This window comes from Pedobacter sp. GR22-6, assembly GCF_037402555.1.
GTDB lineage: Bacteria > Bacteroidota > Bacteroidia > Sphingobacteriales > Sphingobacteriaceae > Pedobacter.
Window position 1 is genome coordinate 807,399 of the sequence record NZ_JBBEUC010000003.1, and the last position, 57,671, is coordinate 865,069.

General features: G+C 45.2%; 43 protein-coding genes (2 of these 43 cut by a window edge). 41 read left to right on the top strand and 2 right to left on the bottom strand.

Features of this window, described 5'->3' with window-relative positions; translation table 11 throughout:
• The 15 genes from ubiE to WAE59_RS17500 all read left to right on the top strand — a co-directional run.
• Positions 1 to 452, top strand: partial view of a bifunctional demethylmenaquinone methyltransferase/2-methoxy-6-polyprenyl-1,4-benzoquinol methylase UbiE gene (gene ubiE, locus WAE59_RS17430; RefSeq protein WP_337857243.1) — the 3' portion only. Its footprint begins 280 nt before the window's first position; 452 of the gene's 732 nt are visible here — the last part of the coding sequence; the start codon falls outside the window, past its left edge; its stop codon occupies positions 450 to 452.
• The gene (porT, locus tag WAE59_RS17435) at positions 449 to 1,180 is read left to right on the top strand and encodes a type IX secretion/gliding motility protein PorT/SprT (RefSeq protein ID WP_337857244.1); all 732 of its coding nucleotides are present in this window, start codon (positions 449 to 451) and stop codon (positions 1,178 to 1,180) included. The genes ubiE and porT overlap by 4 nt, the downstream gene beginning before the upstream one ends.
• Positions 1,181 to 1,230: 50 nt before the next feature.
• On the top strand, positions 1,231 to 1,989 hold the full coding sequence (locus WAE59_RS17440; RefSeq protein ID WP_337857245.1) for an SDR family NAD(P)-dependent oxidoreductase: 759 nt from the start codon (positions 1,231 to 1,233) through the stop codon (positions 1,987 to 1,989).
• A 15-nt stretch (positions 1,990 to 2,004) separates the two neighbouring features.
• Positions 2,005 to 2,451, top strand: a complete 447-nt coding sequence (locus WAE59_RS17445; RefSeq protein ID WP_337857246.1) for a GatB/YqeY domain-containing protein — start codon at positions 2,005 to 2,007, stop codon at positions 2,449 to 2,451.
• 110 nt (positions 2,452 to 2,561) lie between these two features.
• On the top strand, positions 2,562 to 3,326 hold the full coding sequence (locus tag WAE59_RS17450; RefSeq protein ID WP_337857247.1) for an alpha/beta fold hydrolase: 765 nt from the start codon (positions 2,562 to 2,564) through the stop codon (positions 3,324 to 3,326).
• A complete protein-coding gene (locus tag WAE59_RS17455) occupies positions 3,327 to 3,989 on the top strand; it encodes a CBS domain-containing protein (protein ID WP_337857248.1) in 663 nt (220 codons plus the stop codon).
• Between the two features lie 27 nt (positions 3,990 to 4,016).
• Positions 4,017 to 4,898 (top strand): NAD kinase, encoded by an 882-nt coding sequence (locus WAE59_RS17460; RefSeq protein WP_337857249.1) that lies wholly within the window; start codon positions 4,017 to 4,019, stop codon positions 4,896 to 4,898.
• A 1-nt stretch (position 4,899) separates the two neighbouring features.
• A complete protein-coding gene (gene porG / locus WAE59_RS17465; protein ID WP_337857250.1) occupies positions 4,900 to 5,727 on the top strand; it encodes a type IX secretion system protein PorG in 828 nt (275 codons plus the stop codon).
• A gap of 19 nt (positions 5,728 to 5,746) precedes the next feature.
• Complete coding sequence (locus WAE59_RS17470; RefSeq protein ID WP_337857251.1) at positions 5,747 to 6,487, top strand: isoprenyl transferase; 741 nt, start codon at positions 5,747 to 5,749, stop codon at positions 6,485 to 6,487.
• Positions 6,488 to 6,601: 114 nt separating this feature from the next.
• On the top strand, positions 6,602 to 9,097 hold the full coding sequence (bamA, locus tag WAE59_RS17475) for an outer membrane protein assembly factor BamA (protein WP_337857252.1): 2,496 nt from the start codon (positions 6,602 to 6,604) through the stop codon (positions 9,095 to 9,097).
• Positions 9,098 to 9,110: 13 nt separating this feature from the next.
• Positions 9,111 to 9,641, top strand: coding sequence for an OmpH family outer membrane protein (locus WAE59_RS17480; RefSeq protein WP_337857253.1), 531 nt, complete (start codon positions 9,111 to 9,113; stop codon positions 9,639 to 9,641).
• Positions 9,642 to 9,684: 43 nt separating this feature from the next.
• Complete coding sequence (locus tag WAE59_RS17485) at positions 9,685 to 10,260, top strand: OmpH family outer membrane protein (RefSeq protein ID WP_337857254.1); 576 nt, start codon at positions 9,685 to 9,687, stop codon at positions 10,258 to 10,260.
• 96 nt (positions 10,261 to 10,356) lie between these two features.
• On the top strand, positions 10,357 to 11,193 hold the full coding sequence (gene murI, locus WAE59_RS17490) for a glutamate racemase (protein ID WP_337857255.1): 837 nt from the start codon (positions 10,357 to 10,359) through the stop codon (positions 11,191 to 11,193).
• Positions 11,194 to 11,238: 45 nt separating this feature from the next.
• The gene (locus WAE59_RS17495) at positions 11,239 to 11,373 is read left to right on the top strand and encodes a MetQ/NlpA family ABC transporter substrate-binding protein (RefSeq protein WP_337857428.1); all 135 of its coding nucleotides are present in this window, start codon (positions 11,239 to 11,241) and stop codon (positions 11,371 to 11,373) included.
• A 287-nt stretch (positions 11,374 to 11,660) separates the two neighbouring features.
• On the top strand, positions 11,661 to 13,562 hold the full coding sequence (locus tag WAE59_RS17500) for an amidophosphoribosyltransferase (RefSeq protein WP_337857256.1): 1,902 nt from the start codon (positions 11,661 to 11,663) through the stop codon (positions 13,560 to 13,562).
• A 63-nt stretch (positions 13,563 to 13,625) separates the two neighbouring features.
• On the opposite strand, the gene WAE59_RS17505 is transcribed toward WAE59_RS17500, so the two are convergent.
• Positions 13,626 to 14,252 (bottom strand): LysE family translocator, encoded by a 627-nt coding sequence (locus WAE59_RS17505; protein ID WP_337857257.1) that lies wholly within the window; start codon positions 14,250 to 14,252, stop codon positions 13,626 to 13,628.
• A 236-nt stretch (positions 14,253 to 14,488) separates the two neighbouring features.
• On the opposite strand from WAE59_RS17505, the gene WAE59_RS17510 reads away from it, so the two are divergent.
• The 5 genes from WAE59_RS17510 (at position 14,489) to WAE59_RS17530 (ending at position 20,332) form a co-directional block, all read left to right on the top strand.
• On the top strand, positions 14,489 to 15,922 hold the full coding sequence (locus WAE59_RS17510; RefSeq protein ID WP_337857258.1) for an MFS transporter: 1,434 nt from the start codon (positions 14,489 to 14,491) through the stop codon (positions 15,920 to 15,922).
• A gap of 100 nt (positions 15,923 to 16,022) precedes the next feature.
• The gene (locus WAE59_RS17515) at positions 16,023 to 16,445 is read left to right on the top strand and encodes a deoxycytidylate deaminase (protein ID WP_337857259.1); all 423 of its coding nucleotides are present in this window, start codon (positions 16,023 to 16,025) and stop codon (positions 16,443 to 16,445) included.
• Positions 16,446 to 16,453: 8 nt separating this feature from the next.
• Positions 16,454 to 17,983: a glutamine-hydrolyzing GMP synthase gene (gene guaA, locus WAE59_RS17520; RefSeq protein ID WP_337857260.1), complete on the top strand. Its 1,530-nt coding sequence runs from the start codon at positions 16,454 to 16,456 to the stop codon at positions 17,981 to 17,983.
• Complete coding sequence (locus WAE59_RS17525) at positions 17,940 to 19,172, top strand: ABC transporter substrate-binding protein (protein ID WP_337857261.1); 1,233 nt, start codon at positions 17,940 to 17,942, stop codon at positions 19,170 to 19,172. Before guaA ends, WAE59_RS17525 begins: the two co-directional genes overlap by 44 nt.
• Positions 19,169 to 20,332, top strand: coding sequence for an RsmB/NOP family class I SAM-dependent RNA methyltransferase (locus WAE59_RS17530; RefSeq protein ID WP_337857262.1), 1,164 nt, complete (start codon positions 19,169 to 19,171; stop codon positions 20,330 to 20,332). The genes WAE59_RS17525 and WAE59_RS17530 overlap by 4 nt, the downstream gene beginning before the upstream one ends.
• A 4-nt stretch (positions 20,333 to 20,336) precedes the next feature.
• Here the strand turns inward: WAE59_RS17530 and WAE59_RS17535 are convergent, their stop codons facing one another.
• Entirely contained in the window at positions 20,337 to 20,906 is a 570-nt protein-coding gene (locus WAE59_RS17535) for a MarC family protein (RefSeq protein ID WP_337857263.1), read from the bottom strand.
• 120 nt (positions 20,907 to 21,026) lie between these two features.
• Between WAE59_RS17535 and WAE59_RS17540 the strand changes: the two genes are divergently transcribed.
• From WAE59_RS17540 to WAE59_RS17640, 21 genes are all read left to right on the top strand, one after another.
• Complete coding sequence (locus WAE59_RS17540) at positions 21,027 to 22,439, top strand: glycoside hydrolase family 28 protein (protein WP_337857264.1); 1,413 nt, start codon at positions 21,027 to 21,029, stop codon at positions 22,437 to 22,439.
• 15 nt (positions 22,440 to 22,454) lie between these two features.
• Positions 22,455 to 24,110, top strand: coding sequence for an arylsulfatase (locus WAE59_RS17545; RefSeq protein WP_337857265.1), 1,656 nt, complete (start codon positions 22,455 to 22,457; stop codon positions 24,108 to 24,110).
• Between the two features lie 17 nt (positions 24,111 to 24,127).
• Positions 24,128 to 25,972 carry a rhamnogalacturonan lyase gene (locus WAE59_RS17550; RefSeq protein ID WP_337857266.1) on the top strand — a complete coding sequence of 615 codons (1,845 nt, stop codon included), beginning with the start codon at positions 24,128 to 24,130 and terminating at the stop codon, positions 25,970 to 25,972.
• A gap of 5 nt (positions 25,973 to 25,977) precedes the next feature.
• Entirely contained in the window at positions 25,978 to 26,739 is a 762-nt protein-coding gene (locus WAE59_RS17555; protein ID WP_337857267.1) for a rhamnogalacturonan acetylesterase, read from the top strand.
• Between the two features lie 17 nt (positions 26,740 to 26,756).
• A complete protein-coding gene (locus WAE59_RS17560; protein WP_337857268.1) occupies positions 26,757 to 27,557 on the top strand; it encodes a rhamnogalacturonan acetylesterase in 801 nt (266 codons plus the stop codon).
• A gap of 109 nt (positions 27,558 to 27,666) precedes the next feature.
• Entirely contained in the window at positions 27,667 to 30,582 is a 2,916-nt protein-coding gene (locus tag WAE59_RS17565) for an exo-beta-1,4-galactosidase (protein ID WP_337857269.1), read from the top strand.
• A gap of 16 nt (positions 30,583 to 30,598) precedes the next feature.
• On the top strand, positions 30,599 to 31,735 hold the full coding sequence (locus tag WAE59_RS17570; RefSeq protein WP_337857270.1) for a glycoside hydrolase family 88/105 protein: 1,137 nt from the start codon (positions 30,599 to 30,601) through the stop codon (positions 31,733 to 31,735).
• A gap of 3 nt (positions 31,736 to 31,738) precedes the next feature.
• Positions 31,739 to 34,186, top strand: coding sequence for a glycoside hydrolase family 31 protein (locus tag WAE59_RS17575; protein ID WP_337857271.1), 2,448 nt, complete (start codon positions 31,739 to 31,741; stop codon positions 34,184 to 34,186).
• A gap of 5 nt (positions 34,187 to 34,191) precedes the next feature.
• Complete coding sequence (gene rhaM, locus WAE59_RS17580; RefSeq protein ID WP_337857272.1) at positions 34,192 to 34,503, top strand: L-rhamnose mutarotase; 312 nt, start codon at positions 34,192 to 34,194, stop codon at positions 34,501 to 34,503.
• A gap of 8 nt (positions 34,504 to 34,511) precedes the next feature.
• Positions 34,512 to 37,292, top strand: a complete 2,781-nt coding sequence (locus tag WAE59_RS17585; protein ID WP_337857273.1) for a glycosyl hydrolase — start codon at positions 34,512 to 34,514, stop codon at positions 37,290 to 37,292.
• Positions 37,293 to 37,695: 403 nt separating this feature from the next.
• The gene (locus tag WAE59_RS17590) at positions 37,696 to 39,969 is read left to right on the top strand and encodes a fasciclin domain-containing protein (RefSeq protein WP_337857274.1); all 2,274 of its coding nucleotides are present in this window, start codon (positions 37,696 to 37,698) and stop codon (positions 39,967 to 39,969) included.
• A gap of 20 nt (positions 39,970 to 39,989) precedes the next feature.
• Positions 39,990 to 43,250 (top strand): SusC/RagA family TonB-linked outer membrane protein, encoded by a 3,261-nt coding sequence (locus WAE59_RS17595; RefSeq protein WP_337857275.1) that lies wholly within the window; start codon positions 39,990 to 39,992, stop codon positions 43,248 to 43,250.
• Positions 43,251 to 43,263: 13 nt separating this feature from the next.
• Positions 43,264 to 44,739 (top strand): RagB/SusD family nutrient uptake outer membrane protein, encoded by a 1,476-nt coding sequence (locus tag WAE59_RS17600; protein WP_337857276.1) that lies wholly within the window; start codon positions 43,264 to 43,266, stop codon positions 44,737 to 44,739.
• A gap of 2 nt (positions 44,740 to 44,741) precedes the next feature.
• Entirely contained in the window at positions 44,742 to 46,601 is a 1,860-nt protein-coding gene (locus WAE59_RS17605; protein WP_337857277.1) for a fasciclin domain-containing protein, read from the top strand.
• Positions 46,602 to 46,635: 34 nt separating this feature from the next.
• Entirely contained in the window at positions 46,636 to 48,102 is a 1,467-nt protein-coding gene (locus WAE59_RS17610; protein WP_337857278.1) for a fasciclin domain-containing protein, read from the top strand.
• A gap of 39 nt (positions 48,103 to 48,141) precedes the next feature.
• Positions 48,142 to 51,363, top strand: a complete 3,222-nt coding sequence (locus WAE59_RS17615; RefSeq protein WP_337857279.1) for a SusC/RagA family TonB-linked outer membrane protein — start codon at positions 48,142 to 48,144, stop codon at positions 51,361 to 51,363.
• A gap of 34 nt (positions 51,364 to 51,397) precedes the next feature.
• A complete protein-coding gene (locus tag WAE59_RS17620) occupies positions 51,398 to 53,146 on the top strand; it encodes a RagB/SusD family nutrient uptake outer membrane protein (protein ID WP_337857280.1) in 1,749 nt (582 codons plus the stop codon).
• A gap of 87 nt (positions 53,147 to 53,233) precedes the next feature.
• Positions 53,234 to 54,424, top strand: a complete 1,191-nt coding sequence (locus WAE59_RS17625) for a winged helix-turn-helix domain-containing protein (RefSeq protein ID WP_337857281.1) — start codon at positions 53,234 to 53,236, stop codon at positions 54,422 to 54,424.
• A 196-nt stretch (positions 54,425 to 54,620) separates the two neighbouring features.
• A complete protein-coding gene (locus tag WAE59_RS17630) occupies positions 54,621 to 55,196 on the top strand; it encodes an RNA polymerase sigma factor (RefSeq protein ID WP_337857282.1) in 576 nt (191 codons plus the stop codon).
• An 89-nt stretch (positions 55,197 to 55,285) separates the two neighbouring features.
• Positions 55,286 to 56,413, top strand: a complete 1,128-nt coding sequence (locus WAE59_RS17635; RefSeq protein ID WP_337857283.1) for a FecR family protein — start codon at positions 55,286 to 55,288, stop codon at positions 56,411 to 56,413.
• 283 nt (positions 56,414 to 56,696) lie between these two features.
• Positions 56,697 to 57,671, top strand: the beginning of a protein-coding gene (locus WAE59_RS17640; protein ID WP_337857284.1) for a TonB-dependent receptor. 2,493 nt of this gene lie beyond the right edge of the window; the window shows 975 of its 3,468 coding nt (coding positions 1-975); its start codon is at positions 56,697 to 56,699; its stop codon lies beyond the right edge, outside the window.

Genomic DNA, 57,671 nt, shown 5'->3' on the forward strand with positions numbered 1-57,671 from the left:
TGGATGTGGCCCGCAAAAAAATCCAGGAACGGGACCTGCAGCACATTTTCTCAGTCCAAATGGGCGATTCTGAAGGCTTGCACTTTAATGATGATCATTTTGATGCAATTACCGTGGCTTTTGGGGTAAGGAATTACCAGAACCTCGAAAAAGGGCTTGCAGACATGTACAGGGTGCTGAAGCCAGGCGGGAAAATGGTCATCCTTGAATTTTCTAAGCCCAGGGCCTTTCCTGTGAAACAAGGTTATAATTTTTATTTTAAGCACATCACGCCAATGCTGGGGAAATTATTTTCCAAAGATCACCGCGCCTATGAATACCTGCCGGAGTCGGTGGCAGCTTTTCCTGATGGGGACGCTTTTCTTTCCTTAATGCAGAAGGTGGGCTTTAAACATACTAAAGACAGGCGGCTTACATTTGGTATCAGTGCCATTTATACCGGGATCAAATGAAGCTAAAGATCAACCTACTCGTCCTGCTGTTGTCTGGATTTTTTACAGCCAGCGCCCAAAATTGGGGTGGAGGAGTAGATGATGATGACATTCATTTTGGTTTTACCTTTCAATATGTGGGATCTGAGTATAAGATCTTAAAAACGGCGGACTGGCGGGCACCTTTTTTTGATCCGGAACTGGGACCTGATTCCTTTACACTGAGGTCTGTTTCTTCCAAATCCTCACCAGGATTTGGGATCGGATTTGTGGTCAACAAGCGGATCAGCGAAAATGCCGACCTGAGGTTTACTCCGGTGCTGGTGTTCAACGACAGGATCTTATCTTACCAGTATACGAATCCAAATATGGATGTGGAGAAGAAAACCTCGGCAACGATGGTGGAATTTCCCCTTGGATTTAAACTCAAATCTGACCGGAGAAATAATTTCAGGGCATATGTTATCGGGGGAGGGAAATATTCGGTGGACATCTCGTCGAAGAAAAAAAGCAATAATGACCTGGTGACCGATCCGGCTGAAAAGCTGGTCAATAACAAGCGTAGCTTTTTGTCCTATGAGGCGGGCCTTGGATTCGATCTCTACTTTGAATACTTCAAAATGTCGCCAGAAATAAAACTATCCTATTCCCTGAACAGTGTACTGAAAGATGAACCCCTTCATCGGTATAGCACACCTATAGATAAACTGATGCTGCGTCACGTTACATTCAGTTTATTTTTTGAATAGTACAAAGGCTTTAAAAATTTATAGCTTTGCTAGCTAAATAGAATACACACATGTCGAAGATTGCATTGATTACAGGCGCTACTTCAGGTATTGGGGCAGCCTGTGCACATTTGTTTGCTGCTCAAGGTTATGATCTCGTTTTATTGGCCAGAAGGGAGCAACTGCTCGAACAGGCATCCAAGCAGCTCGAAGATAAGTATGCGGTTGCCGTGAAACGCATTGTTGCGGACGTAAGGGATCAGGAAGACCTTTCTTATAAGCTGGAAACACTGCCTGCTTCCTGGAAGAAGGTATATGTGTTGATTAACAATGCAGGATTGAGCCAGGGCTTGGATCCGATAGACAAAGGAAGTATAGCCGACTGGGATACGATGATCGATACCAATGTGAAGGGATTGTTATATACTACAAAGATCGTGTCCAGCTGGATGGTCGCTCAGAAAAAAGGGCATATCATCAATATTGGCTCCATTGCCGGCCAGGAAGTATATCCGAATGGAAATGTTTACTGTGCGACCAAGCATGCGGTAGATGCCTTAAATAAGGGGATGCGAATAGATCTTTTGCCACATGGCATCAGGGTTACGGCGATCAATCCGGGCATGGTAGAAACCGAGTTTTCGAAAGTGCGCTTCAAAGGAGATGAAGGCAGAGCGAAAAAAGTATATGATGGACTCGATCCATTAATGGCGAATGACATTGCAGAAGCGATCTGGTTTGCGGTAAGCAGACCGGCACATGTCAATATCAACGACATGCTCATTATGCCGACAGCACAGGCAACCGGAACAATCATCAATAGAAAATAATAGAATAGAACCGATATGATATCAACAACAATAGATCAGGAAATCAAACAAGCCATGTTGGCTAAAGATCAGGCCAAATTAAGAGGGTTAAGAGCCATTAAAGCCGCATTGCTGCTGGCCAGAACAGAAAAAGGATCATCGGAAGAAATTACTGAGGAAGCAGAATTGAAGATCCTTCAGAAGCTGATCAAACAGCGTAAAGAATCGGCAGATATTTATCATGGACAAGGACGTGCTGATCTGAGCCAGATTGAAGAAGAAGAAATTGAAGTGATTTCGGCTTATATGCCAAAACAACTGGACCGCGCAGAAATTGAAGCGGTGATCGCCGATATTATTCAGCGCAGCGGGGCTACATCGGTGAAAGAAATGGGTAAGGTGATGGGGGCAGCCAATCAGCAATTGGCCGGTAAGGCAGATGGAAAGCTGATTGCCGAAATTGTGAAAACACAATTGGCATAAATTGTGTGACATATCGGTGATTCAGCGGTTTTCTTAAAAATAATATTTTAAATTACATTAAATTAATTTTAGTCTACTAACTTAGTAGCATACCTTACATAACATTCAACATGAGATACGAAGTAATAGAAGAAGATGGGTTTAAATATATTGAAGCTGGAAAAGGTGAAACCCTGGTATTACTTCATGGTTTGATGGGGGAGCTGAGTAACTGGGAAGATGTGATTGACTATTTTAAAGACAGGTATCATATCCTGGTGCCGATATTGCCGATTTATGAGCTTCCAATACTCACGCTTGGTGTAAGAAGCCTGTCTAAATACATCCATAAGTTCATTAAGCATAAAAAACTCGGTCAGGTTGTACTGATCGGAAATTCATTAGGCGGACACGTTGGTCTCGTTTTTACTACTGCCCATCAGGAAAACGTGAAAGCCTTGGTACTTACCGGAAGTTCTGGCCTTTACGAAAATGCATTTGGCGGCTCTTTCCCTAAAAGAGAGAGCTATGAATATGTTCGGGAGAAAGTCGCATTTACTTTTTATGATCCCGCTACGGCAACTAAAGAACTTGTAGACGAAGTTTTCAAGACGGTGAACGAACGTTCGAGGGTAATCCGAATTTTGGCATTGGCCAAGTCGGCCATCCGCCACAACATGTCGAAAGACCTTTCAAAGATCACAATTCCCGTTTCGCTGATTTGGGGCAAACAAGATAAAGTAACACCACCTGAAGTGGCAGAGGAATTTCATGAACTTTTGCCGAATTCTGAATTGAATTGGGTAGATTTATGTGGACATGCGCCGATGATGGAAAGACCGGAGATTTTCAATGGTTATTTAGATAAATTTTTAAACAGGGTATTATTGAAATAAATGCTGGCATCTGAACTCATATCCAACTCGATTCCACCGCTAAAGACTTCTGATACGGTTCAGAAAGCTTTGGAGCGCATGACTGAGTTCAAGCTGTATCATATGCCCATTGTTAATGAGACTCAGTTTCTGGGTTTGCTGGCAGAAGAGGAACTGATAGAAGTGAAAGACGGAAGTCAGGCTATCGGTAGTCTGGCACTTTCGTTACTCAATCCATTTGTTTACGAAGATGCGCACATCTATGACATCATCCGCTTATTTCATCAGTTGCGTTTGTCGGTAGTGCCGGTTCTTGATTATAAAAAGAACTATCTCGGTCTGATCTCCATCAATAACCTATTGGAATATACATCTGAGATCTATGCAGTTAAAGAACAAGGGGGGATCATTGTGCTGGAGATCGGAAACAGGAACAATTCACTGGCCCATATGGCGCAGATTGTAGAGGCTGATAATGCACAGGTGCTGTCTTCTTATGTACAGTCCTTTCCCGACTCTACCAAGCTGGAAGTTACCTTAAAAATAAACAAAACTGATTTGTCGGGTATCGTATCCTCTTTTGAGCGGTATAATTATCAGGTTAAAGCTGTTTTTAATACAACCACATCGGACAATGGAACAGAAGACCGATATAATTCGTTTATGAATTATTTGAATGTCTGATCCCCTTAAAGAAAACCAAACCATTTAATGAAGATTGCAATCTACGGTAGAGAGTTCAACAACAGTGTATTGCCCTATGTGCAGGAAGTTTTCAATGTCCTTGAAGAATCTAAGTGTCCTGTCTTTGTCTATAAAAAATACCTGGACTTCATTAAAGATAAAATCAAACTCCCTACAGATACACAGGTGTTTACCGGGCATGCGGATTTAGTTGATCATGCAGACGTATTGGTGAGCCTTGGGGGCGATGGTACCTTATTGGATACTTTATCGCTGATCCGGGATTCGGGTATTCCGGTCATTGGAATTAACTTTGGAAGGCTCGGGTTTCTGGCGAGTATCAATAAGGATGAGATTAAGACCGCAATACATGCTCTGCAGAATAAAGAATACGCGCTGGACAAACGGAGCTTATTGACACTCGAATCCAAACACGGATTGTTCGGAGATGAGAATTTCGCTTTGAATGACATCACGATACACAGAAGAGACAATTCGGCGATGATGATCATTCATGCCTATATGAACAATGAGTTTGTGAACTCTTATTGGGCTGACGGGCTGATCATTGCGACGCCTACAGGATCGACAGCCTACTCATTGAGCTGTGGAGGTCCTATCATTTACCCCAGTTCGCAAAATTTTGTCATCACGCCTATCGCACCGCACAACTTGAATGTCAGGCCATTAATTATTCCAGACGATGTATCTTTGACTTTTGAAGTTGAAGCAAGGAGTGCTAAGTTTCTGGTCTCCTGTGATTCGAGAACAGTAACTGTAGACCGTTCGGTGAAGATTACTTTGAATAAGGCGGCTTTCCATATCAATCTGATCCGGTTGAACAATGAAAGCTACCTGACAACGTTAAGGAATAAACTATTGTGGGGTATAGACACGCGTAACTATTAAAATGCCGGTTAAGAAACTAATATATTGCTTCCTTATCCTCTCGTTATGGAGAATTGGGACGTCGAATGCCCAGACATTTGAACTGGGTGCATTTGCTGGTGGTGCAGGTTATATCGGTGATCTTAACCAGGACAAACCGCTTAAATTGAGCGGGCTAGCTGCCGGTGGCTATGTCAAATTGAATTTTGATCCCTATTGGGCGCTCGGTCTGCATTATGGCTATGGCAAGATCAAGGCAGACGACCTGAAATCCAGCAATCAGCAATTCAGGGACCGCGGGTTGAATTTTAATACAGCCTTGAATGAGGTTAGCCTGCAGCTGGATTTCAACTTCCTGGAATATTTTGCCGGAGGGGGGAGAAAGGCATTTACACCGTATGTTTTTACAGGTATAGGAGGTGTGTTTTTTAGTCCGAAAGCTAAATATCCAAATGATCCGGTGTTAGGAAATGAAGAATACCGCTTGCGTTTTTACCAAACTGAAGGACAGGCGGAGCTTTACAGGAACTACGCCCTTTCGGTTCCCTACGGACTGGGCATGAAATTCAGAATGAAAGAAAATTGGGGTTTATTTACCCAGATCGGTTATCGTACTGCCTACACGGATTATCTGGATGATGTGAGCCGGAATTATCCCGATGCGGGAAGTGCTAACTGGCCTTCGGATAGTAATTTACCGATTAGAATGCGGTTAGCGGATCCTTCTGCTATTCCTGGATATGGGGCTTCCGGGACACAAAGAGGGGATTTTAGAAAAAGAGATACGTATATGTTTGTAGGTATTGGCATATCTTATACCTTTGTGTCCCAAAAATGTTATACATTTTAGGCATATTTGCACATAATTGATGGGATTTAAAGAACAAATTGACGTTACACGTTTGCCGGAACACATTGCAATCATCATGGATGGCAATGGAAGGTGGGCAAAAAATCAGGGGAAATTCAGACATTTTGGACATGAAAGCGGTGTGCTTTCTGTAAAGGATATTGTGGAAGGCTGCGCGGACATTGGCATTAAACATTTGACTGTCTATGCCTTCTCTACTGAAAACTGGAACAGGCCGATTGAAGAGGTGAATGCGTTAATGGAATTGCTGATTTCAACGATCAACCAGGAGACTGCAACCCTGACGAAAAATAACATCCGTTTGAATGCAATTGGCGATATTGCCTCTTTGCCTCAGAAATGTATAGATGACCTGAAAAGTGCAATGGATAAAACAGCTCAAAATACCCGTTGTACGCTGACCCTTGCACTGAGCTATAGTGCTAAATGGGAAATCATCGATGCTGCTAAAAAAATGGCACAAATGGTCAAAGACGGAAAGCTAGGAGTGGAAGAGATCAATGAGGAAAACTTTGCTGCCCAACTGACTACGGTGGGTATGCCGGATCCGGAACTGATGATCCGTACCAGTGGAGAACACCGAGTGAGTAATTTTCTGTTGTGGCAAATGGCTTACACAGAACTTTATTTCACCGATAAGTTATGGCCGGACTTCAGACAGGAAGATCTTTTTGAAGCCATTGTAGACTACCAAAAACGCGAACGCCGCTTCGGCAAAATTAGTGAACAATTGAACTAATTTTACTTTTAACACTTTTTAACATGTGTTTAAATTAACTTAGCATCGATTTTTAGATTGTAAATGAAAAGGATATACCAACTTATATTATTGTTATTGATCGGGTTACCATCAATGGCACAGATCACACGCCCTCAGCCAAATCTAACGCCCCCAAGCTTAAAAGTAAATGGGCTGGACCTGGACTATTTCAACCCAAAAGAGTATATCATTGGAGGTACAACACTTACTGGAAGTAAATTCGTAGAGAAAGATGTGATCATTACGCTTTCTAAGCTTATCAAAGGAGAGAGCATTACCCTTCCCGGGGAAGCGACCTCAAATGCGATCAAGATTTTATGGGCACAGGGCCTGTTTGACGACATCCAACTAGACATTACTAAAATCGAAGGCGATTCTGTTTTCTTTGATATTGAAGTTGTGGAACGTCCACGACTTGCTTCATTTGAAATCAATGGTGTAAGCAAATCACAGCGTACGGACATCCTGGAAAAGCTGAACGAAAAAAGTGGCAAGTCCATCATTAACGACAATCTATACAATTCGACAACCACAACGATCAAGAAATTCCTCCTTGAAAAAGGCTATTTCTTTACTTCAGTTGATTTTAAGACCAAGCCTGATCCAAACATGGAAAATGGGATGATTTTGGAAGTCTTTATTGATAAGGGAAGAAAAGTGAAAGTCCATGAGATCAATTTCACAGGAAATAAAGACTTCTCCTCGGCTAAACTGCGCAAGTTTTTGAAGAAGACTAAGCAACAGGCTTTCTACAAAGTCTTTGGCTCGGGTAAATTCAACAAGGAGAAGTATGAAGAAGATAAGTTGAAACTGATCGCGAAGATGCAGGATAAAGGCTATCGTGACGCGACTATTTTGAAAGACAGCGTGTATCAGTACAGCGATAAAGCTGTAGGTATTAAAATAGATCTTTACGAGGGACCAAAATATTACTTCGGTAATATTACCTGGGCAGGAAATGCAAAATATACTACCCAGGATTTGGAAAGGGTATTGGGCATTGAAAAAGGTGAGGTCTTCAGCGAGGAAAAATTAGAGAAAAAACTGAGGGGAAGTGCAAATGGAGATGATGTTTCCAGCGTTTACCTGAACGACGGTTACCTGACTTTCCAGATTGAGCCAGTACAGACCAGGATTTATAATGATACTGTTGAGATTGAAATGCGTATTGCTGAAGGTCCTCAATATACCAATAACCGGATCACAGTGAAGGGAAATACCATTACCAATGACCGTGTGGTATTGCGCGAACTGAGAACCAAACCGGGAGAGAAATTCTCCAAGGAGCTTTTAGTACGTAGTGTGCGCGAGATCGGTGCACTGGGTAACTTTGACGAATCGAAAACAAATCCCCTTCCAAAGCCAAATCCGGCAGATGGAACGGTAGATATTGAATATACCGTAGAAGAGAAACCTTCGGACCAGATCGAATTGTCTGGTGGTTTCGGTGGTGGTAACATCATCGGTACATTGGGGCTTACCTTTAATAACTTCTCGTTAAAGAACTTGTTTAACCTGGACGCTTATAAACCATTGCCGAAAGGTGACGGACAAAAACTGAGTTTAAGGGGACAGACTAATGGTAAGTATTATCAGTCTTACAGCTTCTCGTTCTCCGAGCCCTGGTTAGGTGGCAAGAAACCAATTAGTTTTGGCGTGAGCGCATTTACTTCATTGCAGTCTAATGGTGCTGACAGAACCAGTGCTAATTTTCAGAAAATCCGTTTGAATGGCGTAACCGTAAGTTTGGGCCGGAGACTTAACTTCCCGGATAACTATTTCCAATTGAGTTATGCGGTAAATGCACAACAATACATCCTGAATAACTATCCTGGATATTTGTTCAGCAGTGGAACTTCATACAACTTTAACTTGACGCAGGAACTGAGCAGGGATTCAAGAAACCATCAGATCTTCCCTACAGAAGGTTCTTATTTCAGATTCACGATCCAGGCTACACCTCCATATTCATTATTAAATAATCTGAACTACGCAACAGCTTCCGATAAACAACGTTATAAGTTTACGGAGTACCACAAATGGAAATTTGAGTCGCAGTGGTTCCAGAGATTAGTTGGTAAGATGGTGGTAAAAGCGCAGGCGCAGTTTGGTTTCCTTGGTTTGTACAACCAGGAGGTAGGACAATCTGCATTCGAGCGGTTTAAATTAGGTGGAGACGGTATGCAAGGGTTTGACTTTTTACAGGGATCAGAATTGATTGCAATGCGTGGTTATGCAAATAATACGGTAATACCTGCTGGAGCCAATTCATCAATTGCCCAAAATTCAGGAAGTCCTATTTTCACTAAATATGTAATGGAATTGAGGTACCCTGTTATTGCAAGTCAGCAAGCTACTGCCTTTGTGGTTGCTTTTGCTGAGGGTGGTAATACCTGGAACAAATTCAGTGATTTCAATCCTTTTAATGTCAGACGTTCCGTAGGTTTGGGTGCAAAGATATTTTTACCGATATTCGGATTGTTGGGAATAGACTACGGATATGGATTTGATAAGATTCCCGGTTTGCCGGATGCGAACAAAGGTCAGTTCCATTTCAGCATCGCTCAGCAACTGGGTGGCTTTAACTAATTAATTGTAAGAAATGAAAAAGTACGTTTTAATTTGCCTTTTGTTATTTACAGGAATGGGTGCGTTTGCCCAGAAGTTTGCCTACGTGGATACGGAATACATCCTGAAACATCTGCCGGAATATAAATCCTCCCTGAGCCAGTTGAACGTATTGTCTGAGCAATGGCAGCAACAGGTGGACAATAATTTTACGGAGATTGACAAGATGTATAAAACCTATCAGGCTGATCAGGTTCTGCTGACTGAGGACATGCGCAAGCGACGTGAAAATGAAATCATAGAAAAGGAAAAGCAGGCTAAGGAATTCCAGCGCAGGATATTCGGCCCGGAGGGTGAACTTTTTCAGAACCGGACTAAACTACTCAACCCGATTCAGGCCAAGGTAAGCAAAGCGGTTGCTGAGGTTGCTAAGATCAAATTGCTGGATTTCATCTTTGATAAAAGTAGCGAAGCTACAATGATGATCTATGCTAGCAGTACTTATGATGTGAGCAATGATGTGATCACCAGATTAGGATATAAACCAGGTACAGTAATCAAGTAATACACACAAGTAAAATATACTAAAAAACAATTAGAGAAATACGATGAGAAAGTTAATGAACGCATTTTTTGTAGCAGGAGCATTATTATTTACTGCTAACATCGCAAATGCACAACAAAAATTGGCACACTTAAATTCAGCGGTAATTATTGATGCGATGCCTGAAGTTAAAAAAGCCAAAGAAACCCTTGAAGCTTTAAACAAAACTAAGACTGCTGATATTGAGAAAATGATCAATGAGTACCAAGGTCTGTACAAACAAGCACAAGACAAAGAAAAAACATTAAGTGAGGCCAACAAAGATGTAGTAGGAAAGGAATTACAAACGATGGGTGCAAATCTGCAGGATTTAGAAAAACGCATCACTGATGCAAGAACTAAAGCTCAACAGGAAATGGAAACAAAAAATGCTGAATTGTTCAATCCTATTCAGGTAAAAGCTGATGCAGCCATTAAAGCAGTTTCTAAAGAAAGAGGTTATGCTTACGTGTTTGATACTGCCAATCAGGCATTGGTTTACTGGGACGGGGGAGAAGACATCACTAATCTGGTAAAAACAAAACTGGGTATTCCTTTGACTGCCACAACAACTCCAGCTCCGGCTGCTCCGAAAAAATAATTCATTTGTAATATGCGTTGCCCTCTTGAGGGGATTGCAGAAAAATCTTTAAATTGCGGGACCAGGTGATCAAACCTGGTCCCGTTTTCATTTGCAATGAACGATAAAAACGCAATTGGTGTCTTCGACTCCGGGTATGGAGGACTGACTGTATTTAAGGCTATAGCGGAAAAGCTGCCTGAGTACAACTATATTTATTTTGGTGACAACGCGCGTTCGCCGTATGGTGACCATTCGTTTGAAACGGTATACCACTACACGTTGGATTGCGTAGAATGGCTATTTGAGCAAGGCTGTCCATTGGTGATCCTTGCTTGTAATACGGCGTCGGCAAAAGCATTGCGCTCAATCCAACAAAACGTACTTCCCTATAACTATCCGAACCGAAGGGTACTCGGTGTAATCAGGCCTACTGCTGAGGTGGTTGGTCAGTATACAGAGACCGGAAAGATTGGTGTGATGGGTACAAGAGGGACGGTGAATTCCGAATCCTATCTGATGGAGATCAATAAGTTTTTTCCGGAAATTGAAGTACATCAGCAAAGTTGCCCAATGTGGGTGCCCTTGGTGGAAAACAATGAACATCTTGCACCTGGTGCTGATTATTTTGTAAAGAAGTACATCGATCAGCTACTGGAAAAAAATGATCAGATTGATTGCGTGCTGCTCGCCTGCACGCATTATCCCCTGCTCATTCCCAAGATCAATAATGTGGTGCCTAATTCAATCCGAGTATTGGGGCAGGGAGAGATTGTAGCAGATAGCCTAAAGGATTATCTGGAACGACATCCCGAAATGACCAGACAACTCGAACTCGCCTCAAAAAAGGCATTCTACACTTCTGGGGATCCCAAAACCTTTGATGAACATGCTTCGGTTTTCTTTGGGGCTGATATTGCTTCTATGCATGTAGACCTGACCAAAGGCAAATAGTTCCCGATCAATTTAATGCTATGGAAATGCAGAGATGGTTTATTTATGGAGGATCCGAAATCACCATACGTAAATCTTATTGTTTCCAGGGAAAATAATAAAGACGCAGAGAACGTCAAAAAATTTGTCCAGTCTTATCAATCTGATGAGGTTGCTAAAGTGGCAGAGAAGGAAATTTAAAGGCGGGGCTATCAAAGGCTGGTAGCTTAAGCACCTTATCTTCTCGAATTTTTTGTACGGGTGTCTTTCAAGTGTCAAAATCTAATTTAAAAAAGATGTAAGACATCTTTTTTAAATTGCTTAATCAGCTGTGGATCAAGCTCAAATGTGCCTTTTGCTGTGAGTTAGGGCGATGATCCGGTCGGAAATCCGCATGTTAGTGCTTCGTCAATTCAAAGAAATGAAGCATTTCTTTCTAGGTTCTGATTATTTTTAACGGTAAATTTGCGGCTCAAACAACACACCTAATGAGTGACTCGATCAAACATGAATGCGGAATAGCCTTTATCCGCCTTTTAAAACCGCTCTCATACTACCAGGAAAAATACGGGACTGCACTTTACGGACTAAACAAACTGTATCTCCTAATGGAGAAACAGCACAACCGTGGTCAGGATGGAGCGGGAATTGCCACTATCAAACTGGATGTTAAACCAGGACACAGGTACATCAGTAGGTACCGGTCCATGGCTCAAAATGCGGTTGCTGACATTTTTGGATATGTTCAAAATAAGTTTGTTGACATCCAGAATGAGACGCCGGAATTGATGCAGGATGCAGAATGGTTAAAAGCAAACGTAAGTTTTATTGGAGAAGTTTTACTGGGACACTTGCGTTACGGTACGCATGGTAAAAACAGTATAGAAAACTGTCACCCATTTCTACGTCAGAACAACTGGATGACTCGTAATCTGGTGATCGCCGGAAACTTTAACATGACGAACGTAGATGAGTTACTGGAACAATTGTATGAATTGGGTCAGCACCCTAAGGAACAGGCTGATACAGTGACGGTATTAGAAAAAATCGGACATTTCCTTGATGATGAAAATCAGGAGTTATTTGACGAATATAAAAAAGAAGGACTCTCCAACGTGGAGATTACCCATAAGATTTCAGAACATCTGGATATCGCAAAGATCCTGAAAAGATCGGCGAAGAACTGGGATGGGGGCTATGCCATTTCAGGGATAGTCGGTAACGGAGATGCATTTGTACTTCGGGATCCTTCGGGAATCCGCCCGGCTTATTATTATCAGGACGATGAGATTGTGGTCGCTGCTTCAGAAAGACCAGCGATACAGACTGCATTTAACATTGCCTTCAGAGACGTTAAGGAAATTGAACCCGGACATGCACTTATCGTTAAGAAAAACGGTAAGGTTACTCAGGAGGTCTTTAGGGAACCTCAGGAAAAAAGAGCATGTTCTTTCGAAAGGATCTATTTTTCAAGAGGTAGCGATGCAGAAATCTATAGAGAACGGAAACACCTGGGAGCATTATTGTGCGACCAGATCTTAAAGACAGTAAGTGCTGACCTCAAGAATACCGTGTTTTCATTCATTCCCAATACTGCAGAGGTTTCTTTCTATGGCATGGTGGAAGGAATCCACAGCTATATCAGGGGTGTACAAAAAGATACCTTGCTGAACCGGAAAGAAACGTTGAACGACGAACAACTCGATGAGCTACTTTCTATGAATCCTAGGGTAGAGAAACTGGCGATTAAAGATGTGAAGCTAAGGACTTTCATTACACAGGATGCCGACCGCCAGGATATGGTTGCTCACGTGTATGATACGACTTACGGGGTAATTAAGAACCATACAGATACTTTGGTTGCCGTAGACGATTCCATTGTTCGTGGTACTACATTGAAACAAAGCATCATCAAGATCATTGACAGGCTGCATCCGAAGAAAATCATTATCGTTTCTTCTGCACCTCAGATCCGATATCCTGATTGCTATGGAATCGATATGTCGAAAATGGGACAATTTGTGGCCTTTGAAGCTGCTATTCAATTGCTGAAAGCCAAAGGAATGGAGCACATTATAGAAGAAGTATATCAAAAATGTAAAGCGTCTTTACTGCTGCCGAAGGAACAGATTGTGAATCATGTGAAAGACATTTACAGACCTTTCACACAAGAAGAAATTTCAGCGCAGATCACGAAGATCATTACGCCTGAAAATATCAATGCAGAGGTTGAGGTGATTTACCAGACACTTGATAATTTGCATGTAGCCTGTCCAAATCATACAGGTGATTGGTATTTCTCAGGTAATTACCCAACTCCGGGAGGAAACAAAGTTGTCAATAAGGCCTTTGTAAACTGGAAAGAAGGAAATAATCAAAGAGCTTACTAAAGATCTTTGGCTTTAAAGCATCAATCCCGCTGGAGCAATCTGGCGGGATTTTTTTGTGAACTTTTATCTGTAGTGTTTCAGGATAACCTCCACGAAAATGCGAATGGCAAATACGATAATGACGGCTCCTGCAATTTTGTTTAGTGTCTGGATGTTTTTTTCTTTAATCCTGTAACGGAGTTTTGCTGCGTAGTAAGTCTTGATGCAGTCGACGGAAAGCTGAGTAGCCATAGCCACAATGAAGAACATTATTTTTTCGGCCATGTCATAATGAAGCTGGACTGAAATAATGCCCCCGACCATGATCCAGAACATTAATGTAGAAGGAGAAAGGAGACACATTAGGAAACCTTTCAAGATATAGCCCCTTTTCTTAATTTTTAGCGTTTCTGAAATATCGTAGCTTACTTTTACCTTGTTAAAAAGATAATAAATGCCGATCCCCAGCAGGAACAGTCCACCAACAATTCCTACATATTGGTTGTATTCAGAATTATAGTCGACAAACTGAGCGCTGAATATGGTCAGGAAGATGAATATAATGTCGCTGAAAACCACGCCGATAGCCAGGGAAAATCCGGCTTTGAAACCTTTCTCTATGCTGGTTTTGATCATGGAAAAAAATACAGGGCCCGTTAAAAACGAAAATAAAATACCCGCACCTATCCCTTGTAATATTGTCTCAAACATTCAGTTCTACCTATATATTGTGCTAATATGCGATTTTAAAGATAAAACTCGGCTATTTTTCTGTGAAGAAATGATCTCCTTTTGCCTTTGTCTAATTGCCCCGACAGCCTGTAATAAATGAGGTGTGAGGCTTGCTTTTAATGCGGTATAATAAAAATAAACCGATTTAGCTAATACTTCACTTTAGCTTATAGTTTTTTTTATTTATGTTTAGCAATCTAAAAACCAATTTAAACATGAGTGTAGAAAATTCACAAACCAAATGGGGACAATTCATCCCATTAGTGACGGTATTCTTTTTCTGGGGTTTCGTGGCGGCGAGCAACGACATTTTAATTCCGGTATTTAAAAAAGCATTTGACCTCACACAAAGTCAGAGCCAGTGGGTGTCATTGGCATTTTACATTGCGTACACAGTAGGTGCATTAATATATAATGCGGTTTCTGTATTACTTAAACAAGATATTGTTAATAAACTGGGCTATAAAAACTCCCTTGCCTTAGGTTTGGTGATTTCTGCAGTAGGTACCTTATTGTTTTATCCGGCAGCCAATTTGGGCTCCTTTCCTCTGATGCTATCCGGTCTGTTTATTGTGGCCCTTGGATTTTCCTTACAGCAAACCGTGGCCAATCCTTTAGCAATTGCTCTTGGGCCAATTACTACAGGTTCTCAACGCCTGACACTTGCAGGAGGGATCAATAACTTTGGTACTACCATTGGCCCCCTGATAGTGAGTTTTGCGATTTTTGGATCGCTTTCCAGCGCAGGAGAGAACGTAAGCATTGAAAGTGTGAAAGTACCTTACTTGATCTTAGGTGTTGCTTTCATTGCTGTTGCGGTATTCCTCAAACTTTCTTCGCTTCCCGACAGGCCAACTTTAGTAGAGGCATCGGTAGAAGATTCTAATGTGAAAGGTTCTGCACTGAACTATCCGCAATTGGTTTTAGGTATGGTTGCTATATTTGTGTATGTTGGAGTAGAGGTCTCTACTGCCAGTAATTTACCAGCTTATATGGAGAAAGATCTGGGTTTTTCAATCAGCGAAATAGCGCCGTATATTTCTTTGTATTGGGCAAGTATGATGATCGGTCGCTGGACTGGCGCAGTTGAAGCTTTCACGGATAACGTGAGCACTCAAAAAATTCTCAGGTTTGTTGCCCCTTATCTGGCTTTTGGTATTTTCCTGGGTGTGAATGCCATATTTCACCATGATCTGGCTCCATTCTATGTGTATGGCTTTATCATCCTGTTGTTGATCATTGCTGATATGGCGAGTAAAGGAAATCCAGCAAGGATGTTGCTTATTTTCTCATTTATCGGAATTATCGCGATCATGATTGGTATGTTCACTACTGGTATGGTCAGCGTCTATGCCTTCACCAGCGTAGGTCTGTTCTGCAGTACTTTATGGCCATGTATCTTTACTTTGGCAGTAAGTGGATTGGGTAAAAATACCAGTCAGGGTAGTAGCTTCCTGATCATGATGATTATGGGTGGCGGTATTGTGAGCTGGATTCAGGGATACGTTTCTGAATTTACCGGAATTCAGTACAGCTATATTGTCGGTATTATATGTTTTGCCTACCTTGCTTTCTATGCATGGAAAGTAAGTGGTATACTTCGCGCTCAAGGTATTAACTTTGACAAGAAGATTTCAGGCGGACATTAATCGATTATAAAAATAAGAAGAAGACAGCCTGTTCTCCCAGACAGGCTGTTTTTTTATTGGTAAGCGTATGAGGATAAAACCTAGTTTTAAAGATATTTATATGAATTTGGCGACTGACCTGGCGGGCAGGTCGCATTGTGTACGGGCACACGTGGGGGCTGTACTCACCAAAGACACAAGGATCATTTCCATTGGATACAATGGTCCACCTTCCGGCACCCACAACTGCGATGAGGAATGGCCCGAGACAGGCTGCGCCCGGGACTCCCGAGGGAGTTGTTCACTGGCACTCCATGCAGAAGAAAATGCAATCCTCTATGCGGTAAAAAACGGCTCCAAGATCAGCGGCTCTACGCTTTATACCACACTTTCTCCATGTATCGCCTGTGCGCGGCTAATTCTTTCTTCGGGCATTAAAACGGTGTATTTTAAAGATTCTTATGCGGAATACAAAGGGTTGCCGAGTGATGAGGGCGTGGATTTTTTGAGACGGTTCGGCGTAGAAGTAATTAAATATTCTTAACTTTGGCCATGCTAGAAAAAATCATAATTCTCGATTTTGGTTCCCAATATACACAGTTAATTGCCCGTAGAGTACGTGAATTAAATGTCTATTGCGAAATTCACCCTTTCAATAATATCCCTGAAATTTCATCTGACGTTAAAGGCATCATTTTTTCAGGTAGTCCGTATTCTGTTCGTCAGGAAGATGCTCCTCAGATCGACTTAAAAAAGTTTCATAATCAATATCCTGTATTGGCAGTTTGTTATGGTGCACAATACATCGCACAACATTCAGGAGGTGAAGTTCAACCTTCATCAACCCGGGAATATGGCAGGGCCAACCTTAATTTCGTAGCTACTGACAATAAATTATTTAAAAATATCAATATCGATTCCCAGGTTTGGATGTCGCATGGTGACACCATTACTAAGGTGCCTGAGCATTTTGAACTGATCGCGAGTACAGATAGTGTGAAAGTTGCGGCTTATCAGGTGAAAGACTCGGATACCTATGCGATCCAGTTTCATCCTGAGGTAACCCACAGCATCGACGGTAAACAACTTCTGGAAAACTTTCTGGTTGACATCTGCGGATGTAAGCAGGAATGGACGCCCTATGCATTTGTAGAAACCACTATTGCAGACCTGAAAGAGAAGTTGGGTAATGATAAGGTTGTTCTGGCATTGTCTGGTGGTGTTGATTCCAGTGTGGCAGCCATACTGTTGCATAAAGCGATAGGCACCAATCTGCATTGCATCTTTGTAGACAATGGTTTGTTGAGAAAAGGAGAATATGAAGCTGTATTGGAGCAGTACAAACATCTTGGCTTAAACATCAAAGGTGTAGATGCTAAAGAACGTTTTCTGAGTCAGCTGGCCGGAGTTTCTGATCCGGAGCTGAAACGTAAAGCAATCGGGAGGGTATTCATTGAAGTATTTGATGATGAAGCACACCAGGTTCAGGATGTGAAATGGCTTGCGCAGGGTACAATATATCCTGATATCATAGAGTCTGTTTCAGTAAAAGGACCTTCAGCCACGATCAAATCACACCACAATGTAGGTGGCTTACCTGATTTTATGAAACTCAAAGTTGTAGAGCCACTGAATACTTTGTTTAAAGATGAAGTAAGACGTGTGGGAACTTCATTGGGCCTTGAGCATTTCATTATTGGCCGCCACCCTTTCCCGGGACCAGGTTTGGCAATCCGGATTCTTGGAGAGGTGACGGCAGAGAAAGTAGCCATTCTTCAGGAGGCAGATGCCATTTACATCAATAACCTGAAAGATGCCGGCTTATACGATAAAGTATGGCAGGCGGGAGCGATTTTCCTCCCCGTTCAATCTGTTGGGGTAATGGGAGATGAGCGCACTTACGAGAATGCAATTGCACTTCGCGCTGTTGAATCCGTTGATGGGATGACTGCAGACTGGTGTCATTTGCCTTATGAAGTACTTGCTAAAATTTCTAATGAAATCATCAATAAGGTGAAAGGAATCAATCGTGTTGTATATGACATTAGTTCAAAACCGCCTGCTACCATTGAGTGGGAATAAAAATTGGCCTGTTGCTTTTCTGATCCTGCTGCTTGCTGCATGTTCACCGAAGGTACAAAAGACTGCTACTAAGAAGCCCGAACTTTCAAAGGTTGAGAACGAAACTGAAAAAAAGCCTGCGTCTAAATTTACGCAGGCTAATATTTCTTTATTGCTGCCTTTCCGTTTGAACGAAGTCAAACTCAAAACAGCGGTTAAGGCGGATGTCGAAAGGTCGGCGATGGCAATTGATTTTTACCAGGGCTTTAAACTTGGTGTAGATTCGGCAGCCGCTTCAGGCCTTAATTTTAAGCTGAATGTTTTCGATTCCCGTGAAAATAATGCCCGTCTTGACGAACTGGTTGAGGAGGGTAAGCTGGCAGGAAGTCACCTTATTATCGGCCCTGTATTTCCTGATGGCCTAAAACATATGTCAGGCTATTCCATTTCCAATAATGTTCCCTTGCTCAGTCCTTTGGCAGCTACCCATCCAGGGGAGTTCAATAATCCGAATCTGATTTCTGTCATCAATAACATTGATCTGCATGTGGGTAAACTGGCAACCTATATTGCGAAGCACTACAGTCCTGCAAATACAGTAGTTGTACTCATCAATCCAAAAGGTGCTGATGATGACGTGATGGCCGCACCTATCCGGGCTCATTTTAAAGATAGTAAACAACCATTTTTATTCCAGGAGTTTGCCTCGGTATTTACGATGGAGACCAGGCTGATCAAGAATAAAAAATACCTGATCTTGGTGAGTTCTTCCGACCGTAAGTTTGTGGTTCCAACCATCGACAAGCTCATCAAAATGAAGAATGCAGGATTAAATGTTGATCTTTTTGGACATCCTGACTGGATCAGGCAGAACTACAATACCGATAAGTTACAAGCACTGCATACTGCCCTGACTTCATCTTACAAGGTCGATTACAGCAGCGCAGCAGTCAATATTTTCATTCGCCGATACCGCAAGGCATACAACTTTGAACCAGGCGAATACGCTTTTAAGGGATTTGATATCGGCTTCTATTTTGCGAAGCTTCTGGCAACCCATGGCCCCCATTATATGGAATACCTGACGAGGGAGAAATATAAGGGCTTACATAATACTTTTTCTTTTAGCCGGGACTCAAAGCTTGGCTTTATCAATACCCACCTGATGCTGCTGAGGTATCAGGATTTCGCTTTAAAAACTATAGAATGAGAGTAGAGCATCAGATCAGGGCCTTCGAACAGGTTTTTAGCAAATACGATGGAATACTGCCTTTGCACCGGTTTCTGTTTACTTATTTCAAAGCAAATAAGCAAATGGGCTCATCTGACAGAAGGTGGGTAACCCGTTACATCTACAGTTTTTTCCGATTGGGAAAAGCCTTGGGCAAGGCCGACCAGATTTTACGTCTCGCTGTGGCCGACTTCCTTTGCAACGAAACGTCCAGCCTGGTCATTGAGGCTAAGCTACCCGAACTGAGGGACAAGGTACATTTATCTCTTGAAGATAAACTTGTGCTGATCAGCGGGATCTATCCGGAGTTTAAATTGCCTGAGGTCTTCAGCTTCCATGAAAATTTGAGTAAGGAATTGGAGAAGCAAGCTTTTTACGAATCGTTTTTTATTCAGCCCGATCTTTTTCTAAGGGTGAAATCCGGTCATATGGATGACATCAGGGCTAAGCTTTCGGCCGAAGGTGTAACCTCAACACCGATAAACAGCCAGACGCTGGCTCTTGCCAATGGTACCAAGCTGGAAAAAATATTGCCAGCAAATGCTTCTTATCAGGTACAGGATTTATCTTCCCAGCAAACAGGGCAGTTATTTCAGCCCCAGCCCTGGGAGTATTGGTGGGACTGCTGTGCTGCCTCTGGTGGCAAGTCACTCCTTTTACATGATCTTGAACCCTCTGTACAATTGCTGGTCAGCGACATCCGGGAAAACAGCCTGAATAACCTGGATGAACGTTTCCGGGAGGCAGGCCTTAAAAAATACCAGAAGAAAGTTCTTGATCTCCTGCAGAATAACGAACAGGACCTTCACCATTATGAATTTGATGGCATTATCCTCGATGCACCATGTTCAGGTTCCGGTACCTGGGGCAGGACACCTGAAATGCTGTATTATTTCGACGAACACAAAATCAGCTTCTTTTCGAGGATGCAAAAAACCATTGCCGGAAATGTGGTCAAATACCTGAAACCTGGTATGCCCCTGATTTACATCACCTGTTCGGTATTCAAACAGGAGAATGAAGAAGTAGTAGAATGGCTGTTGGAGAACCTTCCCCTGAAGCTCGAGAAAATGGAGCTTATCAAAGGTTATCATCATAAGGCGGATACCATGTTTGCTGCCCGCCTGCTGAAAGCATAGTCCTCTACAAACCGGTATTGTTCCTGAACAGCTTGATTGCGATAGCCAATAAGATGATTCCGAAAGCCTTTCTGAGCACATTCAGCCCTGATTTTCCTAAAAGACGTTCCAGACGTTCCGTATTCTTCAGTACAAAATAAACAAAAACCATATTGAGCATGATCCCGATGATGATGTTCTGGGTCGCGTATTCTGTCTTTAAAGAGAGGAGTGTCGTCATTGTACCGGCGCCGGCAATCAACGGAAAAGCCAGGGGGACTATAGATACCGTCTCGGGAGCATCACCTTCTTTAAATATCGTGAGTCCCAATACCATTTCCATTGCGATGAAGAAAATCACGAAGGAACCGGCGATGGCAAAAGAAGCGACATCCAGACCAATGATTTTTAACAGGCTCTCGCCTGCAAAAAGAAAGATGATCATCAGTACGGTAGCCACTATTGTTGCCTTCTCGGATTCTATGTGACCTGCTTTTTTTCTCAGTTCAATGACAACGGGGATTGCTCCCAGGATATCAATAATGGCAAAGAGTACCATTGAAGTGGACAAGATCTGACTAAAATTGAATTCCATAGCTTTGGTTTGTAGTACAAAGTAACAAAATAATTTGCCTAGTTTCATACAGACAGGATGAGACAGGTTGCTGTTTATAGATTTACTTGCTATGTTTATTTTCCAAATATTTTGTCCCCCATGAGATTACTGAGCACGTTGTTTTTCATTGTTTTATTTTCCCCTGTCTCCTTTTCACAATTGAAGGCTCCAACCTGGGTGTCGAAGGTGGGGGCGAAGCCGTTTCAATTCCAACAGGTTGTTTATGCTGTTGATAAATACGGCGCAGTAAATGATGGAAAAACCCTGAATACCAAAGCAATTCAAAAAGCCATAGACGACTGCGCCGGCAAAGGTGGCGGAACGGTGAGCTTTCAGCCGGGCAAATACCTGACCGGATCGTTATTCATCAGGAAAAATGTGAATTTCGAAATAGCTGAAGGAGTAGAGATTTTGGGGAGTGAGGACATTCTGGATTATCCGGAGATAGATACCCGTATTGCGGGTATAGAAATGAAGTGGCCTGCAGCATTGCTCAATATTTTGGATCAGGAACATGCGGCCATTAGTGGTGCCGGATTGGTGAATGCACAGGGTAAGGTTTTTTGGGATCTATACTGGGGAATGCGCAAGGAATATGAACCGAAAGGATTACGCTGGATTGTCGACTATGATGCCAAAAGACCGAGAACAGTGCTCATCGCAAATTCCAAAAATATCATTTTAAAAGATATTCATTTGCAGCAGGCGGGTTTCTGGACTGTTCAGGTCTTGTATTCGTCTTATGTTACCGTTGATCATATTACCATAAGTAACAATATCGGTGGCCACGGTCCAAGTACCGATGGGGTCGACATAGATTCCTCATCGTGGATTTTGGTGCAGAATTGTGATGTGGATTGTAATGATGATAATTTTTGCCTGAAATCCGGGCGTGACTGGGACGGTTTACGTGTAAACAGGCCAACTGAATACGTGGTGGTACGCAACAGTATTGCACGGAGCGGTGCGGGTATGCTGACCTTAGGGAGTGAAACTTCTGGTGGTATCCGACACGTATGGGCAAGTGGTCTTAAAGGATATGGGACGTCCAATGCCTTGAATATCAAATCCGCAACGACCAGGGGAGGTACCGTAAGCGATATTTATTTTACCGATGTTGTGGTTCAGGGTGCCGGAAATGTCATTCAGGTAAACCCAAACTGGAACCCCAGCTACAGCTATTCAAAGCTTCCAGCTGGTTATCATCCGGATTCCATTCCCTCACATTGGAAAAAATTGTTACAAAGAGTAGAGCCGGAATCAAAAGGAATTCCGCGGATCAATAATATACATATTTACAATATCAATGCTACCGGAGCCAAACAGGCAATTAATGCAATCGGTTTTAAGGGGACAATTCTGGAGAGATTCGTATTCAAGAACGTGAAAATCAAATCGGAAAAGGCAGGTACTATTGACTTTGCATCCTCCTGGACTTTCGAAAATGTGCAAATAGAGGCAGCCGATGGCGGTCGCATAAAGCTAAGTAATTCCCTCAATGTCAATCCATAATTAATGCACTGCTGCATGAACTCAAGAAAATCAATTCAGTATGCGCTTTCGGTGTTTAGACTGGTTATCTTATTGTTGATGTTGATTTGCTGCACTCAAACTAGCTTTTCCAGTGCCCTTCCTAAGGCTGCAAAGCAAAAGCAACCAAATATTATTGTGATCCTGGCCGATGATATGGGCTATTCTGATCTGGGTTGTTTTGGTTCAGAGATCAGCACTCCCAATTTAGACGATATGGCTCGCAATGGACTAAAAATGACACAGTTTTATAATGCTTCCCGTTGCTGCCCCAGCCGGGCTGCATTACTTACAGGTCTGTATCCTCATCAGGCAGGTATAGGAGATATGGTGAATAGCCGCGTCGAACCAGCTTACCAGGGTTATCTGAATAAAAACTGTGTGACCCTGGCCGAGGCATTGCGTCCTTTTGGCTATGCCACCTTTATGGCTGGCAAATGGCACGTTGGGCAGGATAAGGCCCATTGGCCTTTGCAAAGAGGCTTCGACAGGTATTTTGGCCTCATTGATGGTGCATCTAGCTATTTTGATACGTTCCCTTACCGGGCCAATCAGAAACTAACTATGGCGCTTGATCAGGAAGAGTTTAAGCCAGATCAACCCTATTATGCTACAGATGCTTATACGGACTATGCCCTGAAATTTCTGGAAGAGAACCGTGCCTCAGGGAAACCCTTCTTTTTATACCTTGCTTACCAGGCACCCCATTGGCCGCTGCACGCGCTTCCTGAAGACATCGCCAAATACAAGGGAAAGTATATGAAAGGCTGGGACCAGATCAGGGAAGCACGCTATCGAAAAATGCAGGCCGAAGGCATCATTGCCAAAACTACGAAATTGTCGCCGCGCGATGCAGAAGTTCCGGATTGGTCATCACTCGGTGATGAGGAAAAAAACCGGTGGGACGATCAGATGGCCGTATATGCAGCGATGATCGACCGCATGGATCAAAATATTGGCAGGTTGAGAAAGCAACTGGAGAAAATGGGAGAAACAGAACATACCCTGATCCTTTTTCTTTCAGATAATGGGGCCAGTCACGAGGTGATAAACGACAAAGGTTTCCTGCCGGAGATTTACCAGCGCAGTCAGCTGCTTTCCAGCAATCCCAATTCTTTTACTGCCTATGGCCATCCTGGTGCGAATGTAAGCAATACACCCTTCAGGATGTTCAAACATTGGGAATATGAAGGGGGAACCGCCAGTCCTTTTATCGCCTTTGGACCGGGGCTTGTCAAAGCCGGGCGTACAGTTCATACACCAGCTCATGTGATCGATATCATGGCAACATGTCTGCAGCTCGCAGGAGGCAGTTACCCTTCAGTTGTTGCAGGACAGCCTATCAAGGCTTCAGCAGGCATAAGTTTAGTCCCTGTATTTAGAGGACAATACTGGAAAGGGCACGATGCACTGTATTTTGAACATGAGGGCAACCGTGCAGTCCGGCAGGGCAAATGGAAATTGGTATCCAATTTTCCGGAAAACAAATGGCATTTATACAATATGGATCAGGACCGTACGGAACTGCAGGATTTGAGTACTGTTCAGCCCGCTGAGGTAACCCGGCTTTCGGCGTTGTATGATATCTGGGCAAAGCAAGCTGAAGTGATCCCTTTTGAGAAACTTCAAAAGAAAAAAGGAGGGACCGAATAATTGAAATTAAAACCAATATGAAGAGATTAACCTTTTTGCTATTCAGTATGCTGGCCTTCAATTTGTATGGCTTTGGACAGCGCTATATGGAAAAACTGGATCGCGGACTCATCGCTGTCAGGCAATCCGGAGATTCAGTCTATCTGGGTTGGCGCTTGTTGGGTACCGATGCAGATGATATCGCTTTCAACTTGTACCGGCAAACGGAAAAAGAACCGGCACTGAGGCTCAATACCCAGCCGTTGGCAGAAAGCACCAATTTTGTAGATGCGGCTGCAGCCGCGGGAAAGCAACAACGCTATTTCCTGAAGTCTGTGCTAAATGGTCAGGAAACGGAGACTGGTAAAAGCTATTTGTTGCCGGCCAATGCTCCTGTACAGCAATACCTCAATATTCCATTGCGTACCCCAAAGGGCTATGCGCCAAACGATATTGCCGTGGGAGATCTGGATGGCGATGGCACCTATGACCTGGTGCTGCACCAGGCCGGAAGGAGTAAAGACAATTCCAGTAATGGCCCTACAGATCCTCCCATTTTCCAGGCCTATAAGATGGATGGTACCTTTCTTTGGGAGATCAACCTGGGCAGGAATATCAGGGAAGGGGCCCATTATACCCAGTTCATGGTGTATGATCTCGATGGCGACGGCATTGCCGAGTTTGCCTGTAAAACAGCAGATGGCACAGTAGACGGTCTGGGCAAGGTGATCGGCGATCCGGATAAAGACTGGCGCAATGCCAATGGAAGAATCCTCGCAGGCCCGGAATTCTTCACCATTTTCAGTGGTAAAACAGGGGCTGCACTGGCCACTACCGATTATATCCCCGAAAGGGGGGATCTTGGTGCCTGGGGCGGTCGGGGCGGCAATGGTAAAAACGACCGGACGGGCAATCGTGCCGACCGTTTTACAGCCTGTATTGCCTACCTGGACGGTGTAAGACCGAGTATCGTGATGTGTCGCGGCTACTATGGCCGAACTGTCCTGGCGGCATGGGACTGGCGGGATGGAAAGCTAAGCTCCCGCTGGGTCTTTGATACCAAAGATGGCAGAAATCCCTATTCCGGGATGGGCAACCATAACCTCTCTGTTGCCGATGTGGACGGCGATGGCAAAGACGAGATCATTTACGGATCCATGTGTGTGGATGACGACGGAAAGGGATTGTATACTACGGGACTTCGCCATGGTGACGCCCTGCATGTCTCAGACCTGGATCCGGAACGGCCCGGACTAGAGGTTTTTGGCGTTCACGAAATTGAAGAAGGCACCAAAGGGCCTGGCGTAGCAGTTTTTGATGCCGCTACAGGAAAACTGCTCTGGCATGGTTCCGAAGACGAAGATGTGGGCCGGGGAGTAGCGGAAAACATCGACAATACCCGCATGGGCGCCCAAATGTGGTGGTCCGGTTCCAACGGGCTCTTCGATATCCATGGAAACCGCATTGGCGAGCAACCGCGTTCTACTAATTTTTTGATCTGGTGGGATGCCGACTTGTCCAGGGAACTGCTGGATGGCAACCACATAGACAAATACAATGGGGGGAGGTTATTTACAGCCAACGGATGTGTCTCCAATAACTGGACAAAATCTACCCCCTGCCTGAGTGCAGATCTGTTCGGCGACTGGCGGGAAGAGGTTATTTTCAGGACCTATGACAACCAGAGCCTGAGGATTTATACGACAACCATCCCCACTAACCATCGGACCTATACCCTCATGCATGACCCGCAATACAGGCTAAGTGTTGCCTGGCAAAATGTCGGCTACAACCAGCCGCCACACCCCGGATTCTATTTCGGGTATGGCATGAAAAAAGCACCCAAGCCCAATATCCTATTGGTAGAACCAAAGCAAAATTGACATAGATGAAAAAGATATTTATCCTGACCTCAATGGCCATTACATTTGTTATGCTGGCCTTCCAAATGAAAGAAAAACCTGTATTCCATATCATTGGAGATTCTACCGTCCGCAATTCCAATAAGGAAACCTGGGGTTGGGGCACGCCCATCGCAGCACTTTTTGATAGTACCAGGATTCAGGTAGAGAACAATGCCATGGCGGGGCGGAGTACCCGTACTTTCCTTTCTGAAGGAAGGTGGGACAAAGTACTGCAATCGCTGAAACCTGGTGATTTTCTGAGCATGCAGTTCGGGCACAATGACGGGAGTGCTCCTGATACCAGTAAAGCAGGCAGGCGTGGTGTATTAAAAGGCACCGGAGAAGAAACCAAGGTCCTGACCTGGCCGGATGGCCATGTCGAGACAGTACATACCTATGGCTGGTACCTGCGCAAATTTGTCCGGGAGGCAAAAGCGAAGGGGGCCATCCCCATTATTGTATCGATGATTCCCCGAAATCAGTTTAAGGAAGGAAAAGTGTTGCGTGTGGCCGATAATTTTGGGAAATGGGCCGCTACAGTTGCTAAAGAAGAAGGAGCCTATTTCATCGACCTCAATCAGATCGTTGCAGATCAGTACGACCAGATGGGGCCGGAAAAGGTTAAGTCTTTTTTTCCCGGAGACCATACACATACAAATCTGGAAGGCGCTAAATTTAATGCCGCGGCTGTTGTCACGGGTATAAGGATGTTAAAAGATTGTCCCCTGAACCAGTATCTTAAATAAATCATAAATACCTTTCCATGATGAAATCAAAATCAAACTTTCTTTCTGCCCTGTTGTTGATGGCCTTTGTGATCTTTTCTTCCTGTGCCCTCATTAAAGTAGCACAGAAACCCAGCCTATTCCTGATCGGGGATTCTACGGTCAAGAATGGAAAAGGAAAAGGCGACGGTTCGCTCTGGGGCTGGGGCAGCTTTATCGATTCCTTTTTTGATACCGATAAGATTAATGTGGAAAACCATGCCCTCGGGGGAACCAGTACCCGAACTTTTCAGGGCAAGGGTCTATGGGACAGCGTTCTGGTGAAATTAAAACCTGGAGACTATGTGATGATGCAGTTTGGTCACAATGATGGCAGCCCCCTGGACGATACCGCACGTGCACGCGGGACCATCAAGGGAATCGGGACGGAAAGCAAAGAAATCTACAATCCGATCAGCAAGAAAAAAGAGGTGGTTTATACGTATGGAGCTTACCTCAGGAAATTCATCCGCGACATCAAAGCTAAGGGAGCTACAGCCATCGTCTGTTCCCCGATTCCGCGCAACCCGGTAAAACAAGGGGCAATAGTACTGTCGGTCGACAGCTACGCTGCTTGGGCGAAAGAAGTGGCTCTTTCCGAAAAAGTGAGTTTTATAGACCTCAATAAGCTCATCAAGGAGGAATACCAGGCAATGGGTGCAGAAAAAGTGTCCACCTTTTTCACAGAGAAAGACCACACCCATACCAATGAGGCCGGGGCCAGGGTCAATGCTGCGGCAGTTGTCGCAGGATTGAAAATGCAAAAGGGCAATTCATTGAATAAATACCTGAAAAACTGAGGTTTATTGCGCTACAACAGGATGAAACAGGTTGCCTGTGTTGGTTTAGATTGCTATACTAGCATTCTAAACCAAATATAGCAGCTGTAAAACAGGCTGTTTTGAAATTATGCATGCTACAGTATTTAAATTTAACAAGGCCTTAGTTGCCTGTCTCTATATCCTGCTGCTGTTATCAGGATCGCTGAACGCCCAAACCATTTCGTTAAAGGGCAAGTGGCGATTCAAAATGGATGCCCATGATCTGGGTGAAAAAGAGAAGTGGTTCAGTACAAAACTTCCTGAATCTGTAAACCTTCCTGGTTCTATGGCAGAGAACCTGAAGGGAGATGACATTACCTTAAAAACGAAATGGACGGGTAGCATTTACGACAGCTCCTGGTATTTCAATCCGCGTCTGGCCAAATTCAGGAAGGAAGGGAACATCAAAATCCCATTCTGGCTCACACCTGCGAAACACTACATCGGTGCAGCCTGGTATCAAAAAGATATAGAAATTCCAGGCAACTGGAGAGGCAGGCGTATAGTGCTTAGTCTCGAATATCCTCACACGGATGCAAAGGTCTGGCTGGATGATGTGTTGCTGGGTAGCCAGTATACCTTTGTAGTTGCGCAAAATTTCGAGCTCCCGGCTGATCTTTCTGCCGGGAAACACAGGCTGAGCATTCGGGTCGACAATACCATTAAGGCCATCAACGTGGGGCAGGATTCACACAGCCTTACCGATCATACCCAGGGCAATTGGAACGGCATAGTGGGTAAACTGCAGTTGCAGGCAGGACCAAAGATCTACTTTGAAGACATCCAGGTTTATCCTGATTTGAAATCCAGATCTGCAAAGATCAGGATTCAGCTTAAAGATGCAGCAAAGGCCAGTTCTTCCGGGAAAATTACGCTATCGGCATCCAGTTTCAATACCTCCACAAAACTCAACGTAAAAGAACAGACTTTTCCCTACCAGATGACAAAGGGTACTGCTGTATTGGAAGTGGATTTCCCCATGGGGGAGCGTATTGTGACCTGGGATGAATTCGATCCTGCACTTTACCTGCTCAAAGCTACATTGCTGCCTGAGCGGGGAGAGAAAGACTACAAAGAGCTGCAGTTTGGGATGCGCGAATTTAAAGCTGTGGGCAGGCATTTTGAAATCAATGGCCGTCCGGTTGTTTTACGGGGAACTGTCAACAACTGCGAGTTTCCCCTTACCGGATATCCTGCTATGGACGTAGCCTCCTGGCTCCGTATTTTTCGCATCTCCAGGGCACATGGACTCAATCACATGCGTTTCCATTCCTGGTGCCCTCCTGAAGCGGCCTTTATTGCCGCAGACCAGCTGGGTTTTTATTTGCAGCCCGAGGGGCCTAGCTGGGCCAATCACGGTTCTTCCATCGGTAATGGAAAGCCAATAGACCAGTTCATCTATGACGAAACCAATCGGATCAGTAAAAACTATGGGAATTATGCTTCCTTTTGCATGCTCGCTTACGGAAATGAGCCGCGTGGCAATCAGGTCAAGTACCTGAGCGAGTTCAATGATTATTGGAAAGCGAAAGATTCAAGGCGCCTCTACACCGGGGCTTCCGTGGGCGGAAGCTGGCCGGTGATTCCCAATAACGAGTTCATGGTGCGCGCAGGTGCGAGGGGGCTCGATTGGAACCGCAGACCGGAAAGCCTATCAGATTACAGCAAGCAAATTGAACAGTTTACCGTACCTTTTGTTGCCCACGAGATGGGCCAGTACTGTGCCTTTCCCAATTTTGCAGAAATTAAAAAATACACCGGAGTTTACCGGGCCAAAAACTTTGAACTGTTTGAAGAAGACCTGAAGGATCATGGCATGGCAGATCAGGCAGAGGCCTTTTTAATGGCCTCCGGGAAATTACAACTGCTTTGTTATAAGAATGAGATCGAGAAGGCTTTACGCACGCCAAATTACAGTGGATTCCAATTACTTTCCTTAAATGATTATCCCGGACAGGGAACAGCGCTGGTTGGTGTACTGGATGCATTCTGGGATGAGAAAGGATATAGCAAGGCGAAAGACTTTAGTCGTTTCTGCAACAGTACGGTGCCGCTCACGCGCATCCCGAAATTTGTCTACCAAAACGATGAGACCTTTGAAGCTGCAGTGGAAATCGCCCATTTTGGAAAGGAAGCTTTGCAGCATGCGCGCATTTCCTGGACCATCAGGGACCAAGCCGGGACCGTGCTCAGCAGTGGTGCCTTTGCAGATCAAAATATTGCCATCGGCAATGCACATACCATTGGCAGTTTAAAATTTCCGCTCAACACCATCAGCAAGGCCGCAAAGCTGAACCTGGAGGTTGCTGTTGAGGGAACAGCCTTCATCAACGACTGGGATTTTTGGGTTTACCCGGCTCAACTCCCGGCGGATAAAAGTAGTAGTTTTTACTATTGCCGCAGTTTAGACGCCAGGGCCCGCGAAGTTCTGGAGCAAGGCGGTAAGGTGTTTTTAAATGCTTCAGGCAAAATAGTAAAGGGGAAGGAAGTCGTGCAGACCTTTCTTCCAGTGTTTTGGAATACCTCCTGGTTCAAGATGCGTCCGCCGCATACCCTTGGCTTCCTGTGCAATCCCAAACACCCTGCATTCGAAGACTTCCCCACTGATGGTCATAGCGACCTGCAATGGTGGGAAATTGTAAATAAGACCCAGGTAATGAACCTGGAAGATTTTCCGGAAGGATTTAAACCTATTGTTCAGCCGATCGACACCTGGTTCATGAACCGTCGACTGGGAATGATCCTCGAAGCGAAAGTAGGCAAGGGCAAACTGCTCTTATCGAGCGCCGACCTCTCTCCTGAGCTTAAAAATGCCCCGGCTGCCCGGCAGTTGTTTTTTAGCCTGCAGCGCTATATGGAGTCTGAAAAGTTCAGCCCAGGAGTAGATGTCCCTTTGGACGCAATTCAAGGACTGTTTGAACGCCCCTCCAGGGAACAGTTCGACACTTATACCAAGGATAGTCCGGATGAATTAAAGGTAAAGTCCGAAAAGAATAAACAGTAGTTTTTGAGCATAACATATGATGAATTTTAAACAAAAGTCAGCTGTCATACTGGTATTCCTGGGGTTGACAGTACAGTTGTCCCTGGCCCAGAAAATTCCAGCCAAAAAGCAGGTATTGAAAACATTACAGCTGACCAATGCCTATTTTATGAATAAATGGCCCGATGCGGGCAAGTCGATCGTGACCAATAAAGAAAGGCCCAGCAACATTTGGACAAGGGCGGTCTATTATGAAGGTTTGATGAGTCTGTATGCGATCAAACCCGAACGTTCTTATTACGATTATGCTGTACAATGGGGTGATAAGCACCAGTGGGGACTAAGGGCCGGCGTTACCACCAGGGATGCCGATAACCAGGCCTGTGGCCAGACCTATATTGACCTCTACCAAATTGATCAAAAGCCTGAGCGCATCAGAGACATCAAGGCTTCGATAGACCTGATGATGAATTCGGGCAAAATAAGCGACTGGACCTGGATCGATGCGTTACAAATGGGAATGCCTGTTTTCGCTAAGCTAGGGGTACTGTATAAAGACGATGCCTATTTCGAATACATGTACAAAATGTATAAGCACACCAAAAATGTTGAAGGAGGCGGTCTGTACAATGCAAAAGACGGCTTGTGGTGGCGGGACAAAGATTTCGTGCCCCCCTACCGGGAACCTAACGGTGAGGACTGCTACTGGTCACGCGGAAACGGCTGGGTAGTCGCAGCCCTGGTCAAGGTACTGGAGATCATGCCGGAAAATGCCCCGCATCGGGAAGAATACCTGAAAACCTACCAGGAGATGCTAAAAGCATTGGTTCCGATACAGCGGGCAGATGGGTTCTGGAACGTGAGTTTGCACGATGCCAGCCATTTTGCCGGGCCGGAAACATCAGGAACTGCCTTATTTGTGTATGGAATGGCCTGGGGTTTGAATAAAGGGATTTTGGAAGAAAAAATATACAGACCTGTAGTGGTCAAAGCATGGAATGCCATGCAGCAGCAGGCTGTACATAAAAATGGTTTTTTAGGTTACCTGCAGGGAACGGGTAAGGAGCCAAAAGATGGCCAGCCGGTAAGTTATACCAGTATGCCCGATTTTGAAGATTATGGATTGGGCTGTTTCCTCCTGGCAGGTACAGAAGTGTATAAAATGAAACGCTAGCAAATGGGCAGGTTGTTGTTGAAAGTCGCATTGCTTTTGTTGCTGCCGCTGATTGCCGGAGCACAGGGTATTGGTGATTACCGTTCAGGCTTTAAAAGACAGGGAAATGAACTGACATTTTTAACTACCGCGGGAACAGTCCGTATTGATTTTTGCAGTCCGGAAATGTTGCGGCTGAGGAGCAGTTGGGATGGCAAGTTCGAGGCAGATGAGCATCTGATGGTCAGCAGGTATAAATGGCCGGCTGTTGCACTGACTACGGCAGACCGTGGCGCATACTTTCTGCTGAGCACAAGCAGCTTGTCGGTCAGGATATATAAGAAAGCCTTTCGTATGGAAGTCTATGACCGCAGCGGTAATCTGCTCTCATCTGAGAAAAAAGGGCCTTATAAAAAAGCAGCGTCCGTCGGCCTGACCAAAAACCTCAGCCCAGATGAGCATTTCTTTGGTTTCGGTGAGCGGATGGATTTCCTGGACCGCCGTTCCAAAAAAGTAACACTCAATGTAGGCCGTGGCAAAGGCCTGCCACATGCCATTGGCGCTTACAACATTTTGGAGGCCAACTACAGTCCCGTACCTTTTTTCATGAGCACAAAGGGCTACGGTATTTTTCTGCACAACAGCTTTGCAACGGATTGGGACATGGGAGCCAGTCAAAAGGATGCGTACAGCTTTACCGCGGTTGATGGGCCATTGGACTATTATTTCATCTACGGACCTACTTTTCGTCATATACTGGATCGTTATACCTCGCTCACCGGTAAATCACCCATGCTGCCTCAATTTGCATTGGGCTTACATGCCGGCACTTATAGCGGTGGCACCTGGGGTTATGAAGCCCAGACTTCTACACAATATGTACTGGAACTGGCAAAGAAATACCGTGCCATGGGCATTCCTGTTGATTTACTGTGGCTGGATTCTACCTGGCGCTTATTTGGTGAAAGGGGTGGCAAAGGCGCTACTTCATTCGAGTGGCGCGAGACATTTAAAGATCCAAAATCCATGTTCGACAGCATTTATGCACTGGGCTATAAGATGGTGGGCCTGCACATTCGTCCACGTTTTGACAATGCAAAACAATTGAACCTGCTGGACCAGGCCAGGGCAAAAGGTTATACCTATCCTGAGGATGGAAAACCTGGAGAATTCGTCAATTTTTTTGACAGCAATGCCGTCGATTGGTGGTGGAAGAACGGAGTGATGCGTGTGGCAGGCATTGGTGCCAAATTTCTAAAAACCGATGAGGGCAGCGCTTTCGGAGCCCTGGCCAATGAGAGTGAAAAGGTAGGGCCAACAGGTAGAGAAGCAGCGCGTTTACACAACGTATTCCCTCTCGCTTACGCAAAAGCACCATTTGAAGCCTTCCAGAAATTCAACAATATGCGGGGACTAAACCAGACCCGGGAAGGTTATGCCGGGATCCAGCGCTACCCTTATATTTTTGCGGGCGACTGGCCCAGCGAATGGCAGTATTTCGCACCCGTCATCAAAGCCGGATTGAACATCGGGATCTCAGGCGTGGGCTCATGGGCGCATTGCATGGGTGGCTTCGAGCATCCGGCAGATCCGGAACTGTACATCCGCTGGGTTCAGTTTGGGATGTTCAGTCCGATCGCTATGGTCTTTGGTATGGACCATTCCGGATATAAAGAACCCTGGAACTATGGTGAAGCGGCACTGCGCAATTTCAAAAAATATGATGTGCTGCGGTACCGGATGATGCCTTACCTATACACCGGGATGCAGCAGCAATACCAAACGGGTTATCCCATGATGCGGGCATTGGTGCTGGACCACCAGGAGGATGAAAATGTATACGAAATTGGCGATCAGTATATGCTGGGGGATCATTTGATGGTAGCACCGGTCACCACAAAAGGGGCCATCACCAGGTCTGTCTATTTGCCAAAAGGAACCTGGTTCAATTACTGGACCGGGGAAAAATACACCGGCAGCCACTATGTGCATGTGGTCGCTCCATTGGACACCATTCCCCTGTTCGTCAAAGGAGGTGCCATCATCCCGATGCAGCCGGAAATGTTGTACACCGGAGAAAAGCCCTTAGATCTGTTGACATTAGATATCTTCCCCTTTGGAGCATCATCATGGGAACTTTACGAGGATGATGGGCTGAGCATGAACTACCAAAAAGGCCATTCTTGCATCACCAGGTTGTCGGCGCTTGAATCCGAAAAGGGGCTGAAAATAGGCATCGCAAGGCCGAAAGGCAATTTCTCACCTGCGCTGCGCAGTTATGTAGCTAAAATTCACTGGACTTTGAGTAATTTACCTGCTAAAGTTGAGGAAAATGGCAGCGTGCTGCAAGCTTTGAAATCCAGGGAGGAACTGGAGAAATCGGCAGGCTGGTTCTATGATGCCGAAGCTGCGTTGCTTTGGTTCAGAACTAAGGGCAACAGTACACAGGATTTATCCATTCAAATCAATTGAGTATCATGTTAAAGATCGCATTTAAAATGAAATTGAAACCCGGCTTCGGGGACGAATATAAGAAGAGGCACGATAAACTCTGGCCCGAACTGATCACGTTACTCAAAGAAAACGGGATCAGTGACTATTCCATCTTCCTGGATGAAGAAACTAACACCCTCTTCGCTGTTCAGCAACAGAACGGCGCATCTTCACAGGATCTGGGAAGTACAGCGGTTGTTCAGCGGTGGTGGGCTTATATGTCCGACATCATGGAGAGCAATTCCGATCATTCACCCATTAGTACGCCCTTGCTCAAAGTTTTTCACCTGGATTAATACTGAATATGAAATTGACCACCATCGCCTGCTTCATGGGCATCTTGTTGTTATCGGATAGCACTACCGCACAGACCAAGACAAAGGCTACTCAAGTATGGCCGGTTGTGGAAAAGCAAATGAAACCCTGGACCAGGTGGTGGTGGATGGGCAATGCGGTAAATGAGGCCAACATCAGCAAGGTGCTGGCCCAATACCAGAAAGCGGGTATCGGTGGAGTAGAGATCACACCCATTTACGGAGCGGTCGGTTTTGAACAGCGGTATATTGATTTCCTTTCGCCAAAATGGATGAAAATGCTCAACCATACCGTACAGCAGTCCAATACACTGGGTATGGGGGTAGATATGAACACAGGTACAGGCTGGCCTTTTGGCGGACCGAATGTGAAGCCGGAGCAGGCCGCAACCAAACTGATCGTTCAGCAGTATGAATTGAAAGCTGGTCAGCGGCTCAGCGAGGCCATCAAGGTCAGGGAAAGCAAACAGGAAGCCGCAAAACTGCAAGCTTTAACGGCCTATGGCAGTCAGGGCGAAACGCTCGATCTCCTGAACAAAGTTACAGCAGATGGCATTTTAAACTGGAGTCCGGAAAAGGGAGACTGGCAATTGTATGCGGCCTTTGCCGGAAAAACAAGGCAGCAGGTTAAGCGTGCGGCTCCCGGTGGAGAAGGGCTGACTATGGACCACCTGGATAAAAATGCAGTCAGTCAATACCTAGAACGCTTCGATGAGGCATTCGCATCCAAACCTCAGGGTGTCCGGGCGTTCTTCAATGACAGTTATGAAGTTTATGGTGCCAACTGGACACCTGGCTTTTTTGATGAATTTCAGAAAAGGAGGGGCTACGATTTAAAAAGATACCTGAGGGAACTGGTCGGCAAGGATTCAGTCAGCGCCAACATAGCACGCCTGAAATCAGATTACCGGGAGACCATGAGTGAACTGTTATTGACGAATTTCACACAAAACTGGACCGATTGGGCTGCAAAGTACAGGGCCCTGAGCCGCAACCAATCCCATGGCTCACCAGGCAATTTACTGGACCTGTACGGAGCTGTAGGCATTCCGGAGACCGAAACTTTCGGCTCCAGCTATTTTCCAATTGCCGGGCTCCGCCGCGATAGTGCCGACATCAGGAATGTGGATCCCGATCCCATGATGTCTAAATTTGCTTCCTCAGCAGCCCATACTGCCGGAAAAAAGTTGGTTTCTTCAGAAACATTTACATGGCTCACAGAACACTTTAAAACTTCTTTCGCACAGTGCAAGCCGGAAGTAGAACAGCTGTTTCTCTCCGGGGTCAACCATGTTTTCTATCACGGCACAACCAATTCCCCTGAGGACGCGGTCTGGCCAGGATGGTTATTTTACGCTTCAGTGGAGTTCAATCCCAATAACAGCCTATGGCCGCATATTTCCGGACTGAACGAGTACATCAGCCGCTGTCAGTCTGTATTACAATCGGGGAAGTCCGATAATGAACTGCTGATCTATTGGCCCATATACGATGTCTGGAACAATGCCAAAGGAATGGATATGGCCATTAAGGTACATAATGTAGACGAATGGTTGCATCCTACAGCCTTTTATCAGTTGTCTAAAGGACTGTCCAAACAAGGATATTCATTTGATTTCGCATCCGACCATTTGCTGGGGCAGGCAGTGGTAAACAAAGGTCTGGTCAGCATCGCCGCTGCGGCCAGTCCGTATAAGGCCTTGGTTTTTCCTGCTTGCGAACTGATGAGTTTGGCTACTTTGAAAAAAGCAATCCAGTTGGCGGAAGATGGGGCTACCGTCATCTTTCAGCAATTGCCCAAGGATGTTCCCGGCTTAGCAGCATTGCAGGAACGCAGGCAGGAGTTGAAGGCCATTTTGGCCACACTGAAATTCGGGGAGGCAAAAGATGGGATCAGGGAGTTTGCCCTTGGTAAAGGGATGATCCTTTTGACAGCACATGTAGAACAGGCCCTTGCAAAACGGGGTATCCTTCGGGAGGCGCTGACCGACACAGGCATTCAGTTCATCCGCAGGAGTTTTGAAGGGGGGAAATACTATTACCTGGTCAACCACTCTGGAAAAGATATAGATACGGAACTGCCATTGAATGAAGCCGGCAGTGTCATTTTAATGGATCCGCAAAGCGGTGCTTACGGCCTGGCTGGCGCCAGACAGCGCGCTGGCGGGCTCAATGTACGTATTCAGCTCCGTTCGGGCGAAGCCATGATCCTTCAGCTGAATAAACAGGACTCAGCGCTTCCGCCTTGGGTGTATTTAGGCAAGCCTTCTGCGATCATCGAACTGAATCGGCCCTGGGAGCTGAACTTTACTGCTGGCGGGCCCAAATTACCCGCGAATCGTAAAATAGATCATTTGGGTTCCTGGACGAATTTACCTGATCCAGCCTTGCAGGCTTTTTCAGGTACAGGTATTTATACGACCACATTTACGCTCGCACAAAAGACAGCCAAAGAGTATCTACTCCAGCTGGGCAAGGTAGATGAAAGCGCGAGGGTATGGATCAACGGGCAGGAAGTGGGCATACTTTGGAGCATTCCCTTTCAAGCCCGGATCGGTAAATATTTAAAGACCGGCAGCAATACCATCAAGGTTGAGGTGGTCAATCTAATGGCCAACAGGATTCGTGATCTTGATCAGCGCAAAATCCAGTGGAGGAATTACCATGAAATCAATTTCGTCAACATCAATTACAAACCATTTGACGCCTCAGGCTGGTCGGTGATGCCTTCCGGCTTGAGCGGTCCGGTGAGCATCGTCCCTTATTATTAGCCAATATCCGGTATCAATCAGCAAAAAAGCGAGAATTTTTTTTGCTGGTTTTTGTTATTGAATTGCCTTTATTGCTGCCTGACGGGCGTTCTGGCTATGTCCAGAAAGCAATTGATCAAAAAATATAAAAATTCCAGGCAAAAGCAGGATGCAACAGGTTGCATCAATTTCAATTATCCCCTACATTAGTATAAGTAACCAAAATAACCGAGTAATCAAATAACCAAATAAACAACCAAGTAATACGAGTTAACAGCCGTTAATAACCAAATAAAACTGTATGTAAAAATTCTACTTTCTTCGCGGAATCAGTATACCTATATCTCTGATTTATTGATTTCGGATCTTTTACTGCTTACTTAAACAGTTCGTTATTAAGGCGTTTTTATTCAACAAAAATGCTATGGATAAAATTATCAAAAAAAGTTTAATTGTCATGCTGACGCTTATCGTAGCCATTAGCGGTTGCAGAAAAGAAGAGTTTGATGCCTATTATGGTCGCCCCGAAAACCTGGCCGATCCCATTTACCAGCAATTGCAGGCCATGGGGAATTTTACGAATTTCCTAAGCTGTGTAGATAAAGCGGGATACAAACAGACGCTGAGTTCCGCGGGTTCCTGGACCGTATTTGCACCTGATGATGCAGCATTTGCTACTTACCTCAAGGCAAGTAACCTAAGCGGTATTGATGCTGTGGACGAGGAGCTGGCGAAGAGGATTGTCAGGTATTCCATGATCTATAACGGAGAAAGTGTGGAGCGTCTGGGGTACTACCTGGGTACCACTGGCGGATGGGATGAAAACAATTCCAATACCGCCTTCAGGCGTAGGACGGTGTATTACGATTTTGTACAGGATGGCAAAAACCCACTTGGCAGGGATATCAAAATCATCAATGCCAACCGTAATGGTTCTTTTCTGGCTACCGACTTCAATAACAAGAATATACCTTATTTCTTCAGTGCCTACATGGGACGAAACGGACTTACAGAAGCCGACTACAAATACTTTTATCCAAACAGCAGTTACTCTGGTCTGAATGTCGGGCCGGCAAATATTCTGGCCGACAAGAAAGACATCACCGCGGAGAATGGTGTGATTCATATTGTGGATCAGGTTTTAGTTGCACCCTTAAGTATAGATCAGTACCTGCAGACCAAGCCAGATTATAGTGATTTTAATGACATCATCAACAAATTTGCAAGCTATTCTGCAAATAACGACGTAACCCATACTTACCAGGTTTTGACGGGTAAAACAGATTCCGTTTATGTCAAGCTGTATAATGCTGCACTTACGTTTTCTCCTAATAATGAAAATTATTTGAAGATCAACGCAAACGATGTAAATGATGCCCAGCAGGCTTCTTATTCCATTATTGTTCCGGACAACGAATCTATGAGGGACTATGCGAAAAAGGTTTTACTCAAGTATTATCCGGCAGGAACCAGGCTTCAGGACCTTTACCTGCTGAATACGGGGATCCTGATCAATTTTGTAAATGCCCATTTGTACAACAGAACGCTGTGGCCAAGTAAAATGAGCAGTACCAACAATCCCCTTGTTGGCTCGGTGGACATTAACATCAATGCCGATATTAAAGATAAACAGAGCTTAAGTAACGGTTTTTTCTATGGATCATCAAAAGTACTGAAGGCCAATATTTTTCATACGGTATTTGGACATGCCTACCTGGATCCCAAATATTCGCTGATGGTGAAAGCATTGACGCTTGAAGGGTATGACCTCAGTTTGAAATTGCCTTCTTCACGTTTCATGATGGTCATGGTTTCCGATAAGGTATTGGCTTCTATGGGCTTTAGTTATGATGCATACTTGCCGCGTGCCCCGATCCGCTACAATGGTACAGATGGTCGGGTATTACTCAGACGCATCCTGCAGACCCATATCATCCCTTTGGATGGCAGTTATGTCCCTGATCTGAGTGGTACAGGTATGTTGAAAACCATGGGCAATGAATTCATTAAGTATTCTGCCGGCCGCTTAATTTCTGCCGGTACCTTGGATAGTGCCGATGCAGGCAGGCGATCAGTTCGGATCGATTCTGTCAGATCTTCTACTGTAGGCAACGGCTTAGCTGCCAATGGAAGTGTAGTTTACACCAATGGTTTGTTGAGTCCATCTTCAGTAACGATTGGAACGCACATTGCTGCCAATGCCACCACTACTGCAAGTCCTTACTACAAATTTTATCAGTACCTGTTCAATAGTGCCTTGTTTAATAAAACTACAGGAGATGTCACTGGTGTATCGCTAGGTCTCAATTATACCTTTTTGATCCCTACAAACGCTGCAATTGATCAGGCCATTGCGGCCGGCCTGCTTCCTGCGAGTCCTACTTCCACAGCTGCGGTAGACATTTCCAATGTTAGCCGGTTTATCCAATACCACATCCTTAAAAATGAATCTAATGCGCCAATTGCCATCATCAGGAAATCGGCGACTGATGGTAATGGTGAAGGTACTCATGAAACCATGTACAAGGATCAGGATGGTATACAGAATACCGTTCGCATCGCCGATAATTCCGCAGCAGGGTTTACGGTATATGACAATAAGGGGCGTGCAGCACACACCATTCTGGCCAATAGCAACATCCTCTCTGATAGGAAACTGATCCACCTGATCGATACTTACTTAAACTATAACTATTAATTGTCATTGACATTATGAATATGAGACTATACACCACAGGCATAGCTACTACACTGATGTTCTTGCTGATGTCTGCGCTGAGCCTGTCGGCCCAGACCCAGGTCTTTACCGTAAAGGGAAGGGTGACCGACAGGTCCGATAAACAGCCAATCCCTGGTGCCTCCGTTACCATTATCGATAAGGATAAGCGTGTCGTTACGGGAGTTTCTACCGATATTGAAGGTAACTTCTCACTCCGCGTGACCGATAAAACTTACCGTATTTCAGTTTCTTATATTGGCTATAAGAGTACTGCTCCCTTAGTTGTGGGCGATAAGCCGGTCATCAATTTCCAGTTGGAACCTACTACCAATGAGTTGGAAGCCGTTAATATTTCCGCAAGGGCTTCGGTAGATGACGGTACAGGAATGAACCGCGACAAACGCAATTCAACTGCTGCAATTGCCAGTATCGATGCAAAGGAAATGGCCGAAATGCAGGTCTCGTCTATCGATCAGGCCCTGGTCGGACGTTTACCGGGTATGGATATCGCTGCCACTTCAGGTGATCCGGGATCACCCATGCAGATCAGGATCAGGGGTACTTCTTCTATCAATGGCGCTACAGATCCGCTGATTGTTGTGGATGGAATGCCTTTTGAGATTACGATACCTGATGATTTTAACTTCGCTACTTCCGATGACAACGCATATGGACAGCTGCTCAATATTGCACCTTCCGATATCAAAGACATCAGTGTCCTGAAAGATGCTGCGGCAACTGCCGTATGGGGATCCAGGGCGGCCAATGGTGTATTGGTCATCAATACAAAGCGGGGTTCCATGGGCCCACCAAGTATCACCTATAACTTCAAAGGTTCTTATTCGAAACAACCAACTGCGGTTCCGATGCTCAATGGCGACCAGTACTCGAGTTTGATTCTGGAAGAGTTTTACAATGCAGGCCGGCAGTTTACCGGTACAGAGGCTGCAAAGGAATTTCAGTACGATCCCAACGACCCGTTCCGCTATCACAATTTCAGCAACAACACCGACTGGATCAAGGAAATCACCCAAATTGGTTACTTTCAGGACCACAACCTACAGATTTCCGGTGGTGGTGAACGGGCAAAATACCTGGCTTCAGTAGGCTATTTTGATCAGCAGGGTACCACTAAAGGCACAGCCCTCGGAAGGATCAATGCGCGGATCAATTTGGATTATACCGTATCCGACAGATTGCGTTTCCGTTCAGATGTTTCTTATGTCCATATCGATAACGACAATCTTTACCTCAACAGCATCCGTGATGTTGCTTACCGGAAAATGCCCAATCAAAGTGTTTATGAATATGATGAATACGGTAACCTGACCTCTAATTACTTCTCACCAGTATCTACCTCACAGGGTTTTTATGCAGGTACCTACAATCCGCTGGCAATGGCCCTGGCCGCCAGCAGCCGGCAATTGGGGGAAAACATCATTCCTAAATTTAACCTGCGTTATGACATTATCCCTGGAGGTGTCCTTGTGGCAACCGGAGATTTGCAATTCAATATTGTCAACAAAAAAGTGAAAACTTTCCTGCCACAAATTGCCACGGGCAGACCATTTACAGAAAACGTGGTAAACAGGGCAGCAGATTCTGATGTAGATGAGTTTACCATCACCACTAAGACGAATCTATTGTTTAAGCCTGACCTGGGTAAAAACCATACCTTGAATGCAATGATGTCGCTGCAGTCCAACGATTACCGTTACACCATTCAGGGGCTCCTGGCTACCAACACAGCTTCCAGCAACCTTGCAGATCCTTCCATAGAAGGAAGAACAAACGTCTCCGGTTCTGCAGTATCTGCTATCACGCAGTCGCGCAGCGTAGGCGCACTCCTCAGTGCAACCTATGGCTTACTGGACCGTTATCTGGTCAGTGCGAGCATCCGTGGGGATGGAAGTTCAAAGTTTGGACCCAACAACAGATATGGCGTTTTCCCTTCGGTATCCGCACGCTGGAGGATCTCCGGTGAGCCACTCCTGAGAGGCATAAAAGGACTGGATGAACTGAGTCTCCGTGCCAGCTATGGCAAAAGTGGCAACACACCGAGAAACGATTACCGTTTCTTCAACATCTATCAAAACTATGGTAGTTCCTACCTGGGAGAAAGCGGTGTCTATTCCAGTAACATGGAACTTTCTGACCTGAGGTGGGAGACCGTAACCCAAAGCAATCTGGGATTGGACCTCGCGATATTGAAAAGCCGGCTTTACGTTACTGCAGAGATTTACCGCAAGCGCACTTCAGATCTGTTTTACCAGGGTTTGCAAATTTCTTCCTATAATGGTTATACTGGCGTAGATATGAATGTGGGTGTAATGGACAACCAGGGATGGGAGTTTAGCATCAATGGAACTGCAGTGAAAAGCAAAAACTGGAATGTAGACCTGAATTTTAACATCTCCCACAATGAAAACGTCATTCGGGAAATCTCACGTTTATATCCAAGGGAAAGCGCGAGGGCAGTAACTGCAAATGGTGTTTACAAAACCTACCTGCAGGAAAATAATCCTTTTGGCTCTTTCTACGGATTTAAATACCTGGGTGTTTATAAAGATGAAGCAGCAACCATTGCCAAGGACAAAAATGGGACACCTATTGTAGGTCCGGACGGCATACCTGTTAGAATGAACTTCGCTTATCCGGCAGTCACGTACAACTTCCAGCCTGGAGATGCCATGTATGAGGACATCAACCACGATGGTACCATTGATTACAAAGACATTGTTTACCTTGGAAACAGCAATCCTAAGCTTACAGGCGGTTTTGGTGGAAGTGTAACCTATAAAGGAAACCTTACTTTCAAAGCCTTCTTTTCCTTCAGACAGGGAATGGACCTGATCAACGGAACAAAAATGGGTACCACAAGTATGATCGGTTTCAACAATCAAAGTACAGCGGTCCTACGCCGCTGGAGAAAAGACGGCGACGAAACCGATGTGCCAAGGGCGCTGTATGGCACAGGTTACAACTCTTTAGGTTCCAGCCGCTATGTAGAAGATGCTTCCTTCCTGCGGGTAAAAAGCGTTACCGCACTTTACCGCTTTTCGAAAAACTTCCTGAAAAGGTTGGGCCTCAGTGACCTGAGTGGTTACCTGACTGCCGATAATTTATTCACATTTACCAAGTACACCGGTCAGGATCCGGAGGTTGCGGTGAGGATCACCGGCCCTTTCAGTACACTGGTCGATAATTCCATGACGCCACCGATCAAGACATTTACATTAGGTTTATCTGCTAGGTTCTAAAATGAAAACGACGATGAAAAAATTACTATACTATACCTGTCTGCTGCTGCTGCTTGCCCCGCTAAGCTCCTGCAACAAATTCCTGGATCTGAGTCCTCAGGACGGCATTACGAAGCAGGAATTTTGGAGAACGAAAGAAGATGTTAAGGCGGCTGTTTTTGGCTGTTACTCTTCCCTGCTCGCTCCGCCTCCCAATGTGAGGGATAAGGCCCTGACTGAGTATATCTTTTTATGGGGCGAACTCAGGGCAGACATGATTGGCAAAACAACCTATTCTACGGAAGAGGAAAAAAGCATCATGGACATGAATATCCTGTCTACCAATTCTATCTCAAGCTGGGCTAGTTTTTACAGGACAATAAACTACTGTAATACGGTACTCGATTTTTCACCCGATGCAAAAAAACTGGATCCCACGTTTTCCAATACAGAGTATAATCAGTATATCGGTGAAGCACTTACCATCAGGAGTCTGATGTATTTTTACCTGGTAAGGACTTTTGGCGATGTTCCACTGAAACTCATCTCTACTGCCAGGGATACAGACATTAAAGAAATTGGCAAGACAGGTCAGCAGGAAATCCTGAACCAATTGGTTGCTGATCTCAAGAAGGCCCAGGGCTACCTGCCGCTTACCTACGGAAATGACCGGGCTGATAAAGGCCGGGTAAGCCGTTTTGCGGCAGATGCATTACTTGCAGATGTTTACTTGTGGATGGAAAAATATCCGGAATGCATTCAGGAATGTGATAAAGTGCTGGCAGATACGCGATTTGGTTACATCTCCGGCAATAGCGCCTGGTACAATTCTGTCTTCTTTCTTGGCAGTTCAAAAGAAACCATATTCGAATTTTCCAATGCAACATCCGTTAACAATATTTTCTACGACCTGCTGGTCAATACCCGTAAGCGTTTCACAGCTTCCAATTTTGTCGGAACAGAAATATTCATCCCTTCAGACGATGCGGATAGTGTAGATACCAGGGGAGAGGGGACTTTTTATCTTTCCAATCTTACGATTAGCAAATACGGTACGGAAAACCCTTCTTACGTAAACTTCCAGGTGTACCGCTATTCTGACATCAAACTGATGAAGGCAGAGGCATTGGCGCTAACTTCCAGGGGTGCTGAAGCACTGGAGATTGTAAATGAACTTCGCAATATCAGGAATGCTGTAGGTGCGAGCAAAGAAAATCCGGATGCAGGAGATGCCGATGCGATCTGTGACTACATACTGGCAGAGCGGGGAAGAGAATTCGCCTTTGAGGGTAAGCGCTGGTTCGATATCCTTCGAAATGCCAAACGTGGAGGCTATACTGCCCACGGGAGGGCACTCATTGAGGGCTTTGTGGGTAAAACGGTCAGCGTAGCCTTGCAGCAGAGTGCCATCAATAAGTTGAAAGACGCCAATAGTCATTATCTGCCCATCAGCGAGACAGAGCTGTTCGCGGATACCAAATTAGTTCAGAATCCATTTTACACCAAATAACGATGATGATGAAAAAGTATGTAAGCAAAAAGCATATACCGGTTTCGGTACTGCTGTTGATCATGGTGTTCTTTATCAACGCCTGCAAACGGGAAAATTATACCCAAACCACTACAGACGATGTCAACATCACTGGTTATCTGGAAAAGTATCCGGAGAATTTTTCTATGATGACCGAAATCCTCGAACGTTCCGGTACAGCCGGCTACCTTGGGGCGTATGGGGAATACACTTTGTTTACCCCCAATAATGAAGCGGTGAAACAATGGTTGACCGGCCTGGGTAAAAATCAGGTAGCTGACATTAGTGTAGATGAGCTCAAGAAATTTGTCACCTATCACCTCATTAAGGATACCCTGAGTACCGGCCGCTTTACTGATGGCAAGATTCCAAGGTTGACTTTATTTGGACAATATTTGTATACCAGTGTAGATGAAGCGACCAGTAGTTACATCATCAATAAACAGGCGCTCGTCCTGAGGTCTAATATCATCACCGGAAATGGTTTGATCCATGTGCTCAATAAAGTGTTGGTGCCACCTGCAAAAACAGTCGCCCAGTCACTGGAAGCCAATAGCAGGTATTCTATATTTACCGAAGCATTGAAGGTAACCGGATTTTACGATTCACTGAATTACCAACTGGGCGCTGCCCCTGATACCTCGCGCAGATTCCAAACGGTAATCGCAGAATCTGATTCCGTTTTAGGTACAAAGAATATCCGTTCACTGGCAGATCTCAAAACCTTTCTCAAATCTACAAACCCGACAAATCACAAAGACAGCCTCTGGCTATATATCGCCTACCACCTCTCTCCAGGTGCCAATTACCTTTCAGACATTAAAGGGTTGAGTGCCTTGTACACGCTAGCACCTAAAGAAATCGTGACTACCAAGCTCAATAGAACAGTTGTCCTGATCAATGATGATGAATTCAACGGTGTGAAGGAACCAGGAGTTCCCTTAAACAGGGTCTACAGTGACCAGATGGCATCCAATGGAGTAATCCATGAGGCCAATGGTACTTTTAAGATTAAAGTAAGGCAACAGGTACCGATTTATTGGGATGTGGCGGAGCAGCCGGAGCTCATTGCAGCTTTAGGCTCCAATTACCGTTCAGCCGCTACCGTGACGATCAACCTGATCCAGAATGGGGCAAGTATCGCCTCGAGTATGGCCTTTGAAAATCCAACAGCCCTGGCTGCCGACAGAAGTAAATATGCTACAGACCACGCCATTGCCGTCAATAGCTCGCGTGTTTCCCATGGAGAGGACAGGCTGGTGTTTTCTATGGGGGGGGCCAACAGGCAACAATGGATTGAGATGAAAACACCTTTCCTGGTGAAAGGAAAATATAAAGTATGGGTTTGTTATGCTCAGAACGGAAGTGGCGGTGTGTTGCAGGTTTCCATGGATAATGGCACCGCTCAGCAGCAGATTTTGCCTACGCTCGTAGATTTCAGGCAAGGATTGGATGCCTCAGGTGTTGCCACAGCAAACTCTGCCGCGGCCAACGCAGATAACCTCATGCTAGCCCAGGGCTTCAAACGTTACATTGCAAATTCCAATGAATATGTCACCTTCAATGGTGCTTCTGTGCGTGGCCAGAAGCCGGTTACCGGAACGGGTTGGAATTTAAATATCGGACGTTTGGCAGGAGTAGCTGATATCCAGACTACCGATCGTCATAAGATCAGGTTTACCTGGGTAGGTGGGGCTCAAAATGACGTCAACTGGCTTGATATGGTACATTTTATACCTGTAGATGATCCTGAAGGTAAGTATCCGCTGGTAGGAAACCTTGATCAGATCTATCCACGTTTCCATACCACACCGGCCGTTCGTTTCCCACGTCCTTTATAATGAGCATGATACATTAACCATTTATAAACTTGCGATGAATAAGAAAATATATAACCTGATTGCCATCTTTAGCCTCCTCCTGCTGGCCGCCTGTAAGGACGGATGGGAAGAACACATCGAGGTAACCAATACTGCCAATCAGCAGAACCTGTTTGAGCGGATCAATTCAGATCCCAGCCTGAGTAAATTTGCGGCTTACCTTCAATCTACCAAATATGATGAGGTCCTGGCCTCTTCAAAAACTTACACCGTTTGGGTTCCTGATAATGCCGCGATCGATGCATTCAACTCAGCACATCCGGATTATTTAGCCAACCCGGTAACGCTGAGGTATTTTGTGGCTTACCATATTGTCAACACTTCCTATACCTTAAGGATGAGTGGGACAGACACCCTGCGTTTGCGGACGCTGAGCTCAAAGTATATCAATTCCATTGGTGCTTCTTTCGAGGAGACTACGGTAAGTAAAGCCAATAACTTTGCCGCTAACGGGGTATACCATATCATTAGCGGAACCGCTGACCCTAAAGACAACCTCTGGAACAGCCTTAGGTCCTATGAAAGTACGCTTCAGTACCAGGCACTCGCTTCACTGGATACTGCAGTAGTGATCAATGGCGATACGGTCATCAACCGTAATGCCCAATGGCGCAGCGTTGCTTCGGCCATGTCATCGGAGAGCAGTCAATACACCTACTTTGTACTGAACGATGCTGCCTTTAGTCAGGAAACGAATAAAATTGCTGCCTATTATGCAACAGATTACCTCCCTGGTGGACGGCGCCCGGATAGTACCACCCAATTTCTGACCCGCTTAAATATGCTGCGTGATGTACTGGTGCCCGGGCTATATACACCCGATCGTTTGCCGGATACCCTGCTCTCTGTTGCAGGTACTAAAGTGCCTGTAAAGAAGTCGGCCATTACAGGTCAGCGCCGTACCAGCAATGGGATCATTTATTTTGTAAGCGAATTGCCTTATCGTTTGAAGGACCGCGTTCCAGGGTTCAGGATTCTGGGGCAGTCACCGAGTGGCTTCAAGCAAAACGATAAATCCGGAAATATTTATTACCGTACCAAGGTCGATTCTTTGGGAAGGGTGATCAAAGACATAGAGGTTTACGGCCATGGAGTATCCGAGTTCTACATTGATTACCGCAAAACAAATACACACGTGGTCAAATACAAAGTTTATGTACAGGCAGTTTGTGGTTTGCTTGGCGATCCTCAGGTAAACGCATATACCCAGCGCTATCAGATCAGGAACCCGCTTAACGGCTTGTATACAGCGCCGGTGCTGACCAATACGGGGGCGGCAGCCAATCTGTTCACACAGACCCTGGTGCCTAAGAACTCCGATGAGGTTTACCTGGGTGAGTATACCCGCCCAAAATATGGTACCCTGGACCTCAGGCTCATTTCGGCGGCAAGCACCAGCACGAGTACCATTATCAATACTTTGATCTTGAGTTATCTGCGTTTTGAACCTGTTTTGCCTTAATCCTGTAATGTTTTGATTTCTGATTCAAAAAATAGACCCATGCATAATTTTATCCATATAAAAAAAGGAATAGTACTCTTGTCTCTGCTGGCAGCGGGCCTCACTGCTGCTCAGGCCCAGGAACGAGATACCAGCCAATATAGTACAGATACCACGACCGTAAAAATCAAAATGAAATCCCTGAAGGGTGTTAAGGTTAAAGGCTTGATCATAGACGGGAATACCGGGAATGCACTTCCGGGAGTGAATGTAACTGTAACGGACTTTTCAGCAAAAATCACTAATGAAAACGGAAGCTTTGAAATTGTAGTCCCGGATTACAGATCTGCATTACTCATCAGTCTGGACGGTTATCACAGCAAGTTGGTTCCTGTTTTCAAAGGCAAGGACCTTCGTGTCAGCCTGTATCCATTGACCTATCCCTCGATTTACCGGCAGCTCACGCTGCCAAATGGCGATAAATCTACCCTGGCACAGAGTACAAGTGCAGCTTATGTACTGAATCCTCATGGCGCATGGTCTTTAAACTCCGAAACAGCGGATACCTATCTTCAAGGTAACATACCAGGAGTAAATGTGATACGTAAGTCTTCTACCCCCGGAATAGGGGCCAATGTATTCATCAGGGGATTCAATTCACTGTATGCCAACAGCCAGCCCCTGTATGTTGTCGATGGTATGATCTACAACTCGGAATCCTTCGGCACTTCGCTCACTACAGGCCATTCAAATAATCCCCTGCAATTTTTGGATCCGCGCGACATTGAAAGCGTTAATGTCGTTAAAGATGCAGCAGGAGCAGTCGTATTTGGTTCCAGGGCTTCAAATGGTGTCATTTTTATCAAGACCCATCATGCCAGAGAACTTGCTACAAAAATCGACTTCTCCATTTCCAGCGGCATCAACCTGACACCGAAGCAGCTTCCGATCCTGAATGCTGCGGGATACCGTACATACCTTTCTGATGTACTGGTGAGTCAGGGACTGGATAGAACAGCCATCTCCGCCCTGCCTTATATGAATGATTCCAGGGCTGAATCCAATACAGAATATTATAAATACCACAACGAAACCAACTGGCAGGACCAGGTCTTCAGACAGAGTTACGATCAAAGCTATTTCCTGAGGATATTGGGAGGAGATAACATCGCAAAATACGGCCTGTCGATCAGCTATAGCAAAGATAAAGGCATTATCGACCAGACGGGCAGCACACGTTATACCGCACGATTCAACAGTGACCTGAACCTGACGAAAAAACTGACAGGAAATACCCATCTTTCCATTGGTTTCGGTGAACAGCAGCTGAAAGATCAAGGCATCTCTGCGATCAGTAACCCTATTTTTCTTTCCCTGGTCAAAGCACCCTTTCTGGCGCTTAATGATGTAAACAGCAGCGGAGATGTTTCTCCAAATCTGGCCGATGCGGATATTTTTGGCGTGAGCAATCCAAGGGCATTGATTGAAAAGGGAAATAACCTGAAAAAGGCCTATCGCTTCTTCGGATCTGTAAATTTTGATTATAAATTCAATGCACGTTTTAAATTGAGCAACCTCACCGGTATCTCTTATGACAAAACACAGGAAAGCCTATTCATGCCAAACAGGGGAGTAGCCAGTGATACGCTTTCGAATACCATAGCCAACAGCAGACTGGGTACTCAGGTGATTCGTTATTTCAGCCTGTACAATGACCTCAACCTATCTTATCAGCAGACCTTCAATAAGCACCATAAGGTACTGGCGAAAGCAGGTCTAAGGTATACCAGTAACGACAGTGAATCTGATTATGCACTGGGTTTCAACTCCGCAACGGATGAATTGGTGAGTATTGGCAACAGTGACCTGACCACCAGAATCTTTGGCGGAGGCATCGGCAAATGGAATTCCTTCAACACCTATGCTACAGCCGACTATAGTTTTGCAGACAAGTATTTGCTGACCGCTGGGTTTTCCCTGGATGGTTCTTCACGTTTCGGTCCTCAGGCTGATGCAGGACTCCGGATCAATGGGTATACCTTCGCTGTATTGCCTGCGGTGGCCGCTGCATGGATCATCAGCTCGGAAGATTTCATGAGTGGAATGAAAGACATCAACCTGCTGAAGTTCCGTTTGAGTTACGGCCTCACAGGCAATGACGATATTGGCAATTACACCGCAAGAAAAATATACCTGTCACAAAATTTATTGGGTATGCAGGGAAATGTACGTGGAAATATTGCCAATCCACAGATTCAATGGGAGCAGGTCAGTAAGTTCAATACTGGTCTGGATGCTGCATTCTTTAACGAACGGCTCAGTCTCAGCCTGGATTTCTTCATCAATAAAACCAATAAAATGCTGACCTACCAACCGGCCAACACGATTGTGGGTATTGGCAGCTATGTATCCAATGATGGCGGCATGAAAACCCAGGGACTGGATTTTGGCCTGAATGGCAGGATCCTCAACAAAGGGCTGAAATGGGATGCCGGATTAAATATTGGCAGCTATAGAAGTAAAATCACCACACTTCCACAGCGGATTATCAGCAGTTATGCCGGCGCTACATACATCAGTGCAGTAGGATCAGCGCCAAATCTTTTCTATGGACATCGTTTTAACGGTGTGTATAGCACTGCTGCCGATGCAACAGCCGCGGGGTACCGCACTTTAAATAAAAGCAATGTACTGGTTGCTTTTGGCGCAGGTGATGCCAGATTCATCAATACCGACCAGGATGCGGCGGGTGTCATTGGCGATAATGACCGCGTTGTGATTGGCGATCCCAATCCGGATATTTACGGTGGGTTCAGCAATACTTTTAGTTATAGAAACTGGTCTTTGTCGGCATTAATGAGCTTCTCCCTGGGCAATGATGTTTACAATTACACAAGGGCACAGTTGGAGTCGGCTAATGGTTATTACAATCAAAGCCAGGCCTTGCTCAATCGCTGGCGTGGCGAAGGGCAGCTGACTGAAACTCCCCGTGCTGCTTATGGAGATCCATTGGGGAATGCCCGTTTTTCTGACCGCTGGATAGAAGATGGTTCCTATGCAAGACTGAGGACGCTGACTTTGGGTTATAACATTCCCCTGAAGTCTGCTTTCTTTAAATCTGCCAAGGTTTACGGAACTGCCAATAACCTGTTTACGCTCAGTAAATACAAAGGATATGATCCTGAGTTTGGCATTTCAGGCAGCCCGTTCAGTCAGGGTGTAGACAATACGCTGGAGCCTCAGTTCAGGTCATTCCAGTTTACCCTGAGGGTAGGTTTGTAGTAATGGTTTAGTATTCAATAACAATAATAGACAGATGAAAAGATATTTTAGTGTAATGGTGGTCGCAGCTTTGCTTTTTAGCCTTGCTTCCTGTAAAAAGATGTTGGAAGTGCTTCCTGAAGATAAGCTTGACGAAAGCCAGGCCTATCGTGACCGCGCAGATGCAGACGCAGCCGTGATCGGGATTTATGGGAAATTCCTTGGCCTGAGCAAGCAGTATATTTTTATGAACGAGCTTCGTGCAGATTTGATGGACATCACTCCCAATTCTGACCCCTACATGGTAGAACTCTCTAACCATGCGGTGACTGAAGACAATCCATATGCAAGTCCTAAGCCCTTTTATGAATTGATTCTCAATTGCAACGATGCCCTGAAGAACTTCAATATCATGGTAAAAGAAAGCCGCATGAGCGTGGATGAGTACCAGAAAAGATATTCCGACATCGGCGCGTTGAGGAGTTGGTTGTACCTGCAGCTAGGGATACATTTTGGCAGTGTGCCCTATATCACTATGCCATTAGATAACGTAGAAGATGTGAAAAATATCAATAGTTATCCAAAGACCTCTTTTGATGCCTTGCTGGACTCATTGATCAATTTTACTGAAAAACTGCCTTATCAGCAGAGCTATGCCTATCCCGCAGGCAGTTCCCTGGTGGTCACCATCGATGGTAGCTCTACCAATAAGATTTTTGTGAACAAGCCTGCACTTATGGGCGATTTGTACCTGTGGAAAGGCGAGTACCTGAAAGCGGCAAGCGCTTATAAAAAGATCCTTACTTCAGAAGACAATAATCCCAATATCGATTTTATGTTCAACTACTACCGTTTGGGCTACAACTCATCCCCTTCTGCGGAGACTTCTGTATACTATACGAAATCTCAGGATGAAGGCTCCCTGATGAACAGCGTAACGACTGGTTGGAGATCGATGTTTGCCCTTCCCAATACCAATAGGAGCTGGAACTCGGAATGGGTCTGGTCTTTGCCGTACAGCGCCCAGTTAAAACCTGGAAATCCTTTTATCGAGGTCTTTTCTGCAACTTATGGAAAATATCAGCTCAAAGCATCCCAGGCAGCCATAGATAACTGGAATTCACAGACACAACGGAATGGAATTCCTTACGATGCCCGCGGAAGACTGTCCTTTACAAATGAAAACGGGAAATCTGTCATCACTAAATTTACGGATAATGCTGTAGCGCTAACCCCGCTGAATAAGGCGGGCAACTGGAACATATTGCGTGCGGCAGGTGTTCACCTGAAATTTTCCGAGGCTGCCAACCGGGACGGTAAAAGTAAGCTTGCCTGGGCATTGCTTAACGTGGGAATTCGCATCACCTTTTATGAAGGAACTTACCTTTATGGAATCAAAACCCCGGCAAACATCAGTCCGGCAAATATCGATGAGCTGAATACACAAAGGACACCTTATCCAGAGCCTTACCTATTTGATGCCAGGGACAACAGTGATGTAGCCAGGGGAATCTGGTACCGTAACATTGGAATCCGAACCAGGGCTAATGTGGTTGCCTTACCTGAAGCATTACAGACAAATGTAAACGGCCTGGAAGATAAGCTGATAGAAGAGGGTGCATTGGAACTTGCTTTTGAAGGCACACGCTGGTCAGACCTGATGCGTATTGCCAGAAGAAGAAATGATCCGGCGTTCTTAGCAGATAAAGTTTACCAGAAGTTATTAAAATCGGGTAACCCGAATGCCTCGGCTGTTCGGGCTAAGTTGATGGATCCCAACAATTGGTACCTGCCCTTTAGGTAGTCAAATATTCATCAGTAAATATGCAAGGATATCCAGGTGTGGATATCCTTTTTTGTTGATATAGCCGGGATTATTTATTTTAAGCCAATGGAACCTATTGTCTTTAGCAAATCGCAAGCACGGAAAATCATCCTTCATGCAGCCGGACTGGCCCGGGAAGCACAGTTTGGTACGGGCATCGAGGCTGTTTACCGGCTGATCGAGCACCTGGGCTATGTGCAACTGGACACAAACTACGTGGTAGAGCGTGCACACCACCATGTGATGGCCGCGCGCATCCCGGACTATCAGACCGAATGGCTGGCCGAGCTCTCTGAGGAAGGGCGTATCTTTGAATACATTACTTCAGATGCAGGCTATCTGCCCATGTCCGATTTCCGCTTTTCCTTACCCGTCAAAAAAGCTTTTGAAATGCAGGCAAAGCCCTTGAGCACCGCAGCGCTCAACCTGATGAAAAAGATCATGGACCAGGTGGAGCGCGAAGGCGCGGTCATGGTAGGCGATTTTGAAAACGACCGCCTGGAGGCCAGCTCCGGCTGGTGGGACTGGCGGCCAGCCAAGGTGGCTCTCGAAAGGTTGTACCTGAATGGAAAGTTAATGATCAGCCGTACGAAAGCTTTCCAGAAGCGTTATGACCTGCCGCTGAACCTCGTACCGCAAGACACAGACCTTAGTGTGCCGACGGCAGAGGAATATGCCCGTTTTGTTATTCGCCGTACACTGGGTGCCCTGGGGATAGCATCGGTAAAGGAAATGGCCTGGCGGGCGCGTCATGTAAAAGGAAACCTGGTCAAAGCGGAATTGGAGAAAATGAGCAAAAGTGGCGAAGTCCTGTCACTTCGTGTAGAAGATGTGAAGACTACGCTATATATGCTTCCTGATCAGGAGCAAAATATTGAATTGTCAGACGAAGTCTTTATCCTGTCCCCATTTGACATTCTGAATGTATTCCGTCATCGCCTGAAAGATTTCTTCGATTTTGATTACCAGATTGAGTGTTTCGTGCCTGCGGCCAAGCGTAAGTATGGTTATTTTTCGCTGCCTGTACTCGCTGGTGATACCTTTATCGCGAGGATGGACGCCAAGGCTGACCGCAAGCAAAAAGTGCTGCTGCTGCACAATATCCATTTTGAAGACCTAGAGCTTGATGAGGTCAGGATTGAAAAATTTGCCCGGGCATTGAAAGCGTTTGTTCAATTCAATCAATGCAGGGATATTATCTTTAAGAAATCTAATAACGATGCCTATCTGCAGGCAATCAGCTCAACTTTCCAATAGCGGCAGCTTAACAACAGATGTGATATGGTTTCCCATTAAGCAGTTCTCGCGAAATCTGGTAAAGCGGTAACTTGTTACAAATATTTAATATCCAGTTAACCTGAACTGTATAAATTTGGTCAGTTTTAGAACATGGATAATCCTTGCAATTTTTTTATAAATTGCAGTAAGGTTTAAGCCATAGTTACTTCAGACAATGAAAGATAAACTGAGAGACTTTGATGATGAGAAATTGCTTGCACTGCTGAAAACCGGTGACCATCTGGCCTATGCTGTAATCTATGATCGTTATAAAACTTTACTTTACCGTCACGCAATCCGGATCCTCAACAATCAGGAACAGGTAAATGATACGATACAGGATCTTTTCCTTTCCCTTTGGCGTGACCGGGATAAGCTGAACATAGAGCTCAAACTCTCCTCTTACCTCTACGCAGCGATCAGGAACAGGCTATTGGATCACATCGCCCGCAACAAATTCCAATCAGACTACATCGATTCCATTCAGGAGTACATCCAAAGCGCAGTACCTGTTACCGAGCAGCAGGTGCGGCTGAATGAACTGAAAAACCTGATTGAAAAAGAAGTAGAGGCCCTTCCTCCTAAAATGAGAACAATTTTCAGATTGAGCAGAAACGAAGAACTTTCTCATCGGGAGATTGCAGTTCAATTGAATGTGTCCGACCATACCGTCAAAAAGCAGATCAATAATGCCATCAAAATCCTGAAGCCGAAGATCTCTTTATTGCTGGCCATAATTCCCCTGATATAAAAAAAACTTTTTTCTTATACCAAACTACTTTTCATTCGTCATACACATAAACGAGAATAAATTGGGCCTTATTGCCTAAAATAGGTGAGATGAATAGACACGAAATTGCAGCACTGCTGAAAAAATATGAGGATGGACACATCAGCCCGGAGGAGCTCGCTTTACTGGAGTCCTGGTACAATCGACGTGCAGAAAAAGGTAGTGTAGGGCTTTCTGATGAAGAAATAGCGCTCAACCTCGACCAGATCTGGGTCAATCTGAATCCAGCACCGAGAAAGCAGAAGCGCTCTGGGGTCTGGATCTGGACTTCAGCCGCTGCAATGATATTGATGATTTCAGCTCTTTTCTTTTTTCTTAACCAGGGTGGTCCCGATGCTGCACCAACTGCCGGCCAATCAAATAGTCTCATCGTCCCAGGCAGTAATAAGGCTTACCTGACACTGGCTAACGGCAAAAAGATCAGCTTATCTGGCGGCACGAAGGGGAGGTTGGCCAATGAGAGTGGAATTAGCATAGACCAGAGTTCGGACGGGGAAATTATTTACCACATCTCCGAAGGAGCTGCATCATCCGGGGAATCTGGCTTTAACACCATCGAAACCCCAAAGGGCGGACAATATCGGCTGGTGCTGCCCGATGGAACCAAAATATGGCTTAACGCAGCATCCGTGCTGAAATATCCTGTTCATTTTGCCAGTAATGAGCGTAAAGTTGAACTATCTGGAGAAGGCTATTTTGAAGTCGCAAAGGATCATAAAAGACCCTTTAGGCTCAACACCAGTCGGCAGGAGATTACGGTACTAGGCACCCATTTCAACGTGAGCAATTACCCTGATGATGACTTGATACAGACTACGCTTCTGGAGGGCTCTGTGCGTGTAATGGACCGCTATTCCCGGAAAAAGGTCTTGTTGAAACCCGATCAGCAAGCCAATCTGAATAAAGATGAAATGCTGGTCAGTAGAGTAAATGCAGCCGAATCTATTGCCTGGAAGAACGGAGAATTCATCTTTAGTGATGAACCTCTGGGTAGCATTATGAAAAAGATCGCGCGCTGGTACGACGTAGAAATTGTCTATCAGGGTATTAGTCCGGAAGAACGCTTCGGGGGTTCAGTATCCAGATTTGAGCAGGTTTCCAAGGTTCTTGAGAAGCTGGAACTAACTGGCGGCATACATTTTAAAATCGATAAGAGACGAGTGATCGTCTCCAACTAGAGCAGGCTAAACGTAACTATAACCAGATATTCCTTTTATAAATTTAAACTTAGCGAAGATGAAACACAGATACACCTAGTCCAACTCAATGGGTTAAAAAAACAAACGTGCCCCGATTCGCCGTCGGGACACGCCAATCGTTTGAGTCAACCCGAATCCTAATGGATTCTATTATTGCAGAATAAATCATGTATTAACCCAAACTTGGTTCAAAGTTATGAAAATTTATACTTTTAACTTAGGTCTGCTATGTTTATGGCGACCGAACAAAATGCTATTGGTTATGAAAATAACAACCATTTTGCTTTTATCTCTGATCATGCAGGTAAGTGCGAGCACGTACGGACAAAAGCTGAACCTGCAAAAGCAGAACAGCAGCCTGAAAGAAATCTTCAGGGAGATCAAAAAACAAACGGGCTACAATGTGGTCTGGAAATCCCGGCAATTGGAGAAAACACATACTGTTGATGTCAATTTCCAGGATGTCGAACTTGAGCAGGCTTTGGAAACCTTGCTCTATCCTCAGCAATTAGGTTACATCATTAAGGATGAAACTATTGTTATCAATACCATTAGTCCCCGGCCAGGGCCGAGGCCGATTACTGTTGTACAAAACATTACAGTTGCCGGCAGGGTTTTGGATGAAAAAGGTCTTCCCCTGGCAGGTGCCAGTGTGAAGATTAAGGGAAGTAATGTTACCGTGGCTACGGATACCGAAGGCCGGTTCCGCCTGGAGAATGTAGTTGAAAATGCGGTACTGCAAATCTCCTTCGTCGGGTACCTGAGCCTGGAAGAAGCTGTCGCAGGACGCCGGAATTTGGAGCTGCGGCTGCAACCCGATCTGCAGCAGTTGGAACAACTGGTGGTGGTGGGGTACGGAAGTCAGAAAAAGCTGAACCTGACGGGGGCGATTGACCAGGTAGGAGCCGAGGTTTTTGAAAACCGTCCGCTGCCCAATGTGACCAGGGGACTCCAAGGTGTGATTCCGAATTTAAATATCCGGATGACAGATGGCAAGCCAACCAGGGGAGCCACCTATAATGTGCGGGGCACCACATCCCTTTCCGGAGGCAGCGCCCTGGTCCTGATCGACGGTGTCGCGGGGGATCCCGGCTTACTGAACCCAAACGACATTGAGAATATCACGGTGCTGAAAGATGCCGCCTCGGCAGCAGTGTATGGTGCACGGGGTGCTTATGGCGTAGTGTTGATCACTACCAAATCGGCAAAGAATGAAAAGCTTCAGATTCGTTTCAAT

What these genes read in the sequence shown, in the direction of transcription:
- WAE59_RS17485 (WP_337857254.1), top strand. Translation starts at nt 9,685, where the DNA reads ATGAGAAAGTTAATGAACGCATTTTTTGTAGCAGGAGCATTATTATTT.
- WAE59_RS17610 (WP_337857278.1), top strand. Translation starts at nt 46,636, where the DNA reads ATGAATAAGAAAATATATAACCTGATTGCCATCTTTAGCCTCCTCCTG.
- WAE59_RS17455 (WP_337857248.1), top strand. Translation starts at nt 3,327, where the DNA reads ATGCTGGCATCTGAACTCATATCCAACTCGATTCCACCGCTAAAGACT.
- WAE59_RS17510 (WP_337857258.1), top strand. Translation starts at nt 14,489, where the DNA reads ATGAGTGTAGAAAATTCACAAACCAAATGGGGACAATTCATCCCATTA.
- porG (WP_337857250.1), top strand. Translation starts at nt 4,900, where the DNA reads ATGCCGGTTAAGAAACTAATATATTGCTTCCTTATCCTCTCGTTATGG.
- WAE59_RS17540 (WP_337857264.1), top strand. Translation starts at nt 21,027, where the DNA reads ATGAGATTACTGAGCACGTTGTTTTTCATTGTTTTATTTTCCCCTGTC.
- WAE59_RS17535 (WP_337857263.1), bottom strand. Translation starts at nt 20,906, where the DNA reads ATGGAATTCAATTTTAGTCAGATCTTGTCCACTTCAATGGTACTCTTT.
- WAE59_RS17615 (WP_337857279.1), top strand. Translation starts at nt 48,142, where the DNA reads ATGCATAATTTTATCCATATAAAAAAAGGAATAGTACTCTTGTCTCTG.
- WAE59_RS17630 (WP_337857282.1), top strand. Translation starts at nt 54,621, where the DNA reads ATGAAAGATAAACTGAGAGACTTTGATGATGAGAAATTGCTTGCACTG.
- WAE59_RS17545 (WP_337857265.1), top strand. Translation starts at nt 22,455, where the DNA reads ATGAACTCAAGAAAATCAATTCAGTATGCGCTTTCGGTGTTTAGACTG.
- WAE59_RS17575 (WP_337857271.1), top strand. Translation starts at nt 31,739, where the DNA reads ATGGGCAGGTTGTTGTTGAAAGTCGCATTGCTTTTGTTGCTGCCGCTG.
- WAE59_RS17565 (WP_337857269.1), top strand. Translation starts at nt 27,667, where the DNA reads ATGCATGCTACAGTATTTAAATTTAACAAGGCCTTAGTTGCCTGTCTC.
- bamA (WP_337857252.1), top strand. Translation starts at nt 6,602, where the DNA reads ATGGCACAGATCACACGCCCTCAGCCAAATCTAACGCCCCCAAGCTTA.
- WAE59_RS17470 (WP_337857251.1), top strand. Translation starts at nt 5,747, where the DNA reads ATGGGATTTAAAGAACAAATTGACGTTACACGTTTGCCGGAACACATT.
- WAE59_RS17635 (WP_337857283.1), top strand. Translation starts at nt 55,286, where the DNA reads ATGAATAGACACGAAATTGCAGCACTGCTGAAAAAATATGAGGATGGA.
- WAE59_RS17450 (WP_337857247.1), top strand. Translation starts at nt 2,562, where the DNA reads ATGAGATACGAAGTAATAGAAGAAGATGGGTTTAAATATATTGAAGCT.
- WAE59_RS17600 (WP_337857276.1), top strand. Translation starts at nt 43,264, where the DNA reads ATGAAAAAATTACTATACTATACCTGTCTGCTGCTGCTGCTTGCCCCG.
- WAE59_RS17585 (WP_337857273.1), top strand. Translation starts at nt 34,512, where the DNA reads ATGAAATTGACCACCATCGCCTGCTTCATGGGCATCTTGTTGTTATCG.
- rhaM (WP_337857272.1), top strand. Translation starts at nt 34,192, where the DNA reads ATGTTAAAGATCGCATTTAAAATGAAATTGAAACCCGGCTTCGGGGAC.
- WAE59_RS17550 (WP_337857266.1), top strand. Translation starts at nt 24,128, where the DNA reads ATGAAGAGATTAACCTTTTTGCTATTCAGTATGCTGGCCTTCAATTTG.
- WAE59_RS17500 (WP_337857256.1), top strand. Translation starts at nt 11,661, where the DNA reads ATGAGTGACTCGATCAAACATGAATGCGGAATAGCCTTTATCCGCCTT.
- WAE59_RS17530 (WP_337857262.1), top strand. Translation starts at nt 19,169, where the DNA reads ATGAGAGTAGAGCATCAGATCAGGGCCTTCGAACAGGTTTTTAGCAAA.
- WAE59_RS17460 (WP_337857249.1), top strand. Translation starts at nt 4,017, where the DNA reads ATGAAGATTGCAATCTACGGTAGAGAGTTCAACAACAGTGTATTGCCC.
- WAE59_RS17495 (WP_337857428.1), top strand. Translation starts at nt 11,239, where the DNA reads ATGGAGGATCCGAAATCACCATACGTAAATCTTATTGTTTCCAGGGAA.
- WAE59_RS17515 (WP_337857259.1), top strand. Translation starts at nt 16,023, where the DNA reads ATGAATTTGGCGACTGACCTGGCGGGCAGGTCGCATTGTGTACGGGCA.
- WAE59_RS17595 (WP_337857275.1), top strand. Translation starts at nt 39,990, where the DNA reads ATGAGACTATACACCACAGGCATAGCTACTACACTGATGTTCTTGCTG.
- WAE59_RS17560 (WP_337857268.1), top strand. Translation starts at nt 26,757, where the DNA reads ATGATGAAATCAAAATCAAACTTTCTTTCTGCCCTGTTGTTGATGGCC.
- WAE59_RS17620 (WP_337857280.1), top strand. Translation starts at nt 51,398, where the DNA reads ATGAAAAGATATTTTAGTGTAATGGTGGTCGCAGCTTTGCTTTTTAGC.
- WAE59_RS17625 (WP_337857281.1), top strand. Translation starts at nt 53,234, where the DNA reads ATGGAACCTATTGTCTTTAGCAAATCGCAAGCACGGAAAATCATCCTT.
- WAE59_RS17570 (WP_337857270.1), top strand. Translation starts at nt 30,599, where the DNA reads ATGATGAATTTTAAACAAAAGTCAGCTGTCATACTGGTATTCCTGGGG.
- WAE59_RS17605 (WP_337857277.1), top strand. Translation starts at nt 44,742, where the DNA reads ATGATGATGAAAAAGTATGTAAGCAAAAAGCATATACCGGTTTCGGTA.
- WAE59_RS17525 (WP_337857261.1), top strand. Translation starts at nt 17,940, where the DNA reads ATGACATTAGTTCAAAACCGCCTGCTACCATTGAGTGGGAATAAAAAT.
- murI (WP_337857255.1), top strand. Translation starts at nt 10,357, where the DNA reads ATGAACGATAAAAACGCAATTGGTGTCTTCGACTCCGGGTATGGAGGA.
- WAE59_RS17440 (WP_337857245.1), top strand. Translation starts at nt 1,231, where the DNA reads ATGTCGAAGATTGCATTGATTACAGGCGCTACTTCAGGTATTGGGGCA.
- WAE59_RS17480 (WP_337857253.1), top strand. Translation starts at nt 9,111, where the DNA reads ATGAAAAAGTACGTTTTAATTTGCCTTTTGTTATTTACAGGAATGGGT.
- WAE59_RS17505 (WP_337857257.1), bottom strand. Translation starts at nt 14,252, where the DNA reads ATGTTTGAGACAATATTACAAGGGATAGGTGCGGGTATTTTATTTTCG.
- porT (WP_337857244.1), top strand. Translation starts at nt 449, where the DNA reads ATGAAGCTAAAGATCAACCTACTCGTCCTGCTGTTGTCTGGATTTTTT.
- guaA (WP_337857260.1), top strand. Translation starts at nt 16,454, where the DNA reads ATGCTAGAAAAAATCATAATTCTCGATTTTGGTTCCCAATATACACAG.
- WAE59_RS17445 (WP_337857246.1), top strand. Translation starts at nt 2,005, where the DNA reads ATGATATCAACAACAATAGATCAGGAAATCAAACAAGCCATGTTGGCT.
- WAE59_RS17555 (WP_337857267.1), top strand. Translation starts at nt 25,978, where the DNA reads ATGAAAAAGATATTTATCCTGACCTCAATGGCCATTACATTTGTTATG.
- WAE59_RS17590 (WP_337857274.1), top strand. Translation starts at nt 37,696, where the DNA reads ATGGATAAAATTATCAAAAAAAGTTTAATTGTCATGCTGACGCTTATC.